This is a genomic window from Streptomyces sp. NPDC002265 (assembly GCF_040296125.1).
GTDB lineage: Bacteria > Actinomycetota > Actinomycetes > Streptomycetales > Streptomycetaceae > Streptomyces.
Genome location: NZ_JBEOWS010000018.1, coordinates 1 through 55,266, shown reverse-complemented (window position 1 = coordinate 55,266; position 55,266 = coordinate 1). Strand labels below are relative to the sequence as shown.

61 protein-coding genes and 1 tRNA gene are annotated in these 55,266 nt (G+C 68.5%); 14 read left to right on the top strand and 48 right to left on the bottom strand.

Translation table 11 applies throughout. From position 1 onward, the window contains the following. From ABT085_RS05695 to rpsJ, 29 genes are all read right to left on the bottom strand, one after another. Positions 1-365 (bottom strand): DNA-directed RNA polymerase subunit alpha (locus ABT085_RS05695; RefSeq protein ID WP_467593142.1); only part of this gene is annotated, 365 nt, incomplete at its 3' end. A gap of 198 nt (positions 366-563) precedes the next feature. Then, entirely contained in the window at positions 564-968 is a 405-nt protein-coding gene (gene rpsK, locus ABT085_RS05690; protein WP_003956432.1) for a 30S ribosomal protein S11, read from the bottom strand. Positions 969-1,037: 69 nt separating this feature from the next. Further along, positions 1,038-1,418 (bottom strand): 30S ribosomal protein S13, encoded by a 381-nt coding sequence (gene rpsM / locus ABT085_RS05685; RefSeq protein WP_030811707.1) that lies wholly within the window; start codon positions 1,416-1,418, stop codon positions 1,038-1,040. A gap of 193 nt (positions 1,419-1,611) precedes the next feature. Next, positions 1,612-1,725 (bottom strand): 50S ribosomal protein L36, encoded by a 114-nt coding sequence (gene rpmJ / locus ABT085_RS05680; RefSeq protein WP_003998809.1) that lies wholly within the window; start codon positions 1,723-1,725, stop codon positions 1,612-1,614. A gap of 60 nt (positions 1,726-1,785) precedes the next feature. Then, positions 1,786-2,007: a translation initiation factor IF-1 gene (gene infA, locus ABT085_RS05675; protein WP_003948620.1), complete on the bottom strand. Its 222-nt coding sequence runs from the start codon at positions 2,005-2,007 to the stop codon at positions 1,786-1,788. Positions 2,008-2,148: 141 nt separating this feature from the next. Beyond that, positions 2,149-2,991, bottom strand: coding sequence for a type I methionyl aminopeptidase (gene map, locus ABT085_RS05670; protein WP_351602494.1), 843 nt, complete (start codon positions 2,989-2,991; stop codon positions 2,149-2,151). 219 nt (positions 2,992-3,210) lie between these two features. Continuing rightward, positions 3,211-3,873, bottom strand: coding sequence for an adenylate kinase (locus ABT085_RS05665; protein WP_351602492.1), 663 nt, complete (start codon positions 3,871-3,873; stop codon positions 3,211-3,213). Beyond that, entirely contained in the window at positions 3,873-5,186 is a 1,314-nt protein-coding gene (gene secY / locus ABT085_RS05660; protein WP_351602490.1) for a preprotein translocase subunit SecY, read from the bottom strand. The genes ABT085_RS05665 and secY overlap by 1 nt, the downstream gene beginning before the upstream one ends. Before the next feature lie 242 nt (positions 5,187-5,428). After that, the gene (gene rplO, locus ABT085_RS05655; protein WP_351602488.1) at positions 5,429-5,884 is read right to left on the bottom strand and encodes a 50S ribosomal protein L15; all 456 of its coding nucleotides are present in this window, start codon (positions 5,882-5,884) and stop codon (positions 5,429-5,431) included. Between the two features lie 2 nt (positions 5,885-5,886). Beyond that, the gene (gene rpmD, locus ABT085_RS05650) at positions 5,887-6,069 is read right to left on the bottom strand and encodes a 50S ribosomal protein L30 (protein ID WP_003974250.1); all 183 of its coding nucleotides are present in this window, start codon (positions 6,067-6,069) and stop codon (positions 5,887-5,889) included. Further along, complete coding sequence (gene rpsE / locus ABT085_RS05645; protein WP_094054455.1) at positions 6,069-6,674, bottom strand: 30S ribosomal protein S5; 606 nt, start codon at positions 6,672-6,674, stop codon at positions 6,069-6,071. The genes rpmD and rpsE overlap by 1 nt, the downstream gene beginning before the upstream one ends. A 41-nt stretch (positions 6,675-6,715) precedes the next feature. Continuing rightward, complete coding sequence (rplR, locus tag ABT085_RS05640) at positions 6,716-7,099, bottom strand: 50S ribosomal protein L18 (protein WP_152888011.1); 384 nt, start codon at positions 7,097-7,099, stop codon at positions 6,716-6,718. 3 nt (positions 7,100-7,102) lie between these two features. After that, entirely contained in the window at positions 7,103-7,642 is a 540-nt protein-coding gene (gene rplF, locus ABT085_RS05635; RefSeq protein WP_317444886.1) for a 50S ribosomal protein L6, read from the bottom strand. 24 nt (positions 7,643-7,666) lie between these two features. Further along, positions 7,667-8,065: a 30S ribosomal protein S8 gene (gene rpsH, locus ABT085_RS05630; protein WP_007384075.1), complete on the bottom strand. Its 399-nt coding sequence runs from the start codon at positions 8,063-8,065 to the stop codon at positions 7,667-7,669. A 215-nt stretch (positions 8,066-8,280) separates the two neighbouring features. Continuing rightward, positions 8,281-8,466, bottom strand: coding sequence for a type Z 30S ribosomal protein S14 (locus ABT085_RS05625; RefSeq protein WP_003948630.1), 186 nt, complete (start codon positions 8,464-8,466; stop codon positions 8,281-8,283). 5 nt (positions 8,467-8,471) lie between these two features. Continuing rightward, positions 8,472-9,029, bottom strand: a complete 558-nt coding sequence (gene rplE, locus ABT085_RS05620; RefSeq protein ID WP_189958138.1) for a 50S ribosomal protein L5 — start codon at positions 9,027-9,029, stop codon at positions 8,472-8,474. Beyond that, positions 9,029-9,352 carry a 50S ribosomal protein L24 gene (gene rplX / locus ABT085_RS05615; protein ID WP_003992365.1) on the bottom strand — a complete coding sequence of 108 codons (324 nt, stop codon included), beginning with the start codon at positions 9,350-9,352 and terminating at the stop codon, positions 9,029-9,031. Before rplX ends, rplE begins: the two co-directional genes overlap by 1 nt. A 2-nt stretch (positions 9,353-9,354) precedes the next feature. Further along, positions 9,355-9,723, bottom strand: coding sequence for a 50S ribosomal protein L14 (gene rplN, locus ABT085_RS05610; protein ID WP_003998823.1), 369 nt, complete (start codon positions 9,721-9,723; stop codon positions 9,355-9,357). A 101-nt stretch (positions 9,724-9,824) separates the two neighbouring features. Then, a complete protein-coding gene (gene rpsQ, locus ABT085_RS05605; RefSeq protein WP_152888004.1) occupies positions 9,825-10,109 on the bottom strand; it encodes a 30S ribosomal protein S17 in 285 nt (94 codons plus the stop codon). Then, positions 10,109-10,333, bottom strand: coding sequence for a 50S ribosomal protein L29 (rpmC, locus tag ABT085_RS05600; protein ID WP_007494763.1), 225 nt, complete (start codon positions 10,331-10,333; stop codon positions 10,109-10,111). The genes rpsQ and rpmC overlap by 1 nt, the downstream gene beginning before the upstream one ends. Then, a complete protein-coding gene (gene rplP / locus ABT085_RS05595; RefSeq protein ID WP_004927269.1) occupies positions 10,333-10,752 on the bottom strand; it encodes a 50S ribosomal protein L16 in 420 nt (139 codons plus the stop codon). The genes rpmC and rplP overlap by 1 nt, the downstream gene beginning before the upstream one ends. Before the next feature lie 5 nt (positions 10,753-10,757). Next, a complete protein-coding gene (gene rpsC, locus ABT085_RS05590) occupies positions 10,758-11,588 on the bottom strand; it encodes a 30S ribosomal protein S3 (protein ID WP_152888002.1) in 831 nt (276 codons plus the stop codon). Then, positions 11,588-11,935: a 50S ribosomal protein L22 gene (gene rplV, locus ABT085_RS05585; protein ID WP_019329637.1), complete on the bottom strand. Its 348-nt coding sequence runs from the start codon at positions 11,933-11,935 to the stop codon at positions 11,588-11,590. Before rplV ends, rpsC begins: the two co-directional genes overlap by 1 nt. Positions 11,936-11,977: 42 nt before the next feature. Then, positions 11,978-12,259: a 30S ribosomal protein S19 gene (rpsS, locus tag ABT085_RS05580; protein ID WP_005481224.1), complete on the bottom strand. Its 282-nt coding sequence runs from the start codon at positions 12,257-12,259 to the stop codon at positions 11,978-11,980. Positions 12,260-12,271: 12 nt separating this feature from the next. Then, positions 12,272-13,108 (bottom strand): 50S ribosomal protein L2, encoded by an 837-nt coding sequence (gene rplB / locus ABT085_RS05575; RefSeq protein WP_030039757.1) that lies wholly within the window; start codon positions 13,106-13,108, stop codon positions 12,272-12,274. A 38-nt stretch (positions 13,109-13,146) separates the two neighbouring features. After that, on the bottom strand, positions 13,147-13,566 hold the full coding sequence (gene rplW / locus ABT085_RS05570; RefSeq protein WP_152888000.1) for a 50S ribosomal protein L23: 420 nt from the start codon (positions 13,564-13,566) through the stop codon (positions 13,147-13,149). Beyond that, positions 13,566-14,219 (bottom strand): 50S ribosomal protein L4, encoded by a 654-nt coding sequence (gene rplD, locus ABT085_RS05565; protein ID WP_351602483.1) that lies wholly within the window; start codon positions 14,217-14,219, stop codon positions 13,566-13,568. Before rplD ends, rplW begins: the two co-directional genes overlap by 1 nt. An 8-nt stretch (positions 14,220-14,227) precedes the next feature. Beyond that, complete coding sequence (rplC, locus tag ABT085_RS05560) at positions 14,228-14,872, bottom strand: 50S ribosomal protein L3 (protein ID WP_129307396.1); 645 nt, start codon at positions 14,870-14,872, stop codon at positions 14,228-14,230. Positions 14,873-14,889: 17 nt separating this feature from the next. After that, complete coding sequence (gene rpsJ / locus ABT085_RS05555; RefSeq protein WP_003948644.1) at positions 14,890-15,198, bottom strand: 30S ribosomal protein S10; 309 nt, start codon at positions 15,196-15,198, stop codon at positions 14,890-14,892. Between the two features lie 534 nt (positions 15,199-15,732). Here rpsJ and ABT085_RS05550 point away from each other — a divergent pair. Together ABT085_RS05550 and ABT085_RS05545 are read left to right on the top strand one after the other, a co-directional pair. Continuing rightward, a complete protein-coding gene (locus ABT085_RS05550; protein WP_351602480.1) occupies positions 15,733-16,338 on the top strand; it encodes an RNA polymerase sigma factor in 606 nt (201 codons plus the stop codon). Next, on the top strand, positions 16,331-17,329 hold the full coding sequence (locus ABT085_RS05545; RefSeq protein ID WP_351602478.1) for a hypothetical protein: 999 nt from the start codon (positions 16,331-16,333) through the stop codon (positions 17,327-17,329). The genes ABT085_RS05550 and ABT085_RS05545 overlap by 8 nt, the downstream gene beginning before the upstream one ends. A 5-nt stretch (positions 17,330-17,334) precedes the next feature. Here the strand turns inward: ABT085_RS05545 and ABT085_RS05540 are convergent, their stop codons facing one another. Both ABT085_RS05540 and ABT085_RS05535 read right to left on the bottom strand, forming a co-directional pair. After that, a complete protein-coding gene (locus ABT085_RS05540) occupies positions 17,335-17,544 on the bottom strand; it encodes a DUF397 domain-containing protein (protein ID WP_351602476.1) in 210 nt (69 codons plus the stop codon). After that, positions 17,541-18,389: a helix-turn-helix domain-containing protein gene (locus ABT085_RS05535; RefSeq protein WP_351602472.1), complete on the bottom strand. Its 849-nt coding sequence runs from the start codon at positions 18,387-18,389 to the stop codon at positions 17,541-17,543. The genes ABT085_RS05540 and ABT085_RS05535 overlap by 4 nt, the downstream gene beginning before the upstream one ends. A gap of 139 nt (positions 18,390-18,528) precedes the next feature. On the opposite strand from ABT085_RS05535, the gene ABT085_RS05530 reads away from it, so the two are divergent. From ABT085_RS05530 to ABT085_RS05520, 3 genes are all read left to right on the top strand, one after another. Then, a complete protein-coding gene (locus ABT085_RS05530; RefSeq protein WP_351602467.1) occupies positions 18,529-19,077 on the top strand; it encodes an ATP-binding protein in 549 nt (182 codons plus the stop codon). A 142-nt stretch (positions 19,078-19,219) separates the two neighbouring features. Beyond that, positions 19,220-20,089: a helix-turn-helix domain-containing protein gene (locus ABT085_RS05525; protein ID WP_351602465.1), complete on the top strand. Its 870-nt coding sequence runs from the start codon at positions 19,220-19,222 to the stop codon at positions 20,087-20,089. A 49-nt stretch (positions 20,090-20,138) separates the two neighbouring features. Next, positions 20,139-20,735 carry a Uma2 family endonuclease gene (locus ABT085_RS05520; RefSeq protein WP_351602463.1) on the top strand — a complete coding sequence of 199 codons (597 nt, stop codon included), beginning with the start codon at positions 20,139-20,141 and terminating at the stop codon, positions 20,733-20,735. 67 nt (positions 20,736-20,802) lie between these two features. Here ABT085_RS05520 and gdhA read toward each other — a convergent pair whose 3' ends face one another. The 5 genes from gdhA to rpsL form a co-directional block, all read right to left on the bottom strand. Beyond that, a complete protein-coding gene (gene gdhA, locus ABT085_RS05515) occupies positions 20,803-22,158 on the bottom strand; it encodes an NADP-specific glutamate dehydrogenase (RefSeq protein ID WP_502982643.1) in 1,356 nt (451 codons plus the stop codon). A gap of 349 nt (positions 22,159-22,507) precedes the next feature. Next, positions 22,508-23,701 carry an elongation factor Tu gene (gene tuf / locus ABT085_RS05510; protein WP_162468597.1) on the bottom strand — a complete coding sequence of 398 codons (1,194 nt, stop codon included), beginning with the start codon at positions 23,699-23,701 and terminating at the stop codon, positions 22,508-22,510. 154 nt (positions 23,702-23,855) lie between these two features. Continuing rightward, positions 23,856-25,982: an elongation factor G gene (gene fusA / locus ABT085_RS05505; protein WP_351602459.1), complete on the bottom strand. Its 2,127-nt coding sequence runs from the start codon at positions 25,980-25,982 to the stop codon at positions 23,856-23,858. A 39-nt stretch (positions 25,983-26,021) separates the two neighbouring features. Continuing rightward, the gene (gene rpsG / locus ABT085_RS05500; protein ID WP_003992340.1) at positions 26,022-26,492 is read right to left on the bottom strand and encodes a 30S ribosomal protein S7; all 471 of its coding nucleotides are present in this window, start codon (positions 26,490-26,492) and stop codon (positions 26,022-26,024) included. Positions 26,493-26,494: 2 nt separating this feature from the next. Continuing rightward, positions 26,495-26,866, bottom strand: a complete 372-nt coding sequence (rpsL, locus tag ABT085_RS05495; RefSeq protein ID WP_003948652.1) for a 30S ribosomal protein S12 — start codon at positions 26,864-26,866, stop codon at positions 26,495-26,497. 506 nt (positions 26,867-27,372) lie between these two features. Here rpsL and ABT085_RS05490 point away from each other — a divergent pair. From ABT085_RS05490 to ABT085_RS05465, 6 genes are all read left to right on the top strand, one after another. Further along, complete coding sequence (locus tag ABT085_RS05490) at positions 27,373-28,122, top strand: Crp/Fnr family transcriptional regulator (RefSeq protein WP_351602496.1); 750 nt, start codon at positions 27,373-27,375, stop codon at positions 28,120-28,122. An 830-nt stretch (positions 28,123-28,952) separates the two neighbouring features. Continuing rightward, positions 28,953-29,951, top strand: coding sequence for a hypothetical protein (locus ABT085_RS05485; RefSeq protein WP_351602457.1), 999 nt, complete (start codon positions 28,953-28,955; stop codon positions 29,949-29,951). Beyond that, positions 29,948-32,173, top strand: coding sequence for a hypothetical protein (locus ABT085_RS05480; RefSeq protein ID WP_351602455.1), 2,226 nt, complete (start codon positions 29,948-29,950; stop codon positions 32,171-32,173). Before ABT085_RS05485 ends, ABT085_RS05480 begins: the two co-directional genes overlap by 4 nt. Positions 32,174-32,228: 55 nt before the next feature. Further along, on the top strand, positions 32,229-34,184 hold the full coding sequence (locus ABT085_RS05475) for a hypothetical protein (protein WP_351602453.1): 1,956 nt from the start codon (positions 32,229-32,231) through the stop codon (positions 34,182-34,184). Then, a complete protein-coding gene (locus ABT085_RS05470; RefSeq protein ID WP_351602451.1) occupies positions 34,181-34,744 on the top strand; it encodes a Pycsar system effector family protein in 564 nt (187 codons plus the stop codon). Before ABT085_RS05475 ends, ABT085_RS05470 begins: the two co-directional genes overlap by 4 nt. An 87-nt stretch (positions 34,745-34,831) precedes the next feature. Further along, positions 34,832-36,241, top strand: a complete 1,410-nt coding sequence (locus ABT085_RS05465) for a M48 family metalloprotease (protein ID WP_351602449.1) — start codon at positions 34,832-34,834, stop codon at positions 36,239-36,241. 87 nt (positions 36,242-36,328) lie between these two features. On the opposite strand, the gene ABT085_RS05460 is transcribed toward ABT085_RS05465, so the two are convergent. From ABT085_RS05460 to ABT085_RS05415, 10 genes are all read right to left on the bottom strand, one after another. After that, positions 36,329-40,228: a DNA-directed RNA polymerase subunit beta' gene (locus ABT085_RS05460; RefSeq protein ID WP_351602447.1), complete on the bottom strand. Its 3,900-nt coding sequence runs from the start codon at positions 40,226-40,228 to the stop codon at positions 36,329-36,331. 94 nt (positions 40,229-40,322) lie between these two features. Then, the gene (gene rpoB / locus ABT085_RS05455) at positions 40,323-43,808 is read right to left on the bottom strand and encodes a DNA-directed RNA polymerase subunit beta (protein ID WP_351602445.1); all 3,486 of its coding nucleotides are present in this window, start codon (positions 43,806-43,808) and stop codon (positions 40,323-40,325) included. 608 nt (positions 43,809-44,416) lie between these two features. Next, the gene (rplL, locus tag ABT085_RS05450) at positions 44,417-44,797 is read right to left on the bottom strand and encodes a 50S ribosomal protein L7/L12 (RefSeq protein WP_351602443.1); all 381 of its coding nucleotides are present in this window, start codon (positions 44,795-44,797) and stop codon (positions 44,417-44,419) included. Between the two features lie 124 nt (positions 44,798-44,921). After that, positions 44,922-45,452, bottom strand: coding sequence for a 50S ribosomal protein L10 (gene rplJ / locus ABT085_RS05445; protein ID WP_351602441.1), 531 nt, complete (start codon positions 45,450-45,452; stop codon positions 44,922-44,924). A gap of 304 nt (positions 45,453-45,756) precedes the next feature. Further along, positions 45,757-46,626, bottom strand: coding sequence for an SCO4651 family lipoprotein (locus tag ABT085_RS05440; protein ID WP_351602439.1), 870 nt, complete (start codon positions 46,624-46,626; stop codon positions 45,757-45,759). 139 nt (positions 46,627-46,765) lie between these two features. Continuing rightward, positions 46,766-47,491 carry a 50S ribosomal protein L1 gene (gene rplA / locus ABT085_RS05435; RefSeq protein ID WP_351602437.1) on the bottom strand — a complete coding sequence of 242 codons (726 nt, stop codon included), beginning with the start codon at positions 47,489-47,491 and terminating at the stop codon, positions 46,766-46,768. A gap of 86 nt (positions 47,492-47,577) precedes the next feature. Next, positions 47,578-48,012 (bottom strand): 50S ribosomal protein L11, encoded by a 435-nt coding sequence (gene rplK / locus ABT085_RS05430; RefSeq protein ID WP_037627044.1) that lies wholly within the window; start codon positions 48,010-48,012, stop codon positions 47,578-47,580. Positions 48,013-48,433: 421 nt separating this feature from the next. Next, positions 48,434-49,312 (bottom strand): transcription termination/antitermination protein NusG, encoded by an 879-nt coding sequence (gene nusG, locus ABT085_RS05425; RefSeq protein ID WP_351602435.1) that lies wholly within the window; start codon positions 49,310-49,312, stop codon positions 48,434-48,436. A gap of 82 nt (positions 49,313-49,394) precedes the next feature. Continuing rightward, positions 49,395-49,682, bottom strand: coding sequence for a preprotein translocase subunit SecE (gene secE / locus ABT085_RS05420; RefSeq protein WP_152888556.1), 288 nt, complete (start codon positions 49,680-49,682; stop codon positions 49,395-49,397). 110 nt (positions 49,683-49,792) lie between these two features. Next, a tRNA-Trp gene (locus tag ABT085_RS05415) sits at positions 49,793-49,865 on the bottom strand. A 281-nt stretch (positions 49,866-50,146) separates the two neighbouring features. On the opposite strand from ABT085_RS05415, the gene ABT085_RS05410 reads away from it, so the two are divergent. Together ABT085_RS05410 and ABT085_RS05405 are read left to right on the top strand one after the other, a co-directional pair. Then, entirely contained in the window at positions 50,147-51,373 is a 1,227-nt protein-coding gene (locus tag ABT085_RS05410) for a pyridoxal phosphate-dependent aminotransferase (RefSeq protein ID WP_351602432.1), read from the top strand. Positions 51,374-51,513: 140 nt separating this feature from the next. Continuing rightward, positions 51,514-52,551 (top strand): adenosine deaminase, encoded by a 1,038-nt coding sequence (locus ABT085_RS05405; protein ID WP_351602430.1) that lies wholly within the window; start codon positions 51,514-51,516, stop codon positions 52,549-52,551. 16 nt (positions 52,552-52,567) lie between these two features. Here ABT085_RS05405 and ABT085_RS05400 read toward each other — a convergent pair whose 3' ends face one another. Beyond that, the gene (locus tag ABT085_RS05400) at positions 52,568-53,197 is read right to left on the bottom strand and encodes a TetR/AcrR family transcriptional regulator (protein WP_351602428.1); all 630 of its coding nucleotides are present in this window, start codon (positions 53,195-53,197) and stop codon (positions 52,568-52,570) included. A gap of 136 nt (positions 53,198-53,333) precedes the next feature. Here ABT085_RS05400 and ABT085_RS05395 point away from each other — a divergent pair, with 136 nt between their 5' ends. Continuing rightward, complete coding sequence (locus tag ABT085_RS05395; RefSeq protein WP_351602426.1) at positions 53,334-53,966, top strand: NAD(P)-dependent oxidoreductase; 633 nt, start codon at positions 53,334-53,336, stop codon at positions 53,964-53,966. A 63-nt stretch (positions 53,967-54,029) separates the two neighbouring features. Here the strand turns inward: ABT085_RS05395 and ABT085_RS05390 are convergent, their stop codons facing one another. Continuing rightward, the gene (locus tag ABT085_RS05390) at positions 54,030-55,085 is read right to left on the bottom strand and encodes a UDP-N-acetylmuramate dehydrogenase (protein WP_351602424.1); all 1,056 of its coding nucleotides are present in this window, start codon (positions 55,083-55,085) and stop codon (positions 54,030-54,032) included. Between the last annotated feature and the right edge of the window lie 181 nt (positions 55,086-55,266).

The window sequence follows — 55,266 nt, the reverse complement described above, 5'->3', positions numbered from 1 at the left end:
TCGGGGTTGTGCACCTCGACACCGGCCGGGGGCGCGATGTCGGCGGCGGTGACCAGACCCGGGCCCTGCTTGCGCAGGTACATCACGACCGGCTCGTCGTGCTCCGAGGAGACGACCAGCTGCTTGATGTTGAGGATCAGGTCGGTGACGTCCTCCTTGACGCCCGGCACGGTGGTGAACTCGTGCAGGACACCGTCGATGCGGATGCTGGTGACAGCAGCGCCGGGGATCGACGACAGGAGGGTGCGGCGCAGGGAGTTGCCGAGGGTGTAGCCGAAGCCCGGCTCCAGCGGCTCGATCACGAACCGGGAGCGGAACTCGTCGACGACCTCTTCGGTCAACGAGGGACGCTGAGCGATCAGCATGTTGCGTTCCTTCAGTCAGGGGCACCCACTATTTGATGCCCTGATGCACCGGGCGGTGGCCCGATGGTGGTATGTGCAAGGGTACGGGCGATACAGCCCCGAAGAGCCGTACCGCCCGAATTCCTCAGCCCGAACCGGCCGTGTGCCGGACGCGGCGGTGATCAGCCCCGCTGCTGCGGAGCGGCCCGCCGCACCCGATCAAACGCGGCGGCGCTTCGGCGGACGGCAGCCGTTGTGCGGGGTGGGGGTGACGTCCTGGATCGAGCCGACCTCGAGGCCGGTGGCCTGGAGGGAGCGGATCGCGGTCTCACGGCCGGAGCCGGGACCCTTGACGAAGACGTCGACCTTGCGCATGCCGTGCTCCTGCGCGCGACGCGCGGCCGACTCGGCGGCCATCTGCGCGGCGAACGGGGTCGACTTGCGCGAGCCCTTGAAGCCGACGTGGCCGGCGGAGGCCCAGGAGATCACGTTGCCGGACGGGTCCGTGATCGAGACGATCGTGTTGTTGAACGTGCTCTTGATGTGGGCGTGCCCGTGAGCGACGTTCTTCTTTTCCTTGCGGCGCACCTTCTTGGCAGCGCCCTGACGACCCTTGGGGGGCATCTGTAACTCCTACGGGGAGGTGGTCGGTCCTACAGCGAAGACCGCTGATGAAGCGTTGTCCGCTGCGGACTACTTCTTGCCCGGCTTCTTCTTGCCGGCGATGGCGCGACGCGGGCCCTTGCGGGTGCGGGCGTTGGTGCTGGTGCGCTGACCGCGGACGGGCAGACCGCGGCGGTGCCGCAGACCCTGGTAGCAGCCGATCTCGACCTTGCGGCGGATGTCGGCCTGGATCTCGCGACGGAGGTCACCCTCGGTCTTGATGTTGTTGTCGACGTACTCGCGGATCGCGACGAGCTGCTCCTCGGAGAGGTCGCGAACGCGAGTGTTCGGGTCGACGCCGGTCGCTGCCAGCGTCTCCTGCGAGAGGGTCCGGCCGATGCCGAACACGTAGGTGAGGGCGACCTCCACGCGCTTTTCGCGCGGGATGTCAACACCGGAAACGCGTGCCATTCAATGGCTCCAGTTGAAATCTTCGGAGGTCTTCCGCAGGACCGATTCCCAGTCGCCGTACTAGGTACGAACTGGGTCCCCGGCCTCCGAGCCGGGGGTGTCAGACAGGGAAACCCATGCCTGGGTGCTGCGTATGAACAAATTCAGCTTGCGTCGCGCGAATCTCTGCGGGTGCAGAGGGTGCGGTCGTGCGTCAGCCCTGGCGCTGCTTGTGGCGCGGGTTCTCGCAGATGACCATGACCCGACCGTGACGGCGGATCACCCTGCACTTGTCGCAGATCTTCTTGACGCTCGGCTTGACCTTCATGGGGTGAGGTTCTCCGGGTCAGTTGCCGGCAGCCCCGCACAGGCGGGGCGTGGGCAAGATCTACTTGTAGCGGTAGACGATCCGGCCACGCGTGAGGTCGTACGGAGACAGCTCCACCACGACCCGGTCGTCAGGGAGGATGCGGATGTAGTGCATACGCATCTTGCCGCTGATGTGTGCCAGGACCTGGTGGCCGTTCTGGAGCTCGACCTTGAACATGGCGTTCGGAAGAGACTCGACGACAGTGCCCTCGATCTCGATGGCACCTTGCTTCTTGGCCACGCTTCGCCCTTCGAATCGACTACCTTGATCGACTCTGTGCGAGCGCATGCAGGCATGCGGGTGCACGAGAGCCGACGAGTCAGTCTACGTCAGCGCACCCGGAAACACGAATCGAGGAAGTCTGCCCCATGCGGGTGATCGTCATGCAAGGGGGTCCGGCGCAGCCGTGACCCCGTGCTCCGCGAGCTTGGCCCGGCCGCCGTCCACGGCCGTCAGGACCAGCGGGCCCTCCTCCGTGAGCGCGACGGAGTGCTCCCAGTGGGAGGACCAGGTGCCGTCCGTGGTGATGACGGTCCAGTCGTCCTCCAGGACCTCCGTCTTCGGGGTGCCCAGGGAGACCATCGGCTCGATGGCCAGGCAGAAGCCGGGCACCAGCTTGGAACCCTTGCCACGGCGGCGGTCGACGTAGTTCAGCAGGTGCGGGTCCATGTGCATCTCGGTGCCGATGCCGTGGCCGCCGTAGTCCTCGATGATTCCGTACCGGCCGCCACCGGGCTTCGGCTGGCGACGGATGTACGTCTCGATGGCACGGGAGACGTCGACGAGCCGGTTGCCGAGCTTCATGGCGGCGATGCCCGCCCACATCGACTCCTCGGTCACCCGGGAGAGCTCGATCAGTTCCGGGGCGTGACCTGAGCCCACGAAGGCGGTGAAGGCGGCATCGCCGTGCCAGCCGTCGACGATCGCGCCGCAGTCGATCGAGATGATGTCACCGTCCGCGAGGACGACGTCCTCGGACGGGATGCCGTGGACGACGACGTCGTTCACGGAGGTGCAGATGGTCGCGGGGAATCCGCCGTAGCCGAGGAAGTTCGACTTGGCGCCGTGCTCCGCGAGCACCTTGCGCGCGACCTCGTCCAGGTCCTTCGTCGTCGCCCCCGGCACGGCCGCCTCCCGCGTGGCCGCGTGGATGGCGGCGACGACCAGCCCTGCCGCACGCATCCTGGCGATCTGCTCGGGGGTCTTGATCTGCACCTGCACCATGAGGGCTACGGCCTTTCTGGACTTCCGGACCGCAGGGCCCGCGAACCGCGGCTCAGGGCTGCGGACCACGGACTGCGGCTGGGGACTGCGGGCGGCGGGGCAGGGCTGCGGACCGCCGGCCGCGATGGATTCCACGATACGTGGGGGTGCTCACACCCCCCACACAGCAGCCGCGGTCCCCTTCCTCAGGGAACCGCGGCTGCGGCGACGTACACACGACTACTTGTCGTCGTCCTCGCGCTTGAGCGCCTCGAGCGCCCGCTTGGTGATCTCTTCCACCGGACCCAGCGACGAGATCGTGACGACCAGTCCCTGCGCCTTGTAGTAGTCGATGATCGGCTCGGTCTGCGTGTGGTAGACCTCGAGCCGCTTGCGGACGGTGTCCTCGGAGTCGTCGTCACGCTGGTACAGCTCGCCACCGCAGACGTCGCAGACGCCTTCCTTGGCGGCGGGCTTGTACGTCACGTGGAAGACGTGCGCGGAGTCGTTGCGGCAGATGCGCCGGCCGGCGATCCGCTTGACGACCTCCTCCTCGGGCACTTCGAGGTCGAGTACCGCGTCCAGCTTGATGCTCTCGGTGTTGAGAACCTCGTCCAGCGCCTCGGCCTGCGAGACGTTGCGCGGGAAACCGTCCAGCAGGAAGCCGTTCCTGGCGTCGGGCTGCTCCATGCGGTCCTTGGCCATGGCGATGGTCACCTCGTCGGGGACGAGGTTGCCGGCGTCCATGTAGGACTTCGCGAGTTTCCCGAGCTCCGTCTGCTGGCTGATGTTGGCGCGGAACAGGTCGCCCGTGGAGATGTGGGGCACGCGCAGTTTCGCGGCGAGCAGCGTTGCCTGCGTTCCCTTACCGGCACCCGGCGGCCCGACGAGGACGATTCGCATCAGCGGAGGAACCCTTCGTAATTGCGCTGCTGGAGCTGGCTCTCGATCTGCTTCACCGTCTCCAGTCCGACACCCACGATGATCAGGATGCTGGTACCGCCGAACGGGAAGTTCTGGCTTGCCCCGAAGCCAACCAACGCCATCGTCGGGACGAGAGCAATCAGGCCCAAGTACAGCGAACCCGGCCAGGTGATCCGGTTGAGTACGTAGCTCAGGTACTCAGCGGTCGGTCGGCCAGCCCGGATGCCCGGGATGAAGCCACCATACTTCTTCATGTTGTCGGCGACTTCCTCGGGGTTGAAGGAGATCGCCACATAGAAGAACGCGAAGAAAACGATCAGCAAGAAGTACATGCTGATGTAAATCGGGTGGTCACCCTTGGTCAGGTTCTGCTCGATCCAGGTCTTCCAGCTGGAATTGCCGCCGGCGAACTGCGCCACGAGTGCCGGAATGTAGAGCAGCGAGGAAGCGAAGATGACGGGGATCACACCCGCCTGGTTGACCTTGAGCGGGATGTAGGTCGACGTACCGCCGTAGGAACGGCGGCCGATCATGCGCTTCGCGTACTGGACGGGGATACGGCGCTGAGCCTGCTCGACGAAGACCACCAGCGCGACCATGACCAGACCGACGAGGATGACGGTGCTGAACTCGATCCAGCCGTCGGCCAGGGTGCCCTGCTTCTTGATGGCCCACAGCGCGGACGGGAAGGTCGCGGCGATCGAGATGAACATCAGGATCGACATGCCGTTGCCGATACCGCGGTCGGTGATCAGCTCGCCGAGCCACATGACGACGGCCGTACCGGCGGTCATGCAGATGACCATCGTGACGGTGGTGAAGATCGCGCGGTCCGGGACGATGCTCGACGCGACCGTGCAGCCGGAGAACAGGGCGCCACTGCGGGCGGTGGCCACCAGGCCGGTGCCCTGGAGGATGGCGAGCGCCACCGTCAGGTAACGGGTGTACTGCGTGATCTTCGCCGTGCCGGACTGACCCTCCTTCTTGAGGGCCTCCAGACGCGGGATCACCACGGTCAGCAGCTGGAGAATGATGCTCGCCGTGATGTACGGCATGATGCCGAGGGCGAAGATCGTGATCTGGAGCAGCGCGCCGCCGCTGAACATGTTGACCAGACCGAAGAGGCCCTGGTTGCCGGATGCCTCGTCCACGCACTGCTGAACGGACTTGTAGTCGACCCCCGGGATGGGGATGTGGGTACCGAGCCGGTAGACCACGATGATCGCGAGCGTGAAGATCAGCTTCTTGCGCAGGTCGGGCGTCCTGAACGCCCGGGCGAACGCGGTGAGCACGGTGCCTCCTGCGACCCCCGCGCAACTGCGTCAAGGGTGACGGTCTTGAGATTCCGATGGAATGACGACTAGTGAACGGTCATCTGCCGCTCAGAGTGCCCCATGTGGAGCACCCAGGAAAGTGGGCAGTGCAGGCCACCTTACCGGCGACACCGCCCCCCTAGGAACGACCAACCGGGGATACCCCATTTGTGGGGTATCCCCGGTCGGGATCGTTCAAGTCATCGAGACGCCTGAGTGGGTCAGACGAGCTCGGTGACGGTGCCGCCGGCGGCGGTGATCTTCTCCTTGGCGGAGCCGGAGACGGCGTCGACCGTCACCTGCAGCGCCACGGAGATCTCGCCCTGGCCGAGGACCTTGACGAGGCTGTTCTTGCGAACGGCACCCTTGGCCACCAGACCCTCGACGGTGACCTCGCCACCCTCGGGGTAGAGCGCGGCCAGCTTCTCGAGGTTCACGACCTGGAACTCGGTCTTGAACGGGTTCTTGAAGCCCTTCAGCTTCGGAAGACGCATGTGGAGGGGCATCTGGCCACCCTCGAAGCGCTCCGGAACCTGGTAACGGGCCTTCGTACCCTTGGTACCACGACCGGCCGTCTTACCCTTCGACGCCTCACCACGACCGACACGGGTCTTGGCGGTCTTGGCGCCCGGGGCGGGACGAAGGTTGTGGATCTTGAGCGGGTTCTGCTCACCCATGATCAGTCGACCTCCTCGACCGTCACGAGGTGGCGGACGGTGTGCACCATGCCGCGGAACTCGGGGCGGTCCTCCTTGACGACCTGCGTGTTGATCCCCTTGAGACCAAGGGAACGCAGGGTGTCACGGTGGTTCTGCTTGCTGCCGATGTACGACTTCACCTGCGTGATCTTGAGCTGTGCCATCAGACACCAGCCCCGGCACGCGCACGGAGAAGAGCCGCGGGAGCGACGTCCTCGAGGGGCAGACCACGGCGGGCCGCGATCTCCTCGGGACGCTGCAGGCCCTTCAGGGCCGCCACGGTCGCGTGCACGATGTTGATCGCGTTGTCGGAGCCGAGCGACTTCGACAGCACGTCGTGGATACCGGCGCACTCGAGCACGGCACGCACCGGGCCACCGGCGATAACACCGGTACCGGGGGACGCGGGCTTGAGCAGCACGACGCCGGCAGCCTTCTCACCCTGGATCGGGTGCGGGATGGTGCCCTGGATACGGGGGACCTTGAAGAAGTGCTTCTTGGCCTCCTCCACACCCTTGGCGATGGCGGCCGGCACCTCCTTGGCCTTGCCGTAACCGACACCCACGGTGCCGTCACCGTCGCCCACCACGACCAGCGCGGTGAAGCTGAAGCGACGACCACCCTTCACAACCTTGGCGACGCGGTTGATCGCGACGACACGCTCGACGTAAGCGGTCTTCTCGGCGGCAGCTGCGCCGCCGTCACGGCCCTTCCGGTCCCGCCGCTCGCCGCCACCGGCACCGCTTCCACGGCGCTGGGGTCCAGCCATTGGAATTACCTCTCTCTGTTTCCGCTAGCTACGGAACCGGCTCAGAACTTCAGACCGGCTTCGCGGGCGGCGTCCGCCAGGGCGGCGATGCGCCCGGCGTACTGGTTGCCACCACGGTCGAATACGACAGCCTCGACGCCCGCGGCCTTGGCACGCTCGGCGACAAGCGCGCCGACCTGCTTGGCCTGGGCCGACTTGTCACCCTCGCCACCGCGGATCGAGGTGTCCAGGGTGGAAGCCGACGCAAGGGTGTGACCCTTGAGGTCGTCGATCACCTGGGCCACGATGTGGCGGTTGGAACGGGTAACGACCAGGCGGGGACGCTCGGCCGTGCCACCGATCCGCTTGCGGATCCGGATGTGACGGCGCTTGATCGCGGCGCGCTTGTAGGCGTCGCCCTTCAGGATCTTCTGTCCGTATGCCATGGCTTACTTACCCGCCTTTCCGACCTTGCGGCGGATGACTTCGCCCTCGTACTTGACGCCCTTGGCCTTGTACGGGTCGGGCTTGCGCAGCTTGCGGATGTTGGCCGCAACCTCGCCGACCTTCTGCTTGTCGATGCCCTCGACCTGGAAGCGGGTCGGGGTCTCCACCTTGAAGGTGATTCCCTCGGGCGCCTCGACGGTGATCGGGTGGCTGTAGCCGAGCGCGAACTCGAGGTTCGAGCCCTTGGCCGTGACGCGGTAACCGACACCGCTGATCTCGAGCTTCTTCACGTAACCCTGGGTCACGCCGGTGATCATGTTCGCCACCAGCGTGCGGGACAGGCCGTGCAGGGCCTTGTTCTGACGCTCGTCGTTCGGACGGGTGACGTTGAGCACGCCGTCCTCACCCTTGACGATGTCGATCGGCGCAACGACGGTGTGGGTCAGCGAGCCCTTGGGGCCCTTGACCGAGACCGTGCGGCCATCGATGGTGACGTCCACGCCGGCGGGAACCGTGATGGGGAGCTTGCCAATACGCGACATAGCTGTTTCCTCCGTTCCCTTCCGCTACCAGACGTAGGCGAGGACTTCCCCACCCACGCCCTTCTTGCCGGCCTGCTTGTCGGTGAGGAGACCGTGAGACGTGGAGATGATCGCCACGCCGAGGCCGCCGAGCACCTTCGGCAGGTTGGTGGACTTCGCGTAAACCCGGAGACCGGGCTTGGAAATCCGCTTGATGCCCGCGATGGAGCGCTCACGGTTGGGGCCGAACTTCAGCTCCAGGACGAGGTTCTTGCCGACCTCGGCGTCCTCGACCTTCCAGCCCGTGATGAAGCCCTCCTGCTGGAGGATCTCCGCGATGTGAGACTTGATCTTCGATGCCGGCATCGTCACGGAGTCGTGGTATGCCGAGTTCGCGTTCCGCAGACGCGTAAGCATGTCTGCGATCGGATCAGTCATGGTCATGAATTGGCCTTCGGCCTCTCTCGCCGGGGTTTCCTGTTGCGCCATCCCTCTCCCCGATCCGGGACGGGACGGGTGCGGCGCGGTGGACCTACGGCGTAGTAAGTCGTACGGGCGGCAATCAGGCGCCCAACCCTCCAAGCCTAAGCCATGGAGAGGTGGGCACCTGACACGCCCAGTGCTTACCGAGAGCCCTTGGAATCCCTAGATTTAGGGGATTACCAGGAGCTCTTGGTCACGCCCGGCAGCTCGCCACGGTGAGCCATCTCACGAAGGCACACGCGGCACAGGCCGAACTTGCGGTACACGGAGTGGGGACGGCCGCAGCGCTGGCAGCGCGTGTAGCCACGCACGCCGAACTTGGGCTTGCGAGCAGCCTTCGCGATGAGAGCCTTCTTCGCCATCTCGCTCACGCCTCCTTGAAGGGGAAGCCGAGGTGACGAAGGAGCGCGCGGCCCTCAGCGTCGTTGGTCGCCGTGGTCACCACGGTGATGTCCATACCCCGGGTGCGGTCGATCTTGTCCTGGTCGATCTCGTGGAACATGACCTGCTCCGTGAGACCGAAGGTGTAGTTGCCACGGCCGTCGAACTGCTTGGGGGACAGGCCGCGGAAGTCGCGGATGCGCGGCAGCGCGAGCGACAGGGTGCGGTCCAGGAACTCCCACATGCGGTCGCCACGGAGCGTGACGTGGGCACCGATCGGCTGGCCCTCACGCAGCTTGAACTGCGCGATGGACTTGCGGGCCTTGGTGACCTGCGGCTTCTGGCCGGTGATCGTGGTGAGGTCGCGGATGGCGCCCTCGATCAGCTTGGAGTCGCGGGCGGCGTCGCCCACACCCATGTTGACCACGATCTTCACGAGGCCGGGGATCTGCATGACGTTCTCGTACTTGAACTCGTCACGCAGCTTGCCCGCGATCTCCTCGCGGTACTTCGTCTTGAGACGCGGGGTGGTGGTGGTAGCCATCAGATGTCCTCACCCGTCCGCTTGGCAACGCGGATCTTGTTGCCCTCGTCGTCGAAGCGGTAACCGACACGCGTGACGACCTTGTTGCCGTCCTTCTCCACGACCAGCTGAACGTTGGAAACGTGGATCGGGGCCTCGGTGGTCACGATGCCGCCGGCCTGGGAACCGCGAGCGGTCGGGCCGGCCTTCGTGTGCTTCTTGACCCGGTTGACACCCTCGACCAGGACACGGTCCTCGCGGGGGAAGGCCGCGATGACCTTGCCCTGCTTGCCCTTGTCCTTACCGGTGATGACCTGGACCAGGTCGCCCTTCTTGATCTTCATGCTTACAGCACCTCCGGCGCGAGCGAGATGATCTTCATGAACTTCTTCTCGCGCAGCTCACGGCCGACAGGGCCGAAGATACGGGTGCCACGAGGGTCGCCGTCGTTCTTCAGAATGACGGCGGCGTTCTCGTCGAAGCGGATGTACGAGCCGTCCGGACGGCGGCGCTCCTTGACGGTGCGAACGATGACGGCCTTGACGACGTCACCCTTCTTCACGTTGCCGCCGGGGATCGCGTCCTTGACGGTGGCGACGATGACGTCACCGATGCCCGCGTAGCGGCGACCGGAGCCACCGAGCACACGGATGCAAAGGATCTCCTTCGCACCAGTGTTGTCGGCGACACGCAGTCGCGACTCCTGCTGGATCACGTCTATCTCCTGGTTGTCTGCCGGTTCCCGGGGCGGTTCGCACGACGGCGAACCGCCCCGAGCCTGGCGGAACTATTCCTAGGGGGTCCCCCTAGGAGGGATTACTTGGCCTTCTCGAGGATCTCGACGACGCGCCAGCGCTTCGTCGCCGACAGCGGCCGGGTCTCCGCGAGGAGGACACGGTCGCCGACGCCCGCAGCGTTCTGCTCGTCGTGGGCCTTGAGCTTGTTCGTACGGCGGATGACCTTGCCGTACAGCGCGTGCTTGACACGGTCCTCGACGGCGACGACGACGGTCTTGTCCATCTTGTCGCTGACGACGAGACCCTCACGGGTCTTGCGGAAACCGCGCGCCTCGGTGTTCTCAGTCACGTTGCTCTCGCTCATCAGGCGTTCTCCACCGTCTCGATGCCCAGCTCGCGCTCACGCATGAGGGTGTAGATCCGCGCGATGTCCTTACGGACGGCCTTGAGCCGACCGTGGTTCTCGAGCTGACCCGTCGCCGCCTGGAAGCGGAGGTTGAACAGCTCTTCCTTGGCCTCGCGAAGCTTCGCAAGAAGCTCCTCGTTGCCCAGCTCGCGCAGCTCGGACGCCTTGGTACCGGCCGACATCACGCTTCACCTGCCTCGCGCTTGACGATCCGGCACTTCATCGGCAGCTTGTGGGCTGCGCGAGTGAGGGCCTCACGGGCGATCTTCTCGTTGGGGTAGGACAGCTCGAACATGACCCGGCCCGGGTGCACGTTCGCGATCCACCACTCCGGAGAACCCTTACCGGAACCCATGCGGGTCTCGGCAGGCTTCTTCGTCAGGGGACGGTCCGGGTAGATGTTGATCCAGACCTTGCCGCCACGCTTGATGTGGCGGGTCATGGCGATACGGGCCGCCTCGATCTGGCGGTTGGTCACGTACGCCGGCGTGAGGGCCTGGATGCCGTACTCGCCGAACGCGACCGTCGTGCCGCCCTTGGCCTGACCACGGCGCTTCGGGTGGTGCTGCTTGCGGTGCTTGACCCTACGGGGGATCAGCATGTCGGTCAGGCCTCCGTTCCGGTGCTCTCAGCCGGAGCGGCGGCGGGAGCGTCGGCCTTGGGGGCCTCGGCAGCCGGAGCCGTCTGCGGCTTACGACCGCGACCGCCACGCTCGCCACCGCGGCCACCACGGCCGGCCGGGCGGTCAGCGCCGCCACGGGCCGGGCGGTTGCCCGCGCGGGCAGCAGCGTTCTCGGCGCGGACCTCGGCGATGTTCTTGACGTCGCCCTTGTAGATCCAGACCTTCACACCGATGCGGCCGAAGGTCGTCTTGGCCTCGAAGAAGCCGTAGTCCACGTTCGCGCGGAGCGTGTGCAGGGGCACACGGCCCTCGCGGTAGAACTCCGAGCGGGACATCTCGGCGCCACCGAGGCGGCCACCGCACTGGATCTTGATGCCCTTGGCGCCGGCCTTCATGGCGGACTGCATGCTCTTGCGCATGGCCCGACGGAAGGAGACGCGGGAGGAGAGCTGCTCGGCGACGGCCTGGGCAACCAGCTGAGCGTCGGTCTCGGGGTTCTTGACCTCGAGGATGTTCAGCTGGACCTGCTTGCCCGTGAGCTTCTCGAGGTCGCCGCGGATGCGGTCGGCCTCGGCGCCACGGCGGCCGATGACGATGCCCGGACGAGCGGTGTGGATGTCCACCCGCACGCGGTCACGGGTGCGCTCGATCTCAACCTTCGAGATGCCGGCGCGCTCCATGCCGGACGTCATCATCCGACGGATGGCGACGTCTTCCTTGACGTAGTCCTTGTACAGCTTGTCGGCGTACCAACGCGACTTGAAGTCGGTCGTGACACCGAGCCGGAACCCGTGCGGGTTTACCTTCTGGCCCATTACCGGGTTCCTTCCTTGCTGCTGACGACCACGGTGATGTGGCTGGTCCGCTTGCGGATCCGGTAGGCGCGGCCCTGGGCACGCGGACGGAACCGCTTCAGGGTCGGGCCCTCGTCGACGTACGCCTCGGAGATGTAGAGGCTGTCGGCGTCAGTGTGGTCGTAGTTGTGCGCGGCGTTGGCAATGGCGCTGTCCAGCACCTTGCCGACCGGCACGCTCGCGGCCTGCGGGGCGAAACGCAGGACCGCCTGAGCCTCCGTGGCATCCATGCCACGGATAAGGTCCACCACGCGGCGGGCCTTCATGGGCGTGACGCGGATGTACCGCGCCTGGGCCCTGGCTTCCATGGTTGTCCTTCCAGTGTCTGTCATGGTCAATCCACCCCGCTACTAGCGGCGCTTCGACTTCCGGTCGTCCTTGACGTGACCCCGGAAGGTGCGCGTCGGCGAGAACTCGCCGAGCTTGTGGCCGACCATCGACTCGGTGACAAACACCGGGATGTGGGTCTTGCCGTTGTGCACCGCGATCGTGTGGCCGAGCATGGCCGGGATGATCATCGAGCGACGGGACCAGGTCTTGATGACGTTCTTGGTGCCGGCCTCGTTCTGTACGTCCACCTTCTTGATCAGGTGGTCGTCGACGAAGGGCCCCTTCTTGAGACTGCGCGGCATCTAAACCCGCTCCTAGCGCTTCTTGTTCGTCTTGCGGCGGCGGACGATGTACTTGTTCGAAGCCTTCTTCGGCGAACGAGTACGACCCTCCTTCTGACCCCACGGCGAGACCGGGTGACGACCACCGGAGGTCTTGCCTTCACCACCACCGTGCGGGTGGTCAACCGGGTTCATCGCCACACCGCGAACGGTCGGGCGGACGCCCAGCCAGCGCTTGCGGCCGGCCTTGCCCCAGTTGATGTTGCTCTGCTCGGCGTTGCCGACCTCGCCGACCGTGGCGCGGCAGCGCTGGTCGACCAGGCGGATCTCACCGGAGGGCATGCGGAGGTGGGCCATGGTGCCCTCCTTCGCGAGCAGCTGCACCGAGGCACCGGCGGAGCGGGCGAACTTGGCACCGCCACCGGGACGGATCTCGATCGCGTGGATCGTGGTACCGACCGGGATGTTGCGGAGCGCCAGGTTGTTGCCCGGCTTGATGTCGGCCCCGGGACCGTTCTCGACGCGGTCACCCTGCTGCAGGTTGCGCGGGGCGAGGATGTAGCGCTTCTCGCCGTCCGCGTAGTGCAGCAGCGCGATGCGCGCGGTGCGGTTGGGGTCGTACTCGATGTGCGCGACCTTCGCCGGCACGCCGTCCTTGTCGTGACGACGGAAGTCGATCACGCGGTAGGCGCGCTTGTGTCCGCCACCCTGGTGGCGAACGGTCACACGACCGGCGTTGTTACGGCCGCCCTTGCTGTGCAGCGGGCGGACCAGCGACTTCTCCGGCGTGGACCGCGTGACCTCGACGAAGTCGGCAACGCTGGAGCCACGACGGCCCGGCGTAGTCGGCTTGTACTTGCGGATTCCCATTTCTCAGTCCTCGTCCGATATCGGACGATCCGACCCGCTTACGCGGTCGGACCGCCGAAGATGTCGATACGGTCGCCCTCGGCGAGGGTCACGATCGCGCGCTTGGTGTCCGCACGCTTGCCGAAACCGCTCTTGGTGCGCTTGCGCTTGCCCTGGCGGTTGATCGTGTTGACCCCGGTGACCTTGACCGAGAAGACCGCCTGGACGGCCTCCTTGATCTGGGTCTTGTTGGAGCCCGGCGCCACGACGAAGGTGTACTTGCCCTCGTCGAGCAGCGCGTAGCTCTTCTCCGAGACGACCGGCTTGAGGAGCACGTCACGGGGGTCCGTGAAGGACTTGCTCAGCGGCGTCTCGACGGTGTTCTTGCCCTCGGTGGCGTGGCGCTTCGCCTTGGCGACGCGCGCGGCCTTGGCGGCCTTGGCGGCCTTCGAGGCGATGCTCGGGTGACGCGTAGCCATCAGGCTTCGCTCCCTTCGGTGTCAGCGGCCTTGGGGCCAGACACGAAGGACTCGAACGCGGCCTGGGTGAAGACCACGTCGTCCGAGACGAGAACGTCGTACGTGTTCAGCTGGCCCGGCTCCAGGATGTGGACCTGGGGCAGGTTGCGGGCGGACAGCCACGCGGCCTCGTCGGTGCGCTCGGCGACCAGGAGCAGGTTCTTGCGCTCCGAGATCTTGCCGAACAGCGTCTTCGCGGCCTTGGTGGAGATGTCGCCGTCGACCACGCCGGAAACGACGTGGATGCGGTTGTGACGCGCCCGGTCGGTGAGGGCGTGGCGCAGGGCCGCGGCCTTCATCTTCTTGGGGGTGCGCTGCGAGTAGTCGCGCGGCACGGGACCGTGCACGACGCCACCACCGGCGAACTGCGGCGCGCGGGTCGAACCCTGACGGGCGCGACCGGTGCCCTTCTGGCGGTAAGGCTTCTTGCCACCGCCGCGGACCTCGCCACGCGTCTTGGTCTTGTGGGTGCCCTGGCGGGCAGCGGCCAGCTGCGCGACGACGACCTGGTGGATCAGCGGGATGCTGATCTTCTCCACGTCGAAGATCTCCGCGGGGAGCTCGACCGTACCGGCCTTGTCGCCAGCAGGCGACAGGATGTCAACAGTGCTCATCGGTTACCTCAGGCCCCCTTGGCCGCGGTGCGGACCAGGACGAGGCCGCCGTTCGGACCGGGAACCGCGCCCTTGATGAGCAGCAGACCCTTCTCCGCGTCAACGGCGTGGACGGTCAGGTTCTGGGTGGTGACCCGCTCGTTGCCCATGCGACCCGCCATGCGGAGGCCCTTGAACACACGGCCCGGGGTGGCACAGCCACCGATGGAGCCGGGAGAGCGGTGCTTGCGCTGGGTGCCGTGACCGGCGCCGAGGCCCTTGAAGTTGTGACGCTTCATGACACCGGCGAAGCCCTTGCCCTTGCTCTTGCCGGTCACGTCCACCTTGACGCCGGCCTCGAACACCTCGGCGGTGATCTCCTGGCCGAGGGTGTACTCGCTGGCGTCAGCGGTACGGATCTCGACGAGGTGGCGGCGGGGGGTGACGTCGGCCTTCGCGAAGTGGCCCTTGAGGGGCTTGTTCACCTTGCGCGGGTCGATCTCGCCGAACGCGATCTGGACGGACTCGTAGCCGTCGACGTCGTTCGTGCGGACCTGGGTGACGACGTTGGGGCCGGCCTTGACGACGGTGACCGGAACAACGCGGTTGTTCTCGTCCCACACCTGCGTCATGCCGAGCTTCTCGCCCAGGATGCCCTTGATCTGCTTAGCCATTCTCAGATCACCGATCCCTAGAGCTTGATCTCGATGTCGACACCGGCCGGGAGGTCGAGTCGCATCAGAGAGTCAACGGTCTTGGGCGTGGGGTCGAGGATGTCGATGAGGCGCTTGTGCGTGCGCATCTCGAAGTGCTCGCGCGAGTCCTTGTACTTGTGCGGCGACTTGATGACGCAGTACACGTTCTTCTCGGTGGGGAGCGGCACCGGGCCCGCGACCGACGCACCAGTGCGGGTCACCGTCTCGACGATCTTCTTCGCCGAGGAGTCGATGACCTCGTGGTCGTAGGCCTTGAGCCGGATGCGGATCTTCTGTCCCGCCATGGCTACTCAGTAGTCCTTTGTCTCGATATAACGCTCTGGCACCCAGGGGTTCGCGTCCCGACCTCCGACCCACGCGGTCGGGTGTGTCGCGCTCCTGGCGACAGAGATCCGTAATGGATTTCCCTACCAGGGACGCGGCTCCGCCCGAAAGCAACCGCAGGACCGGGGGCTGAAACACCCACCGGGCGCCTGGCCTGCACCCCGCTGACACTTCCCGGAAGATTCCCGTACGTCCGCCCTAGCGCTACCTCGCGGCAGATGGGGCGACGAGTACTGTGGGACTCGCTTCCAGTCCTCCCGACGGGAGGCGCGCAGCATCGGCACTCGACCGAGCAACTCCGACAGTCTGCCATAAGGGGCAGGTCCTCCGCCAATCGAGCCGGAGAGAATACCCCGAACGTGACGCAGGTCAAACGCCGAGCCGGTCGGGCGCGAGTCTTCCGGGGCCCGGGCGTCAGACCGGCCACCGTGAACCCGTTCCAGGGCCACGGGTAACAAGGGGCGTATCCGACCGACGGCAGACACGGAGACCGCGTGAACAGCCCCCCTGGCAGATGTGACGAGGACGCCTCCGTCATCGCCGACTCCCTGACCCGTCCCGAAGTGTTCGGGGAGCTCTTCCACCGGTACGCGGCGGTGATCCACCGGTACGCGGCCCGCCGGCTGGGTGAGGACGCGGCCGAGGACATCACCGCCGAGACCTTCCTGGCCGCGTTCCGCGCCCGCGGGCGCTATGACCTCTCGCGCGCCAGCGCCCGCCCCTGGCTGTACGGGATCGCCGCCAACCTCATCGGCAAGCAGCGCCGCACCGAAGTACAGGCGCTCAGGGCCCTGGCCCGCACGGGACACGACCCCGTGGCCGACTCCTGGACCGACCGCAGCGACAGCCGCGTCACCGCCGAGGCCGCGCAGGCCCGGCTGGCCGGCGCGCTCGCCGGACTCTCCCGGGGCGACCGGGACGTCCTGCTGCTGATCGCCTGGGCGGACCTCGGCTACCAGGAGGTCGCCGAGGCGCTGTCCATCCCGGTGGGCACGGTGCGTTCCCGCCTCAACCGGGCGCGCCGCAAGGTCCGCCTGGCACTCGGTGGCGAGGACCCCACGTTCGTACGCGACACCCAGGAGGTGATCAGCCATGGCTGAACCGGCGATGGAGGAGATGGCGGCCGTCCGGCGGCTGCGCACCGACGCTCCCGTGCCCGACCACGCCCAGCTCACCCCGGCGCGCCAGCGGCTCCTGGACGAGATCGCCCGCCCCCGGCGCAGACACGGCGGCTGGCAGCTCAGGGCGCTCGGCGCGGTCGCCGCGGTGGTGGCCGCGGCCCTGCTCTCCACGCTGACGCTGTGGGGGGAGCACACGACACCGGTCGAGCCGGCGGCACCCATCGGACCGCACCAGTGGGTGTACGTGAAGTACCAGTACACCCAGTGCAAGTCGGACGTGATCGGGCCGGGGTGCAGCGAGGTAACCGAGCTCTACATGGACCCTGGAGGGGATCCGTGTACAGCGAACCCGGCCCGATCCCACAACGGCGAGGAATGGAACCGCTACGACGGCCGGTGGCAGGCTTTCGCGCGCTCGAACGGTGCCGCCGTGGACGTACGTGACCGCCCCACCGGTGTCCTCCTGTCGCCCAAGGCCGACGACGCACTGGTGGCGGACCTGCCGGACGACCCCGACGCCGCGCTGCGGCTGATCCTCAAGCGGTCCCCCCTCGACCGCGCCGTCTACAAGAAGAGGCAGACCCAGGCCCAGCGCGACTTCGACCACGTCGTCGACGTTCTCTGCGGAGCCACGGTCGTCCCCGCCGACAAGGCCCGCACGATCCGCCGCGTCCTCACCGGACTCGCCGGAGCCACCGAGCCCGTCAGCACGACCGACGGTGCGGGGCGCAAGGTCCTGGCGTTCGGCGTGGACGGGAACTTCCGCGACTACGCATGGGAGCGCAACAGCAGGCAGGTGCTGCTCGACCCGGAGACCTTCGCCTTCCGAGGTGTCCGCTGGGTGGCCGGACTGGACTACTACGCAGGCAGCAAGGCCGCCGGCGACCCGTTCGTCCCGAAGGGCGCGGTCGTCGGCATGGCCACCCGTCTCCGTACCGTCGTCGTGGACAAGGCGGGCGAGCGCGGCTAAAGGAATCAGGCCTGGGCGGCGAAGCCGACGAACGCCGTCCAGGCCTCGGGGGCCATCGCCAGACGGGCACCGCCCGGGTTCTTGGAGTCACGGATGTGGATCCGGGTGGGGGTGGGGGCTATTTCGACGCAGTCACCGGCTTCGCTGCTGCTGCTGTAGCTGCTCTTGAACCACATCAGTCCCGAGGCATCCTCGGGGGAGTTCACATGGATCATGTCTCTCCCAGCACTTGCTCGATAAAGTCCAACGACTCCCTCGGGGTGAGGGCTTGGGCCCGGATGATGCCATAGCGCAGCTCCAAGATCCGCAGATCCTTCGGGTCCGAGACAGGGCGACCGTTGAAGGCGCCGTCGGATCGCCCGACCGCCGTACCGTCACCGAATTTGAGCACCTCGATAAGCCCCTGCATCCCGGCGTGATCCTCTCGGTCGGTCGGCATGACCTGAAGCGACACATTCCGCAACTGGCCGACTTGCAGAAGGTGTTCGAGCTGGCGACGCAGCTTCATCTTCCCCCCGATCGGGCGCCGTAGTGTCACCTCTTCCTGGATGAAGCTCATCGACGGGGCGGGCGACCGCTCGTAGATCACCTTCCTGCTCATGCGCGCAGCGGTCTCACGCTCCACCACCTCCTGCGGGTAGGCAGGCTGGCGCGTCTCGAACAGCGCCTGCGCATACTCGGGCGTCTGCAACAACCCATGGATGTTGTGGTTGCTGTAGAGCAGCAGCTCGACCGCCCGCTCCTCCAGCATCTTCAGTTCGCGCACCTTCTTCGGGTACCGGGCCTTCTCCATGTCCTCCTTGAAGGCCCTGAGGCGTCCGCCGGCGTTCAGGACGTCGTCCGCGCGCTCCAGGAAGTCCGCCCGGGGGATCCGCGCCCCGCGCTCCACCTTGCGGACCAGGTCCTCCCCGTAACCGATGGCCCGCCCGAACTCGACCACCCGCATCCCGGCCGCCTCCCGCCAGAGCCTGATCTGGCGGCCGGTCGCCTCGACCACCGGGGCGATCTCGTCCTCCGGGCTGACGTCCCACCCCGGCTCGTCCGCGCTCTCGCTGCTCATACCCACCCACCTCCAACGCCCACCGTTCCCGTACGACACCCGGGACAGCCGGGACAGATCAGGACAGCGACCGGACAGTCCCGGTACGCACAGGCGTCATCGCAGCTCACAGTAGGCAAGGTCGGACACGCTGAGTGACGTGAATCAGGAAACCGCCGGGCCGGAGGCCCAACGCGTCGAACCCGTCCGCAACTTCAGCGTGCTGCTGTCCCCCACGCCACGCGGTGCCCGTCTGGCCAGACTGCTAGCCACCGAACAACTGCGCTCCTGGGACCTGCCGTTGAGCCCGGCCGACCAGATCGTCGCCGAGCTCGCGAACAACGCGGCGACGCACGGCCGCGTACCGGGACGCAACTTCCGCCTCACGCTGTACGTCGTCGGCGACACCCTGCGCATCGAGGTCACAGACACCCGCGACGACCGTCGGCCGCTGCTCCAACACCCCGCCAGGGAAGTCGAGTCGGGCCGGGGACTGCTGCTGATCGACGCCCTCGCCGACCGCTGGGGCAGCGCCTCCGGGCCGCGCCCACGCAAGATCGTCTGGGCCGAACTGAGACTCCGGGAACCGAAGCCTGAGGAATCGCGCTCCGGTGCGGCCAGCGGTCTTTTCCAAGAACCACCGAGGAGAAAGAAACCGCACCAAGCCCCACCCCTCCCGCCCGCAGAGCGGGCTCACTCCCGCGAGTGAATATGCCCAACTGGGCTGGATTTGAGAGGGGTTGCCTGCCTTACGCTCAGCGCGGCACAGCACCACCGCAGACATACGGCGGCCCCCGCAGGGACTGGCATCCCAGTGCGAGGGCCTGACCACCGAGGAATCGACCTTCCCGATGGACACCAAAAACCTTAGCGCGCCAGCGCGCACCCGGTCCCACGCTCCAGGCAAGAATCACCCGGACCGACGGCATTCGCACTCCGGCATCGTCCACGACAACGCCCGCCACACCACCCGCTTCACGGTGATCGGCAACCATCTCGCCCAGCACCGGGAGCTGTCGCTGCTGGCGATCGGACTGGCCGTGCACATCCAGTCCCTCCCGGCCGGTGCCCTCGTCGACATCAAGACCCTCGCAACCCGCTTCCCCGAAGGCACGACCCGGATCGCCGCCGCTCTACGCGAGTTGGAGGCCCATGGCTACCTCCGGCGTACCCGTGAGCGCGTTCCCGGCGGCCGGATCGTCACCCGTACGGTCTCCTGCAACCAGCCCGGACGCCATGAAGCGGCAGACGCCACGGCGCACAGGCCGCCCGCCCGACGCCCGGCCCCGGCCGAACGCCCGCCCCGCAAGGCACTCCCTGCCGTCCCGAAGCCCGCGAACTCCTCCCCCGCCCTCATCCAGACAGCCATCGACCTCCTCGCAAGCCTGCGCCGCACGGACCCCCGGCTCCTCCTCTCCGCCACCGACGCCGAGCACCTCGCCCCCGGTGTCGTCGCCTGGCTGGAGCGCGAGTTCACACCCACCGCCGTACGCCACGCCCTGACGAGCACTCTGCCGGACGAACCCCTGCACCGCCCGGCCGCCCTGTTGGCCCACCGCCTCGCCGCCCAGCTACCGCCCCTGCCCCCGTTCCGTGCCCCCTCACCGCCACCGGCCGTCCGGCATCCGCTCCGGAACTGCGACGGCTGCGACAGAGGGATCCGCATGGCCGAGCCCGGACTGTGCCGCGACTGCCGATCCGATCCCCCGGAGGCCGCCTAGCATGAACGTGACGATCCTTGCCCCCGGGCACAGACGAGGAGCGAGCGCCATGACCATCGCCCCGGACGACGCGCAGCAGGGAAGCACCCACCGGTACCGGGCCATGCGCGACTTCGTTCAGTCCATGGACGACACCCTGCCCGGCAAGTTCGAGGTCACCAAAGAAGGAATCGTCCACGACATGATGGCGCCCGTCGGCCCCCACGAGCTGACCACCCTGCACCTGCGGAAACGTCTCGAAAGGGTGATGCCGGACGACAACGTGGCCCACACGGGTGAGCCCGATGTCGAGGACGAACCCGAGGGCATCATGCGACGCCCCGACGTGATGGTGATCGCGCTGACCGACATGGCGGTCCCGGGGAGCTTCGATCCACGTACGCTCATCGCCGCCATCGAGGTCGTCTCCCGCTCCAACCCGGACAACGACTGGGTCGGCAAGATGCGCGACTACCCGCTCATGGGCATCCCCGTCTACGCGGTCTTCGACCCGCGCACCGGCACCGGTGCCGTCCTGACCGACATCCACGCCACCCCGGACGGCCCCCGTTACGCGACCCGCAAGGACTTCGTCTACGGCGAGGACGTGACGATCGCCGACTGGACGATCTCCACGGCGAACCTGCCGCTCTACCCGGACGTCTGAACCCGGACACGGCGAAGGGGCCCGTACGGACGACACCGTACGGACCCCGTCCCGAATGACAGCCCGGTCAGATCACACCCTGCTCCAGCATCGCGTCGGCGACGCGCTCGAAGCCGGCGATGTTCGCGCCGCTGACGTAGTCGCCGGGAACGCCGTAGCGCTCGGCGGTCTCGTGGCAGACATCGTGGATGTTGTTCATGATGCCGGTCAGCTCGTCCTCGACCCGCTCCCGCGACCACGAGGTACGGGCGTGGTTCTGGCTCATCTCCAGCGCGCTGACCGCGACACCGCCGGCGTTGGCCGCCTTGCCCGGGCCGAAGGCGACGCCCGCCTGCTGGAAAAGGTGCACGGCCTCGGGGGTGGTGGGCATGTTGGCGCCCTCGGAGACGGCCTTGACGCCGTTGCCGATCAGAGTGGCCGCCGCAGCCGCGTCCAGCTCGTTCTGGGTGGCCGAGGGCAGCGCGACATCACCGGGCACGTCCCAGACACTGCCGTTCGCGACGAACCGCGCAGACGCGCCGCGCCGGGCCACGTAGTCGGAGACCCGGCCGCGCTCGACCTCCTTGACCTGCTTGAGCAGTTCGACGTCGATGCCCTTGTCGTCGACGACGTAACCGGTCGAGTCGGAGCAGGTCACCGGGTTGGCGCCGAGAGCGGTGAGCTTCTCGATGGTGTAGATCGCGACATTGCCGGATCCGGAGACGACCGCGGTGCGGCCCTCCAGGTCCTCGCCGCGCTCACGCAGCATGGCGGCGGCGAACAGGACGCTGCCGTAGCCGGTCGCCTCGGGCCGGATCAGCGAACCGCCCCAGTGCGTGCCCTTGCCGGTGAGGACACCGGCCTCCCAGCGGTTGGTGATGCGCCGGTACTGGCCGAACATGTAGCCGATCTCGCGGCCGCCCACGCCGATGTCGCCCGCCGGCACGTCCGTGTGCTCACCGATGTGCCGGTACAGCTCCGTCATGAACGACTGGCAGAACCGCATGACCTCGGCGTTCGACCTCCCGTGCGGGTCGAAGTCGCTGCCGCCCTTGCCGCCGCCGATGCCGAGACCGGTCAGGGCGTTCTTGAAGATCTGCTCGAAGCCGAGGAACTTCACGATGCCCAGGTTCACCGACGGGTGGAAGCGCAGACCGCCCTTGTACGGGCCGAGCGCGCTGTTGAACTCCACCCGGTAGCCCCGGTTGACGTGGACCTTGCCGTGGTCGTCCGTCCACGGAACACGGAAGATGATCTGCCGCTCGGGCTCCACCAGGCGCTCGACGAGAGCCGCGTCCGCGTACTCCGGGCGCTGCGAGAGGACCGGGGCCAGGGTCTCGAGCACCTCGTGTGCGGCCTGGTGGAACTCGGGCTGCGCCGGATTGCGGTGCTCGATGTCGGCGAGCAAGGACGCGATACGGCTCTTCGAGTCAGGACGGGTCACCTGGGGTCCCTTCAGACAGGGCCGCCGGAACATCCGGACCGGGGTCGGAACGACCGGTCGGTTCCGGCGGCATGGGGCGCAGAGCAGTCGGCCCCCGCCCGGGAGCGGGAGACCCGCCCTACAGTCTTCTCCCTGAATTACGGATGCGTTACGTGATTCTTTCGACACGTATCAAGATTCGTCGTACCTGCGGAGACTGCCGCGACACGGCAACGACGTTCGATATTCGTATACGAATGCGACCGCCTCGCGGGACGGACCGGGCATGCGAAGGGGCCCGTACGACCGAAGTCGTACGGGCCCCTTCTGGAGCTCAGCTCAGGCTGTAGCTACCGGGTCAGGCACAAAATCACTTCGTGATCTTGATGACCTGGCCGGCGCCGACCGTCCGGCCACCCTCACGGATGGCGAACTTCAGGCCCTCTTCCATGGCGATGGGCTGGATGAGCTGCACCGACATCTCGGTGTTGTCACCCGGCATGACCATCTCGGTGCCCTCGGGGAGGGTCACAACGCCCGTCACGTCCGTCGTACGGAAGTAGAACTGCGGACGGTAGTTGTTGAAGAACGGCGTGTGGCGGCCACCCTCGTCCTTGGACAGGATGTAGGCCTGCGCCTCGAACTCGGTGTGCGGGGTGACCGAGCCCGGCTTGATGATGACCTGGCCGCGCTCGACGTCCTCGCGCTTGATGCCACGGAGGAGCAGACCGACGTTCTCACCGGCCTGGCCCTCGTCGAGCAGCTTGCGGAACATCTCGATACCGGTGACCGTGGTGGTGGTCTTCTCGGTCTTGATGCCGATGATGTCGACGGTCTCGTTGACCTTCAGGACACCACGCTCGATACGGCCGGTGACGACCGTACCGCGACCGGTGATCGTGAAGACGTCCTCGATGGGCATGAGGAACGGCTTGTCGACGTCACGCTCGGGCTCCGGGATGGAGGCGTCGACGGCGTCCATGAGGTCCAGAACGGTCTGGCCCCACTCGGCGTCGCCCTCGAGGGCCTTGAGCGCCGAGACCTTGACGACGGGAAGCTCGTCGCCCGGGAACTCGTACTCGGAGAGGAGCTCACGGACCTCGAGCTCGACGAGCTCCAGGATCTCCTCGTCGTCCACCATGTCGGCCTTGTTCAGGGCGACGACGATGTACGGAACGCCGACCTGGCGGGCCAGGAGCACGTGCTCCTTGGTCTGCGGCATCGGGCCGTCGGTGGCGGCGACCACGAGGATGGCGCCGTCCATCTGGGCAGCACCGGTGATCATGTTCTTGATGTAGTCCGCGTGACCCGGGCAGTCGACGTGGGCGTAGTGACGCGCCTCAGTCTGGTACTCGACGTGCGCGATGGAGATGGTGATACCGCGCTGGCGCTCTTCGGGAGCCTTGTCGATCTGGTCGAAGGCCGAGGCCTCGTTCAGGTCCGGGTACTTGTCGTGCAGCACCTTGGTAATGGCGGCCGTGAGGGTCGTCTTACCGTGGTCGATGTGACCGATGGTGCCGATGTTGACGTGCGGCTTAGTCCGCTCGAACTTCGCCTTCGCCACTGGGATCCTCCTACGGAGTGGTTCTGTACGCCTTACTCATCGGCGCCAGGTGATCTTTGCTGGTAAGCCCGGGCCCCGGGGCATCCCTCCGCGAATGCGGAGGAATGACCCGTGAGGCTCAGGAGTCAAGCCTAAAGCGTGTGAACGGAGTGCGTTACTCGCCCTTGGCCTTCGCGATGATCTCCTCGGCGACGTTCCGCGGAACCTCGGCGTAGGAGTCGAACTGCATCGAGTAGCTTGCGCGACCCGAGGTCTTGCTACGGAGGTCGCCGACGTAGCCGAACATCTCCGACAGGGGCACGAGGCCCTTCACGACACGGGCACCGGCCCGCTCCTCCATGGCCTGGATCTGGCCACGGCGGGAGTTGATGTCGCCGATGACCTCACCCATGTAGTCCTCGGGCGTGGTGACCTCGACGGCCATCATCGGCTCAAGGAGCACGGGGGACGCCTTGCGCGCGGCCTCCTTGAAGGCCTGCGAACCGGCGATCTTGAAGGCGAGCTCGGAGGAGTCGACCTCGTGGTAGCCACCGTCGATGAGGATGACGCGGACGCCAGTCATCTCGTAGCCGGCCAGGATGCCGAACTGCATGGCCTCCTGCGCACCGGCGTCGACCGAAGGGATGTACTCCTTCGGGATGCGACCACCGGTCACCTTGTTCACGAACTCGTACGAGGCGTCGCCGCCCTCGATGGGCTCGATCGCGATCTGCACCTTGGCGAACTGACCGGTACCACCGGTCTGCTTCTTGTGGGTGTAGTCCAGTCGCTCGACGGCCTTGCGGATCGTCTCGCGGTACGCGACCTGCGGCTTGCCGACGTTGGCCTCGACCTTGAACTCACGGCGCATACGGTCGACCAGCACCTCGAGGTGCAGCTCGCCCATACCACCGATGATGGTCTGGCCGGTCTCCTCGTCCGAGTGAACCTGGAAGGAGGGGTCCTCCTCCGCGAGACGCTGGATGGCGACACCCAGCTTCTCCTGGTCACCCTTGGACTTGGGCTCGATGGCGACCTGGATGACCGGCGCCGGGAAGTCCATGGACTCCAGGATGACCGGGTTCTTGTCGTCGCTCAGCGTCTCACCGGTGGTGGTCTGCTTCAGGCCCATGACGGCGACGATGTCGCCGGCGCCCACCGACTCGATCTCCTCACGCTTGTTCGCGTGCATGCGGTAGATCTTGCCGATGCGCTCCTTCTTGCCCTTGACCGAGTTCAGCACCGCGGTGCCGGACTCCAGGCGACCGGAGTAGATCCGGACGAAGGTGAGCTTGCCCAGGTGCGGGTCGCTCATGATCTTGAACGCCAGCGCGGACAGCGGCTCGTCGTCGGACGGCTTGCGCTTGACGACCTCCTCCGGGTTGTTGACGGCGTGGCCCTCGATGGCCTCGACGTCAAGCGGGGTGGGGAGGTAGCGCACGACCGCGTCGAGCAGGGGCTGGACGCCCTTGTTCTTGAACGCGGTGCCACAGAACACCGGGGTGACCGTGACGTCGTCGGACTTGCCGGACGCGATGGTGACGCGACGGATCGCGGCGTACAGCTGCTCCTCGGTGGGCTCCTGGCCCTCCAGGAACAGCTCCATGATCTCGTCGTCGTGCTCGGCGACGGTCTCGACCAGCTTGCCGCGGTACTCCTCGGCAGCCTCGACGTGCGTGGCCGGGATGTCGACGACGTCGTACATCTCGCCCTTCGCCGCCTCGGCGGACCACACGAGCGCCTTCATGCGGACCAGGTCCACAACGCCCTTGAAGTCCATCTCGGCACCGATCGGCAGCTGCATGACGATCGGAACGGCACCGAGCCGGCTCTCGATCATGTCGACACAGCGGTGGAACTCGGCGCCGGTGCGGTCCAGCTTGTTCACGAAGCAGATGCGCGGCACGCCGTAACGGTCGGCCTGACGCCACACCGTCTCGGACTGCGGCTCGACACCCGCGACACCGTCGAACACCGTGACGGCACCGTCGAGGACGCGGAGCGAACGCTCCACCTCGACCGTGAAGTCGACGTGCCCGGGGGTGTCGATGATGTTGATCGTGTGGTCGACGCCCTCGAGCGGCCAGTGACAGGTGGTGGCAGCAGAGGTGATCGTGATGCCACGCTCCTGCTCCTGCTCCATCCAGTCCATGGTGGCAGCGCCGTCGTGGACCTCACCGATCTTGTAGCTGACGCCGGTGTAGAAGAGGATCCGCTCGGTGGTGGTCGTCTTGCCCGCGTCGATGTGGGCCATGATCCCGATGTTGCGGACCTTGGCCAGGTCAAGTGAAGTGGTAGCCATAAGGCTTCAGTCTTCTCTCGGTCTCGATGGGGTCTGCGACTACCAGCGGTAGTGCGCGAAGGCCTTGTTGGACTCGGCCATCTTGTGGGTGTCCTCGCGCTTCTTCACGGCCGCACCGAGGCCGTTCGAGGCGTCGAGAAGCTCGTTGAGGAGGCGCTCGGTCATGGTCTTCTCGCGACGGGCGCGCGAGTAACCGACGAGCCAGCGCAGCGCGAGGGTGTTGGCGCGACCGGGCTTGACCTCGATCGGGACCTGGTAGGTCGCACCACCGACACGGCGGGACTTGACCTCGAGGGTCGGCTTGATGTTCTCAAGCGCGCGCTTCAGCGTGATGATCGGGTCGTTGCCCGTCTTCTCACGCAGACCCTCCATGGCGCCGTAGACGATGCGCTCGGCGGTGGAGCGCTTGCCGTTCAGCAGCACCTTGTTGATCAGCGACGTGACAAGAGGAGAACCGTAGACCGGGTCGATGATGACCGGGCGCTTCGGGGCGGGGCCCTTACGAGGCATTCTTACTTCTCCTTCTTGGCGCCGTAGCGGCTGCGGGCCTGCTTGCGGTTCTTGACACCCTGGGTGTCGAGGGAGCCGCGGATGATCTTGTAGCGAACACCAGGCAGGTCCTTCACACGGCCGCCGCGCACGAGCACGATGGAGTGCTCCTGCAGGTTGTGTCCCTCACCCGGAATGTAAGCGGTGACCTCGATGCCGCTGGTCAGACGCACACGCGCGACCTTACGCAGGGCCGAGTTCGGCTTCTTCGGGGTGGTCGTGAACACACGCGTGCAGACGCCACGACGCTGGGGCGAACCCTCGAGTGCGGGCGTCTTGTTCTTCTCGACCTTGTCCTGCCGGCCCTTACGGACCAGCTGCTGGATCGTAGGCACTACTTCTCCGGTTTCTGTGTGCCGAATGGTGAAGCTAACCTGGAACATTCGCCGACCCACGCGGTCGGGTGTGTCGAATCCGGCAGATCTTCGCCGCGAGGCGAAAAGGGCGCAGATCGCGGTGTCCGTTGACAGGCCCCGCGTACGGTTTCAAGGCACGCACGAGGGCCAGGGCACACCCCAGGCACAAGGTCTGAGCGTACCTACCTCATTCGCTGTGGTCAAAACAAATGGGCAGGACCGGTGGGCCCACACGATTCAAGCCGAAGCCGCGACCCCGTCCACGATCTTCGAATCAGCGGTTCCCGGCATGAAACCGTCCGCGCGCGACAGACCCGCGCCGACCGCCGCACCGACCCACGATACGGACCGGCGCAGTCCGCCGCGACCGGAGCGGCCGGAAGCCCCATCCGGAAATGGCTGATTCGCGCCCTTTCACGCTCCGCGATCTTGCGCTTTCAGTACGTTGATCCGTCGTTGCGGGAAATCGGGGGCTGAGCATGACAATGTGGACACCTGCGTATTCGCCGGACGACGGCGGGCTGGACGACCGGGTGCCGTTCCTGGCCCGGCTGGAGAGCGAGGACCGCTCGGGGCTGCTGGCCCTGGGCCGCTCGCTGGACTTCACGCCCCGCATGGTCCTGGTCCGCCAGCACGAGCCCTCCTCGCACGTCCTCTTCCTGGTCCACGGCTGGACCAAGGTCACCGCCTCGGCCGCCAACGGCTACGAGGCCCTGCTGGCACTGCGCGGCCCCGGCGACATCGTCGGCGAGTCGGCCGCGCTGACCGGGCGCTCACGATCGGCGACGGTCACCGCGCTGGAGCCCGTACGGGCGGTGGCGGTCGAACGCGACCGCTTCAAGGACTTCCTCGGCCGCTCCCCCGCCGTCTCCTTCGCCCTCCTCGGCCTCACCGCGGACCGCACCCGCGCGGCGGACCGGCGCCGGCTGGAGTTCGCCTCGATGAGCGTGCGGGAACGCTTCGCCGTCCTGCTGCTGGACCTGGCCCGCACCCACGGCCGCCGCACCCCCGAGGGCGTCGAACTGGCCGTGCCGCTCAGCAAGCAGGAGCTGGCCGGCTCGGTGGGGGCGTCCCGGGAGATGGTGCAGCGCCTGCTGCGGGAGCTGCGGGACAAGGGGGCCGTGGCCACGGGCCGCCGCACCATGCTGATCATGCGGCCGGACATCCTGCGGCGCATCGCGGCGACGGGCCCGGCGGCGGGCATCCCGACACCACCGGGGCCTTCGGAGGAATGAACGGGGCTCGCCCCCCTAGCGGCGGCCTGGCCGGGCGCGCCCGAGGCGGCTGAACGGGCGAGCCCGAGTCCGCCGAGCAGGCGCGCCCGAGGCGGCCGAACAGACGAGCCTGAGCGCGGGCGGGGACGCATCGTCGGCACGGCGCCTGCGCGGTCGCGCATCGGCACATGCAGCAGTCCGCGCAGGCACACCTCCGGACGACCGCGCAGGCGGACCCGGGTTGCCCCGCGGGCGAGCCAGGGCTGCCACGCAGGCACACCCGGGCGCCGCGCAGGCAAGACCCTGGCGACCGCGGAGGCGGACCCGGTTGCCGCGCAGCCGAGCCAGGGCTGCCGCGCAGGCAGACCCGGGCAAGGCGGACCCGGTTGCCGCGCAGGCGGGCAGGCCGCCGACGGGCAGGCGAGCCCAGCCAGGGCTGCCACGCAGCAGACCCGGGCGCCGCAGGCAAGACCCTGGCGACCGCGGAGGCGGACCCGGTTGCCGCGCAGGCGGGCAGGCCGACGCGCAGCCGAGCCAGGGCTGCCGCGCAGGCAGACCCGGGGCGCCGAGCGAGCGGATCTGGGGCGCCGCGCAGGCGGACCCGGGGCGCCGCGCAAGTGAGCCAGGGCTGCCGCGCAGGCACACCCGGGCGCCGCGCGGGCAGACCCGGGGCACCACACAGGCGGGCAGGCCGGTGGGCAGGCGGACGTGTCCGGCCGGTGGTGCCCCATCTGCCTCGGACGTCCTTCTGTGCACACGGTCACACTCCGAATGGGTCATCCGCCCTCACCGCCCGAGCCCCGTCGCCACCACGCTGCTGCTCTGCACGGCACACCCCCCGAGAGGCGACCATGACCGACCCTGTGAACCGCACGATCCTGCTGCTGGACATCGAGAGGTTCAGCCATCGGGACGACGTGGAGCAGGCCTATCTGCGGCGCATGCTCTACGACATCGCCGACCGCACGCTGGAGAGCGCGGGCATCGACGAGACCCGTCGGCTGCGGGCCGACCGCGGGGACTCGGTGATGGAGCTGATCGACGCGGGCGCCCCGGTCACGCGACTGCTGCGGGCCCTGCTCACGGAGGTCCCGGCACAGCTGCGGACGGTCAACCGCATGGCGTCCAGCTCCGCGCAGATCCGGCTGCGCGGTGTCCTCGCCACCGGCTGGGTCGCCGTCGACCGGCACGCCGGCTGGGTCGGCAGCGACCTCAACCACGCCTGCCGGCTGCTGGACGCGGACGTACTGCGGGCCGCGCTGAGCGAGCGCACCGGCGACTTCGCCCTGTGCGTCTCGGACGCCCTGCACTCCGGTGTCGTACGCCATGACCACCCCGGCATCCCGGCCGCCGACTTCCATCCGGTGACGGTGGCGAGCAAGAACGGCCCGCTGAAGGCGTGGCTGCACGGACCGGTGCCCGCGGGGGCGACCGGCCAGGACCACGGTGGTACGGGGGCGGGGGAGGCGCCGGGCGGATCGGGGGACCGCCCGGCGCCGCACGTCACCGCACAGGACCCGCCCGAGGAGCGCGTCCCTCCACAGAGCCCGACCGAGGAGCGCGTCCCCGCCCAGGCCACCCCACAGGATCGGGTCCCCTCCCAGGGCACCCCCGAGGAACGGGTCCCCGCGCAGGGCACCCGCAAGGAGCGCCCGGCGCCGGACGGAACACGGGGAGCCCCGGCGCCGGGCGCCGTCTTCAACTTCAACGGCGGCTCGCCCTCCTTCGGCGGCAGCCTGGTCGCTGGTGACCAGCACGGCGTCAGCGGCGGCCAGGTCACCGGCGACGTACACCTCGGCACCCACGAGCGCGGTCACGAACTCGGTCACGAGCGGGGAGAAGACGCATGAACGGCCGGCCCGAACCGGACAGCCCCAGACCCACGGCGGCCCCCGCCGGCGGCGCTGCCGCCGCTCCGGAACCGAAGCCCGCCGAGCCGGCCGCCGACGAGGCCCAGCCGGCCGCCCCGGCAACCGCCGCGCCCGCCGCCGAGGAGCGCGAACAGCCGCAGAACGCCTGGTCGGCCCGGCGCGACCTGATCGACCACAGCCCCCGGACCATGAACTTCAACGGCGGCTCGCCGTCGTTCGGCGGCAGCCTGGTCGGTGGGAACCAGCACGGCGTCAGCGGCGGCCGGGTCACCGGCGACGTCATCATGGGCACCAAGACGGAGATCCACTACGCGATAGCCGGGTACTCCGCGCCCGCCTCCGCCTCCGGCGAGATCCCGCAGGCCATGCTCGACCGCCTGGCCGCCACCTTCGCCGCCGACGAGGAGGTCATGGCCGACCTCCTCGAACGCCTGCGCCGCGACCGGGTGCTCGTCCTGTCCGGCGCCCGCTTCACCGGCCGCCGCACGGCCGCCCTGATGCTGCTGCGCCGGCTCGCCGCCGCCCCCGTCCGCGCCCTGGTGAGCGACACCGGACCGGGCTCCCTCGCCGAGCAGTTCGCCGCCGAGGACCAGGCCCAGGGCTATGTCCTGTGCGACCTCGCCACCCGCCGCGACCGCCCGCTGCGCGAACCGCACCTGCTCGCCGCGAAGGACCGGCTCGCCGAGCGGAACGCCTATCTGGTCGTCACCGTCGGCCCCACCGCCGTCCTGGAGGACGTGCCCGCCGTGGAGTGGCGGCCGCCCGTCGCGGCCGATGTGCTCCGCGCGCACCTGGACGCAGGGCCCGACCCGCAGGCCACCGCCAAGCTCCTCGACCTGCCGGCCGTGACGGAGTTCCTGGAGCGCGGCCACCAGCTGCGCGAGGTGGCCGCCTTCGCCCAGTTGCTGGCCGGCCACGTGGCCGGGCGGGTCACCGAGGACGATGTCGCCCAGTTCTCGCTGCTCTCCCTGGAGCACCAGGTCCAGGAGTGGTTCGAGGAGGACGAGAGCGCGATCCATCTGCGCGACAAGGCGTTCCTGGTCGCGCTGGCCGCCTTCGACGGCGGCCCGTACGCCCTCACCGCCGAACTGAGCGATCTGCTGTACCGGTTCCTCCAGGAGACCGAGAACCCCGCCCGGGTCCCCGAGGTCCCCGTCTTCGGCACCCATATCGGCAAACGTCTGCGGCTGGCCCGCGCGGAGCGGTTCGAGGACGACGAGCACACCGAATGGGGGCTGGTCCTCCAGCAGAAGGCCAGGTTCCGTGACGAACGGGCCTCGCTGGTGCTGCTGCGCGAGCTGTGGACCGGCCACCCGTCGGCCCGGCCCGCCCTCATCAAATGGCTGCGCCAGCTCGCCGACGACGGCCGCCCGCTGGTGCGCACCCGCGCCGCCTCCACCGTCGCGATCCTGGCCCGTACCGACCTGCCCTCGGCGATGGCGCTGGTCATCGAGCCGTGGGCGACCTCGCAGCGGTTCCGCCAACGGCTGGTCGCGGTCAACTCGCTGACCTTCGCCCACCTCATCGGCACGCCCAACATCCCGCGCATCCTCGACGCCTGGTGCGAGGGCGACGACGCCCGGCTGCGCTGGGTGGCCGTGCGCTCGTACGGACTGATCGGCCCGGAGCGCCCCGCGGAGGCCATGGCCGCCCTGCGCGGCGCGGTACGGCGGCTCTACGACGACGGCCCCGACGACCTCGACGAGGCGATGGCCGGCGAACTCGCCGAAGCCGTCGAGCTGTTGCTGCTCTCCCCCGCCAGCGACCAGGTGCTCGCGGAGCTGCGCGAGCACCTCGACCGCGACCGCGCCGTGCACGACCTCGCACTCGCCGGCTTCGTCAACGCCTGCCGCCGTACGGAGGACGACGAACGGTACGGCACTCCGCTGGTCCTGGCCTGGTACGCCCGCGCGGTGCCCGAGGGCAACACCGCGGCCCGCGGCATCCCCCACCTCTGGCGCGCCGCGCTGGCCGACCCGCGCGCCACCCGGCACGCGCTCGACGTCCTGCGCGACTGGGTCCTGATCGCCGACCGCGCCACGGCCACCGAATGGGCGCTGGCCGCCCTGCTCCCGACGCTCGTCACCACGCCCGCCGAACACCAGCGGCTGAGCCATCTGCTGCGCACCATGCCCGGCGAGGACGGCAACCCCCCGCCCCCGGTGGCGGCCCGCCTGCTCACCACGCTTCCGACCCGCTGACCCACGTCAGAACGCCCCGCGCCCGCCGGGTGGTACGTCCGAGGAGACACGCCCCATGCCCACCTTCCGCCAGCCCGATTGGCAGCAGCAGGCCGACCGGCACACCGAGATCGTCGACCCGGTCCTCACCGTGCGGCAGCTGTCGCGCTTCGACTTCAACCTCAAGTCGTACGTCCGTATCGACCACGCCCTGGTCTTCTCGACCGCCAAGGGCGGCTACGAGCCCTATCTGCCGCCGCGGCGGCCGACCCGCGCCGAGGTCCTCGCGAACCACTACACGGCCGTGTACGAGGTGGACATGGGCGTGCACCCGCACACCTGCAACCTCGAACTGCCCAGCGACAACGACGCGTTCGAGTTCACCGCCGCGGTCGACATCTCCTGGCAGGTCATCGACCCGGCCCGGTTCGTGGCCAGCGGCCACCGGGACGTACCCGGTCTGGTGCTGAGCGAACTCCAGCAGGCGGCCCGCCCGGTGACGCGCCGGTTCCCCATCGCCGAGAGCGCGGCCGCCGAGGCGGAACTGCTGGAGCGGATGAACCTGCTGGGCCCGCTCGGAGCCCCGGCCGGACTCCAGGTCACCTGGACCCTGCGGCTGCGGCGCGACGAGGACGACATCGAACACCAGCGGCGCATGCGGGCCATCGACCAGTCCGCCAGCGAGCAGATCCTGGCGGCGCAGCGGGGCATGGACATCGACGTCGAGGTCGACCGCCGGGGCCGCCAGAGCGACGCGCTCCAGATCGAGCGGGCCATGCAGTACGGCGCCCATCAGCAGGAACTGATCCTCCAGCAGCAGCGCATGCAGCACGCGCAGGCGCTGCTCGCGGGTGAGCAGCAGATGCAGCTCCAGCAACTGGAGGCGGAGAAGGCCAGGTTCTACGCGTGGCACCTCCAGCAGGGCGGTGTCCACGCCTGGGCGCTGCACCTGGCCCAGCACCCGGAGGACTCGGCCACCGTCATGAACAGCATGCGGGAGGACCAGCTCCGCATGATCCAGTCCCAGATGGAACTGGTGAAGCAGCTGCTCGGCGGCGACGGCGCGGAGAACTGGGAGCTGGAGGGCCCGAAGCAGCTGGCCCTGCGCACGGTCAACGACATCCTCACCCAGCGTCTGCCGGGCGTACCGCAGAATCCGCCGCAGCTGCCGGGGGGTGCTCCCGTGTATCCGGGGTCGGCGATCCCGCAGGGCGGCGCGCCGGATCCGGGCGCGGCGGGAGTACCCGGCCTGCCGGGTGACGGCGGCCCCGGGTGGCCGAGCGCTCAGCACCCCGGCGGGTACGCGGCGCCGACGGGCCCGTACGGCGCCCCGGGAACACCGGGAGCGCCGGGAGCACCGGCAGCCCCCGCTCCAGGGCCCTACGGAGTCCCCGGAACGCCTGGTCCCGGCCCTTACGGTTCCGGTCCCTACGGTTCCGGTCCCTACGGCGCCCCGGGAGCACCCGGCTCTCCTTCGTACGGTGCCCCCGGGACGCCCGGCACTCCGCCATACGTCGTTCCCGGGACGCCCGGTACTCCCCCGCATGCCGTTCCCGGGGCGCCCGGCTCTCCTTCGTACGGAGTTCCCGGGGCGCCCGTTTCGCCGTCGCAGGGAGTTCCCGGCGGGCCTGCGGCTCCGGCCGGTGCTCCGGCCACGCCCGCCGCTCCGGCCATGCCGGCCGCGCCGCCCGCGCCCGCCGCGCCGCCCGGCGGCGCGCAGCGTCCCCCGTTCCCGCCTGCGACGGGCGGGCCGGACGCCCTGCCGCCCGCCTCGCCGCCGCCCCCGGGGTACGCCCCCGCGGCAGCGGCCGGCGCACCGGACCCGTACCCCGGCGCCCCGGCCCCCGGCCCCACGGCACCCGCCGGGCCGCCGGAGGCTCCTGCCTGGCAGCCCCCGCCCGGCTACGGCAGGACCCCGACGCTGCCGGCCCAGACGGTGCCGGAGGTCCCGGCGGCCGCCCACCAGGACGGCAACGACAGCGAGCCGGGGGACAAGAACCCTGCCGACCGGGTGGAGGGCAGCGGCGGATGACCACGCTCGACCCCGCACCCGCTCCCGCCCCGGCGCCGGTCGTCCGCACGGACGGCGACCCGGACGGTGGCGACCTCGTCCCCCTCTGCGAGCGGCTGCTCACGGAGCTGCGCGCCGAGGTGGCCCGCGCGGACGGCAAGGCGTCCGTGCTGGTCGGCGCCCTCGGTATGACCGCGGGTGTCTCCAGCGGGCTACTCGCCGGACGGAAGTGGTCCCCGGCCGCGCTCTCCACCCCGGGCACGGTGCTGTGGTGGGCCGGGACCGGAGCCCTGGGGCTCTCCCTGCTGGCCCTGATGCTGGCGGTGCTGCCCCGCTACCGCGCCGGGACCTGGACGCCGGGCCGCCCGCTGTCCTACTTCGGCGACATCCAGGAAGCCGTCCGGCTCGGCCGCTTGGAGACCGCGCTCGACGACACCCGACGCGACCCCACGACCGGGCTGACCAGCACTCTCGCCAGCCTGAGCCATATCGCCGCCCGCAAACACCAGTGGATCCGCACCGGTCTGGTCGCCTTCTGCGCCGGTACGGCCCTGCTGCCCTCCTCGCTGCTGATCGGCTGATCCGGCCGCACAGCAGCCGTCCCCGTCTCCGAGGCCGTCGGGCCTCTGAGTCTCCGCAGGAAGCACACGGAAGTACAAGGAAGCACGATGACCCAGCCATCACCGGAGTCCCCGGAGCCCCCGGAGTACCCCACGCAGACAGCCCGACCGTCGGTACCCCCGCAGAACCCGCAGCAGCAACAGCCGCCCGCCCACCCGGGCCAGCAGCCGCCCGCGTATCCGGGCCTGTCGCAGCCGCCCGCGTATCCGCAGCAACAGCAGCCGCCGGCGTACCCCCAGCAGCAACAGCCCTCGTATCCGCAGCAGCAGCCTCCGGCGTATCCGCAGCCGGGGCCCTCGTACCCGCAGCAGCAACAGCCGCCCGCGTACCCGGGCCAGCAGCCGCCCGCCTATCCGGGCCTGTCGCAGCCGCCCACGTACCCGCAGGCGGCACCCGCCTACCCGGGGACCTCCGCCCCGATACCGCCCCAGTACACCCAGGCCCCTACCCAGGCCCCTCCCTCGGCTCCCGGCGCGGCAGCGGCCGCCGCCGACCCCGCCCATCCGCACCACATCAACACCGACGCCCGCCGGGTGATGATCTCCGCCCAACAGCGCCGCACCGACGCCACCGCGGTCGGCAACCTGCTGCTCTACCTGCCGAACTTCCTGTGCAGCCTGTGTGTCGTCGGTCTGGTCTCCGCGATCTTCGGCGATCTGGCGTTCGTGGTGATCCTGCTCTGGATCGCCAGTGGCGCACTCGTGTTCCACCGCCCGACGGAGAGCGCCCTCGCACGCCGTCTGCTTCATCTGCGCTACCCCACTCCACAAGAACGAGCCAAAATCGAACCCGTCTGGCGGGAGGTCACGGCCCGCGCCGGTGTCGAGGGGCGCAACTACGAGCTGTGGGTCGAGGACAGCGACGGCCTCAACGCGGTCGCCGCGGCCGGCCACATCGTCGGCGTCACCCGCTTCGCCATGAACGAGCTCCCCAACGGCGAACTCGCCGCCGTCATGGCCCACGAGCTGGGCCACCACGTCGGCGGCCACGCCTGGTCCGGCCTGCTCGGCTACTGGTACGCGCTGCCGGGCCGGCTCGCCTGGCGCTTCCTGAAGGCGTTCTCCACCTTCGTCTTCCGGGTGTCGAAGGCCTTCGGCTGCTTCGGCGTCGCCTTCGTGGTGCTGTTCATCGGCGGTATCGCGATGGCCACGATCAGCACGCTCTACGGGCTGCCGCTGCTGATCCTGGGCGTGCCGTACGCACTCGCCGCCGTCGGCCGCCGCGCCGAGCTGCGCGCCGACGAGCACGCCGCCGCGCTCGGCTTCGCCCCGATGCTGGCCGCCGTACTGGGCAAGCTGCACCAGCAGGAGCAGCAGGCCGAGGCCCAGGCCACCGCCCAGAACGGCGGTGTCCCCGTCGAGGAGAGCGCGCTGAGCAAACTGCTCTCATCCCACCCGGACTACCACACCCGGCTGCACCACCTCCAGCCGTACCTCCAGCCGCAGCAGCCGCGCTGAGAGCCGCACCGGACCCCGGTGCGGAAACGCCGAAGGGCGGCCACCCCGTGGGGTGACCGCCCTTCAGTGCTTCAGACGACCTGCGCCCTACTGGTTGTACGGACCGTAGTCGTAGTCCTCCAGCGGAACGGCCTGGCCGGAGCCGGTGCCGAACGGCGAGTAGTCGATGTCGTCGTAGCCGACGGCCGAGTACATCGCGGCCTTGGCCTCCTCGGTCGGCTCGACCCGGATGTTGCGGTAGCGGGACAGACCCGTACCGGCCGGGATGAGCTTACCGATGATGACGTTCTCCTTGAGGCCGATGAGGCTGTCGGACTTGGCGTTGATCGCCGCGTCCGTCAGAACTCGGGTCGTCTCCTGGAAGGAGGCGGCCGACAGCCAGGACTCCGTCGCCAGCGAGGCCTTGGTGATACCCATGAGCTGCGGACGACCCGAAGCCGGGTGACCACCCTCCTGGACCACACGACGGTTCTCGGTCTCGAACTTCGAGCGCTCGACCAGCTCGCCGGGCAGCAGCTCGGCGTCGCCCGACTCGATGATCGTCACACGGCGCAGCATCTGCCGGATGATGATCTCGATGTGCTTGTCGTGGATCGACACACCCTGCGAGTTGTAGACCTTCTGGACCTCGCCGACCAGGTGGACCTGGACGGCACGCTGGCCCAGGATGCGCAGCACGTCGTGCGGGTTGGTGGCACCCACGGTGAGCTTCTGGCCCACCTCGACGTGCTCGCCCTCGCTGACCAGGAGTCGGGCGCGCTTCGAGATCGGGAACGCCGTCTCGTCGCTGCCGTCGTCCGGCGTGATGACGATCTTCTTGGTCTTCTCGGTCTCCTCGATCCGCACGCGGCCGGAGGCCTCGGAGATCGGGGCGACACCCTTCGGGGTACGGGCCTCGAAGAGCTCGACGACACGCGGCAGACCCTGGGTGATGTCGTCACCGGCCACACCACCGGTGTGGAAGGTACGCATCGTCAGCTGGGTACCGGGCTCACCGATGGACTGGGCGGCGATGATGCCGACCGCCTCACCGATGTCGACCAGCTTGCCGGTGGCCAGCGAGCGGCCGTAGCACATCGCGCAGGTGCCGACGGCGGACTCGCAGGTCAGGACCGAGCGGGTCTTGACCTCCTCGACGCCCGCGCCGACCAGCTGGTCGATGAGGACGTCACCGAGGTCGACGCCCGCCGGGGCGAGCACCTTGCCGTCGACGACGATGTCCTCGGCGAGGCAGCGCGCGTACACGCTGGTCTCGGCGTTGTCCGCCTTGCGCAGGACGCCGTCGGCGCCGCGCTCGGCGATGGCCAGCTTGAGGCCGCGCTCGGTGCCGCAGTCCTCCTCGCGGATGATGACGTCCTGCGAGACGTCCACCAGACGACGGGTCAGGTAACCCGAGTCGGCGGTACGCAGGGCGGTGTCCGCCAGACCCTTACGGGCACCGTGCGTGGAGATGAAGTACTCCAGCACGGACAGGCCCTCACGGAAGGACGCCTTGATCGGACGCGGGATGGTCTCGTTCTTCGCGTTCGACACCAGACCACGCATACCGGCGATCTGCCGCATCTGCATCATGTTTCCTCGGGCACCCGAGTCAACCATCATGAAGATGGGGTTCGTCTTGGGGAAGTTCGCGTTCATCGCCTCGGCGACCTCGTTGGTCGCCTTGGTCCAGATCGCGATGAGCTCCTGCGTGCGCTCTTCCTTGGTGATCAGACCGCGCTCGTACTGCTTCTGGACCTTCTCGTCCTGCGCCTCGTAGCCCGCGACGATGGCCTTCTTGGCCTCGGGGACGACGACGTCGGAGATGGCCACGGTGACACCGGAGCGGGTGCCCCAGTAGAAGCCGGCCGACTTCAGGTTGTCGAGCGTCGCCGCCACGATGACCTTGGGGTAGCGCTCCGCCAGGTCGTTGACGATCTCGCCGAGCTGCTTCTTGCCCACCGAGTAGTCGACGAACGGGTAGTCCTCGGGCAGCAGCTCGTTGAAGAGCGCACGGCCCAGGGTCGTCCGCAGGCGGAAGGTGTCACCCTGCTGCCACTCCGGCTCGCCCTCCTCCTGCGCCGGCGGGGTCCAGCCGCGCGGCGGGATGGTGCCCACCGGGAAGCGGATGTCGATCGCCGACTGCAGCGCGAGCTCACCGGCGTCGAACGCCATGATCGCCTCGGCCGTGGAGCCGAACGCGCGGCCCTCGCCCTTGGTGTCGCGCAGCTCACCGTCGGTCGTCAGGAAGAACAGACCGAGGACCATGTCCTGGGTCGGCATCGTCACCGGACGGCCGTCGGCGGGCTTGAGGATGTTGTTCGAGGACAGCATCAGGATGCGGGCCTCGGCCTGCGCCTCCGCGGACAGCGGCAGGTGCACGGCCATCTGGTCACCGTCGAAGTCCGCGTTGAACGCGGTGCAGACGAGCGGGTGGATCTGGATGGCCTTGCCCTCGACCAGCTGCGGCTCGAAGGCCTGGATGCCGAGGCGGTGCAGGGTGGGCGCACGGTTCAGCAGAACCGGGTGCTCGGCGATGACCTCTTCGAGGACGTCGTACACGACCGTGCGGCCGCGCTCGACCATCCGCTTGGCGCTCTTGATGTTCTGCGCGTGGTTCAGGTCGACCAGGCGCTTCATCACGAACGGCTTGAAGAGCTCCAGCGCCATGGCCTTGGGCAGACCGCACTGGTGCAGCTTCAGCTGCGGACCGACGACGATCACGGAACGCGCGGAGTAGTCCACACGCTTGCCGAGCAGGTTCTGACGGAATCGACCCTGCTTGCCCTTCAGCATGTCGCTGAGGGACTTCAGCGGACGGTTGCCGGGGCCCGTGACCGGGCGACCACGACGGCCGTTGTCGAACAGCGCGTCGACGGCCTCCTGGAGCATGCGCTTCTCGTTGTTCACGATGATCTCGGGCGCGCCGAGGTCGAGAAGCCGCTTCAGGCGGTTGTTGCGGTTGATCACACGGCGGTACAGGTCGTTGAGGTCGGAGGTCGCGAAGCGGCCACCGTCCAGCTGCACCATCGGGCGAAGGTCCGGCGGGATGACCGGCACGCAGTCCAGCACCATGCCCTTGGGGCTGTTGCTGGTCTGCAGGAACGCGGAGACGACCTTCAGGCGCTTGAGCGCACGGGTCTTCTTCTGGCCCTTGCCGGTGCGGATGATCTCGCGGAGCTTCTCGGCCTCCTCGTCGAGGTCGAAGGACTCCAGGCGCTTCTGCAGCGCCGCGGCACCCATCGAACCGTCGAAGTACGTGCCGAAGCGGTCGCGCAGCTCGCGGTAGAGCAGCTCGTCGCCCTCGAGGTCCTGGACCTTGAGGTTCTTGAACCGGGTCCACACCTCGTCGAGACGGTCGATCTCGCGCTGCGAACGGTCGCGCAGCTGCTTCATCTCACGCTCGGCGCCCTCGCGCACCTTGCGGCGCACGTCGGCCTTGGCACCCTCGGCCTCGAGCTCGGCCAGGTCGGTCTCGAGCTTCTTGGCGCGGGCCTCGAGGTCGGCGTCGCGGCGGTTCTCGATCTGCTGACGCTCGACGGAGACGTGGGCCTCCAGCGAGGGCAGGTCGCGGGTGCGGCGCTCCTCGTCCACGAACGTGATCATGTACGCGGCGAAGTAGATGACCTTCTCGAGGTCCTTCGGCGCCAGGTCCAGCAGGTAGCCCAGACGCGACGGGACGCCCTTGAAGTACCAGATGTGGGTGACGGGAGCGGCCAGCTCGATGTGGCCCATCCGCTCACGGCGCACCTTGGCGCGAGTGACCTCGACGCCGCAGCGCTCACAGATGATGCCCTTGAAGCGGACGCGCTTGTACTTGCCGCAGTAGCACTCCCAGTCCCGGGTCGGACCGAAGATCTTCTCGCAGAAGAGTCCGTCCTTTTCGGGCTTCAGGGTGCGGTAGTTGATGGTCTCGGGCTTCTTGACCTCGCCGTGGCTCCACTGACGGATGTCGTCAGCGGTGGCCAGACCGATCCGGAGCTCGTCGAAGAAGTTGACGTCGAGCACTATGCGTCAATCCCTCTCAGGGTTGTAAGTCATGGGGTCTGATACGGGGGTCCTGGGGCCGGCCGGGCTCATGCTGAGCCCGGCCGGACTCCCGTCAGACCTCTTCGACGCTGCTCGGCTCGCGCCGGGACAGGTCGATGCCAAGCTCCTCCGCCGCGCGGAAGACGTCCTCGTCGGTGTCGCGCATCTCGATGGACATGCCGTCCGAGGACAGCACCTCCACGTTGAGGCACAGGGACTGCATCTCCTTGATGAGCACCTTGAAGGACTCGGGGATGCCGGGCTCCGGGATGTTCTCGCCCTTGACGATGGCCTCGTAGACCTTCACGCGGCCGGTGACGTCGTCGGACTTGATGGTCAGCAGCTCCTGGAGGGCGTACGCGGCGCCGTAAGCCTCCAGCGCCCACACCTCCATCTCACCGAAGCGCTGGCCACCGAACTGGGCCTTACCACCCAGCGGCTGCTGGGTGATCATCGAGTACGGACCGGTCGACCGGGCGTGCAGCTTGTCGTCGACCAGGTGGTGCAGCTTCAGGATGTACATGTAGCCGACCGAGATCGGGTCCGGGAACGGCTCACCGGAGCGGCCGTCGAACAGCCGCGCCTTGCCGGTCGGGAGCACCATGCGCTCGCCGTCGCGGTTCGGGATGGTGTGCTGCAGCAGACCCGCCAGCTCGTCCTCGCGCGCACCGTCGAACACCGGGGTGGCGACGTTGGTGCCCGGGGCGACCTGGTCGGCACCGATGACCTGAAGACGCTGGGCCCACTCTTCGGCAAGACCGGAGACGTCCCAGCCGCGGCTGGCGAGCCAGCCGAGGTGGATCTCCAGCACCTGTCCCGGGTTCATTCGGGACGGGACACCGAGCGGGTTGAGGATGATGTCGACCGCGGTGCCGTCCTCCAGGAACGGCATGTCCTCGATCGGCAGGATCTTGGAGATGACACCCTTGTTGCCGTGACGGCCGGCGAGCTTGTCACCGTCGGTGATCTTGCGCTTCTGCGCGACGTAGACGCGGACCAGCTGGTTCACGCCCGGCGGCAGCTCGTCGCCCTCTTCGCGGTCGAAGACGCGGACGCCGATGACCTTGCCGATCTCGCCGTGCGGGACCTTCAGCGAGGTGTCACGGACCTCACGGGCCTTCTCACCGAAGATCGCGCGCAGCAGGCGCTCCTCCGGCGTCAGCTCGGTCTCACCCTTGGGCGTGACCTTGCCGACGAGGATGTCGCCGGCGACGACCTCGGCACCGATCCGGATGATGCCGCGCTCGTCGAGGTCGGCGAGGACCTCCTCGGAGACGTTCGGGATGTCCCGGGTGATCTCCTCGGGGCCGAGCTTGGTGTCACGGGCGTCGACCTCGTGCTCCTCGATGTGGATCGAGGAGAGGACGTCGTCCTGCACGAGGCGCTGCGACAGGATGATCGCGTCCTCGTAGTTGTGACCCTCCCACGGCATGAACGCCACGAGCAGGTTCTTGCCCAGGGCCATCTCGCCGTTCTCGGTGGCCGGACCGTCGGCGAGGACCTGGCCCTCGATGATCCGGTCGCCCTCGTTGACGATGACCTTCTGGTTGACCGAGGTGCCCTGGTTGGAGCGGGCGAACTTGGCCAGGCGGTACGTGATGTACGTGCCGTCGTCGTTGGCGGTGGTGATGTAGTCCGCGGAGACCTCCTGGACGACACCCGCCTTCTCGGCCTTGACCACGTCGCCGGCGTCGACGGCGGAGCGGTACTCCATGCCGGTGCCGACGAGCGGAGCCTCGGACTTAATCAGCGGCACGGCCTGACGCATCATGTTCGCGCCCATGAGGGCACGGTTGGCGTCGTCGTGCTCGAGGAACGGGATCATGGCGGTCGCGACCGACACCATCTGGCGCGGCGAGACGTCCATGTAGTCGACGTCGTCACCGGGGACGTAGTCGACCTCGCCGCCACGACGGCGGACCAGGACGCGGTTCTCGGTGAAGCGCAGGTCGTCGTCGAGCGTGGCGTTGGCCTGCGCGATGACGAAGCGGTCCTCCTCGTCGGCCGTCAGGTAGTCGACCTCGTCGGTGACGACACCGTCGACGACCTTGCGGTACGGCGTCTCCACGAAGCCGAACGCGTTGACGCGGCCGTAGGAGGCGAGCGAGCCGATCAGACCGATGTTCGGGCCTTCGGGGGTCTCGATCGGGCACATGCGGCCGTAGTGCGAGGGGTGCACGTCACGGACCTCGAAGCCGGCCCGCTCACGGGAGAGACCACCCGGGCCAAGAGCCGACAGACGGCGCTTGTGGGTGAGACCCGACAGCGGGTTGTTCTGGTCCATGAACTGCGACAGCTGGCTGGTGCCGAAGAACTCCTTGATGGAGGCGACGACCGGCCGGATGTTGATCAGGGTCTGCGGCGTGATCGCCTCGACGTCCTGGGTCGTCATGCGCTCGCGCACGACGCGCTCCATACGCGCCAGACCCGTACGGACCTGGTTCTGGATGAGCTCGCCGACGCTGCGCAGACGACGGTTGCCGAAGTGGTCGATGTCGTCGGTCTCGACGACGATCGACTGGCCGCTGTCGGCGACCGTCTCGGTCTCGCCCGCGTGCAGCTTCACCAGGTACTTGATCGTCGAGATGACGTCCTCGACGGTCAGGACGCCCGCGTCGAGCGGAGCCTCCGCACCCAGCTTCTTGTTGACCTTGTAGCGGCCGACCTTGGCCAGGTCGTAGCGCTTGGGGTTGAAGTACAGGTTCTCCAGCAGCGTCTGCGCGGCCTCACGCGTGGGGGGCTCGCCCGGACGCAGCTTGCGGTAGATGTCGAGCAGCGCGTCGTCCTGGCCCTGGGTGTGGTCCTTCTCCAGGGTGGCGCGCATGGACTCGTACTCGCCGAACTCCTCGAGGATCTGCTCGGTGGTCCAGCCGAGAGCCTTCAGGAGGACGGTGACGGACTGCTTGCGCTTGCGGTCGATGCGCACACCGACCATGTCGCGCTTGTCGATCTCCATCTCCAGCCAGGCACCCCGGGACGGGATGATCTTGGCGGAGAAGATGTCCTTGTCGGACGTCTTGTCGATGGAGGAGTCGAAGTAGACACCCGGCGAACGGACCAGCTGCGACACCACGACACGCTCGGTGCCGTTGATGACGAAGGTGCCCTTGTTGGTCATGAGCGGGAAGTCGCCCATGAAGACCGTCTGGGACTTGATCTCGCCGGTCTCGTTGTTGGTGAACTCAGCCGTGACGAAGAGCGGGGCCGCGTACGTGAAGTCACGGTCCTTGCACTCGTCGATGCTGTTCTTCGGCGGTTCGAAACGGTGGTCGCGGAAGGTCAGGGACATCGACCCGGAGAAGTCCTCGATCGGGGAGATCTCCTCGAAGATCTCCTCCAGACCGGACTTGGTGGGGACGTCCTGACCGCTCTCCAGAGCCTCCTCGACCCGAGTCTGCCAAGCGGTGTTGCCGAGCAGCCAGTCGAAGCTCTCGGTCTGCAGCGCGAGCAGGTTCGGAACCTCGAGAGGCTCCTTGATCTTTGCAAAGGAGATGCGCAGCGGGGCGGTGCTGGCAGCGTTGTTCGTATTCGCGGTCGAGGCAGTGCGCGAGGCGGCCAAGAGGGGGTCCTTCCGAGGGCTCGGACTCACTACGCGCGTACCGGTCCCTCGCTCACGCATCAGGACAGGAGGTTCCAGATCCGACCAAAAGGCCAGCTCAGAGAGTTCCGGTCAGTGATGCTCGAGTGAAGGCATGCCCCTGGTGACGGGCAGGGGACAGCTAACAGGCAGCGCAAAGGGACAGTGTAGCCACTTGGCACACTGATGTCCAGTGCGGGTTTTTCGAGACCCTCGTTGTTCTCGACACCTGCGCAAGCCCACGCCCTCAATGCACGTTGATACTGCCCTCCACGTCGTCGATCCATGCCTCGGATTCGGATCGTTGTGACGACGCGTCCTGAGAATTGCGCGCTGCGTGCGGTTCGTCAAGGCCCCCTGGCCCGAACCGGCTGCCGCGCTCGTCACTTGCCGCCTGCCACCGGGGGTTTCGCAGGCACGATGAAGATCACCATACTCGCCGGACCGACCGGTGCAAGGAGGCCGCCACCCGGCCCCTCGAACGCCGAAGAGCGACCACCCAGATGGATGATCGCTCTTCGGTGCGTTCGCGTTACAGCCCCAGGAGGCCGTAATCAGCGTGCAGGCGAGGCCCAGGGGACCTCGGGGTGTTACTTGACCTCGACGGAGGCGCCGGCGCCCTTGAGGGACTCGGCGGCCTTCTCGGCGGCGTCCTTGGCGACCTTCTCGAGGACGGGCTTCGGGGCGCCGTCCACGAGGTCCTTGGCCTCCTTCAGACCCAGGGAGGTCAGCTCACGCACGACCTTGATGACCTGGATCTTCTTGTCGCCCGCACCGGTGAGGATGACGTCGAACTCGTCCTTCTCCTCCTCGGCCTCGGCGGCGACGGGGCCGACCGGGCCACCGGCGACGACGGTCGCGGCAGCGGCGGTGACGTCGAACTTCTCCTCGAACGCCTTCACGAACTCGGAGAGCTGGATGAGGGTCATGCCCTCGAACTCGGCGAGCAGTTCGTCCTGGGTGAGAGCCATGATGGCTTTCCTTCCACTAAATCGGCTGGTGCCGGATGTACATGTATGGCGGGCGTACGTTCGGCCCGCTACGACCTCCGCCCCCGGCGGGGAGCCTCAGGCGGCGGTCATTTCGCGAGCCGAGTTACTCGGCACCGCCCTGCTCGTCGACCTTGGCACGGAGCGCGTCCACGGTGCGGACGAGCTTCGAGGGAAGCGCCTGGAAGAGCTGTGCAGCCTGCGTCTGCTTGCCCTTCATGGCGCCCGCCAGCTTGGCGAGCAGAACCTCGCGGGACTCGAGGTCCGCAAGCTTCTTGATCTCGTCGGCGGACAGCGCCTTGCCGTCAAGGACACCGCCCTTGATGACGAGGTTCGGGTTGTCCTTGGCGAAGTCACGAAGACCCTTCGCCGACGTCACCGGGTCACCGGTGATGAAGGCGACCGCCGTCGGACCGTTGAACAGGTCGTCGAGCGTGTCGATCCCGGCCTCGTTGGCCGCAATCTTGGTCAGCGTGTTCTTCACCACGGCGTACTGGGCGTCTTCACCGAGCGAACGGCGCAGCGTCTTGAGCTGCGCCACGGTGAGACCCCGGTACTCGGTCAGCACAGCAGCGTTCGAGCTGCGGAACTGGTCCGCGAGCTCGGCTACCGCGGCAGCCTTGTCGGGCCTTGCCATGAGCGTGGCCTCCTTCCGGGTGATGAGGACCGCTCAGAAGGGGCTGGACAGACGAAACGCCCCGGCGCAGGCGCACGGGGCGTAGCTCGACCGGGCGTACATGGCGCGAACCATGAACTCCGGGAGCATTTCCACGGTCACCTGCGCGGGTCGTCCACTGTCAGCGGATCCTTCGGCCACCGCGCCCTCTCGCGAGCACACGGCAACGACCAGCGGTCTTTGGCTTCGGCAAGAGAGTACGTGAGCGGGCGACCGTCAGGCAAATCCGCCCGTACGGGGCTCACGCCCGGCCGCGACCGTACGGTCAGGGCGTGCTCTTCTGCTGCTTCACCAGGTCCTCGAAGTCCCGGGTGTCCGCGGCCGGCGGGCGGCGCACCGAGAGCCGTACGCCGTAGTCGCGGTAGTGGGCGGTCTGGGTCATCAGGCCCGTCGACATCCGCGCCTCCTCCACCTTCTTCACCAGCAGGTCGCGGTCGTCGACCCAGATGTCCAGGGTCTCGCCGGTGACCCCGGCCGCGGTGAGCTGCTCGCGCAGGGCGCGGTCGGTGAGACCGGCCACCTCCACCGTGCCCGTGTAGTGCCGGGTCCTCACGCCGTCCACCGTCTCCACCCCGGCCGCACGGACGTCCCCGGAGGCCAGCAGGAGCCGGACCGGCGGGACGGGGGCGGTGTTGCGGAGCTGGTCCTTCAGATACCGGCCCGAGTCGCCGGGCAGGGCGTCCAGGTCCTCGTAGTCGTATCTGATCCAGTGCCGGCCGCCCATCTGCCGCGCGAAGCGGGTGCCGACCTGCGCGTAGTACGCGTCGGGCAGCAGCCGGGCCTCCATCGTGGTGGTGCCCAGCCTGCGCATGGTCGCGGCCAGTTCGCCGCCGGTGTACGTGATGCGCAGGGTGCCGGTGGAGTCGCCGGCCCAGTCCAGGGCGCCCTCGGTCCGGGTGGAGAGCATGGCGCCCATGACCGTGGCCGAGGTGATCCGCGCGGAACCGGCCCGGACGGTGGCCCGCTCCACGGCGCGCAGCGCGGCCGCCGTGCGGGTGTCGGGGCGGTGCGGGGCGCTGTCGGACTCCTCGGGCCCCGGGTCGCCGTCACGGTCGGAGGTGCAGCCCGTGAGGGCGGTCAGCGCGGCCGCGAGGAGCAACGGGAGGACACCGCGCCCGACGAGTCTGTCCCTCATCCGTACCCCCCTCGTGTCCCCGTGATCTTCACGCTAACCCGGCGCCGCGGAAAGGGCACGGGTGCGCGCGGAAACAGGGACGGGCCCCGCACCTGGAAAGAGGTGCGGGGCCCGTGACCGACTGGGGTGAGCGTCAGGCTCAGACCGCCGCCGGGTCCTCCTCGACGAGGAGGTTGCGGGTGCGGTTCGGGTCGACCGGGATGCCGGGGCCGATCGTGGTGCTGATCGCGGCCTTCTTGACGTAACGACCCTTGGCGGCCGACGGCTTCAGACGAAGGATCTCGTCGAGCGCGGCGCCGTAGTTCTCCACCAGCTTGGCGTCGTCGAAGGACACCTTGCCGATGATGAAGTGCAGGTTCGAGTGCTTGTCGACGCGGAACTCGATCTTGCCGCCCTTGATGTCGTTGACAGCCTTGACGACGTCCGGGGTGACGGTGCCGGTCTTGGGGTTCGGCATGAGACCACGGGGACCGAGCACGCGGCCGAGGCGGCCGACCTTGCCCATGAGGTCAGGGGTGGCGACGACGGCGTCGAAGTCCAGACGGCCCTTCGCGACCTCGTCGATCAGTTCGTCGGAGCCGACGATGTCGGCGCCCGCAGCCTCTGCGGCCGCAGCACGGTCACCGGTCGCGAAGACCAGGACCCGGGCGGTCTTGCCGGTGCCGTGCGGCAGGTTCACGGTGCCACGGACCATCTGGTCGGCCTTGCGCGGGTCGACACCCAGGCGGAAGGCGACCTCGACGGTGCCGTCGAACTTGCTGGTGGAGGTCTCCTTGGCGAGACGGACGGCCTCGAGGGGGGCGTAGAGCTTGTCCCGGTCGATCTTGGCGTCCGCAGCGCGGAGAGACTTGCTGCGCTTGCTCACTACTGCTCCTGTGTGTTCTTGAGGAGTCGTGGTACGGGCCGAGCAGGCCCCGCCACGGTTCTACGAAGGTGCTACGGGGCTGGGGTTCAGCCTTCGACCGTGATGCCCATGGAACGGGCGGTGCCGGCGATGATCTTCGCGGCGGCGTCCAGGTCGTTGGCGTTGAGGTCGGGCATCTTGGTCGTGGCGATCTCGCGGACCTGCGCCTCGGTGATCTTGGCGACCTTGGTCTTGTGCGGCTCGCCGGAGCCCTTCTCGACACCCGCGGCCTTGAGGATCATCTTCGCGGCCGGCGGAGTCTTGGTCACGAAGGTGAAGGAACGGTCCTCGTAGACCGTGATCTCCACCGGGATGACCCAGCCACGCTGCGACTCGGTCGCGGCGTTGTAGGCCTTGCAGAACTCCATGATGTTGACGCCGTGCTGACCGAGCGCGGGGCCGACCGGCGGAGCCGGGTTCGCCGCACCGGCGTTGATCTGGAGCTTGATAAGCCCCGTGACCTTCTTCTTCTTGGGAGGCATGTGCTCTCTCCGGGTCCTAGTGAGAGTTTTCAGCTTCCGTCCGGTTAATCCGGATGGAGGCATACCGCACTACGGTAGCCGATGCACTCCCGGCACAAGAAATCGAGCTGGTCAGGCGGGTTTCACGGGGGTACGGCGCCGCACCGCGAGCACTGTCCTGACCAGCCCCGCTACCAGGAAAATCCCGCCGAACAGCCCGGCGACCGAGACCAGTTGGCCGACACCGGCACCGGCCACCGGAAAGGCCGAGCGCAGAAAAGGGGAAGGGGCCGCGGGCGGGAACGGGGCGAGGGCGCCCGGACCGCGCGGGCTGTGCCGCACTGTCCGAGGCGCCCTCGGCCGCCGTGTTGCCTATGTCACTCGCCCGTCGCTCGTCACACCCCGGATCTCTCGATCCCGGCCGGTGTTCCCCGAGGACGGTTCAGTTCTTCTGGATCTGGTCGAAGGAGAGCTCGACCGGCGTCTCGCGGCCGAAGATCTCCACCAGGCCCTTGACCTTCTTGGAGTCCGGGTTGATCTCGTTGATGGTCGCCTGGAGCGTGGCGAACGGACCGTCGGTGACGGTGACCGAGTCGCCGACCTCGAAGTCCAGCACCTGGACCTCGACCTTGCGCTGCGGCGCCGGCTTGCCCTCGGCCTCGGCGGCCTCACGGGCGGCCTTCTCCTCGGCCTCCGGGGCGAGCATCTTGACGATCTCGTCCAGGGTCAGCGGGTACGGGTCGTAGGCGTTGCCCACGAAGCCGGTGACACCGGGGGTGTTGCGGACGACGCCCCAGGACTCGTTCGTCAGGTCCATGCGCACCAGCACGTAGCCGGGGAGCTTGTTCTGGCGGATGGTCTTGCGGTCGCCGTTCTTGATCTGGACGACCTCTTCCTGCGGCACCTCGGCCTGGAAGATGTAGTCCTCGACGTTCAGCGAGACGGCGCGCTGCTCCAGGTTGGTCTTCACGCGGTTCTCGTAGCCGGCGTAGGTGTGGATCACGTACCACTCGCCGGGCAGGGAACGCAGTTCCTGACGGAGGGCCTCGACGGGGTCGACGGGCTCGGCCTCCTCCTCGGCGGCCTCGTCCTCGACGGCCTCCTCGGAGTCGTCCTCGTCGGACTCGTCTTCCTCGGACTCGTCCTCGGTGGTCTCGTCCTCGTCCAGGGCGTGCAGCGCGGCCTCCTCGGCCGGCTCACCCGCCTCGGCTTCCGCAGCCTCGAACTCGTCCTGCTCGTCCGCGCCCTCGACGTTGTCGAGCTCGTCGTCCACGGACTCGTCCGGCTCGATGGCGTCGTCGTTCAGGTTGGCGTCAGACACTGTGGCTGCTTCTTCCTGGATACATAGGGGTGGAACACGCGAAAGGGACGCCGGTAACCGCGGCGCCCTTCGCTAGGTCGGCTCAGCCGAAGACGTACTTGGCTCCATGGCTGAGCCCATAGTCAATCACGGTGACCAGAGCGATCATGATCGCAACGAAGAAGATCACCACAGTGGTGTACGACGTCAGCTGGTTGCGCGTCGGCCAGACGACCTTGCGCAGTTCCGCAACGATCTGCCGGTAGAAGAGGGCGAGTCGCTTCAGCGGGCCCTTCTTGGCGCGCTTGCCACCCTTGCGGGGCTTCTTCTTGGACTCGAGCGCCTCGTCCTGGGCATCAGGCATGTCGATGGAGCCCACGGCGTCCGCCATTCGTCCTCACCTGATTCCGGGTCGTGACCGTGCCGCGCCCGGTTTGAGCCGCACGGCGGTGCATTTCTGTACGTACATGCGCACACATCACTGGCGAATGGTGTGTGTAGCAGGGCCGGAGGGACTTGAACCCCCAACCGCCGGTTTTGGAGACCGGTGCTCTACCAATTGAGCTACGACCCTTTGTGTGTCCCCAACGTACCGCATCCGGACGGGTGCTCGGTGTGCACCCGATGAGCGCGGGCCGCTGAAGGCCAACGAGGTGAGAGTGTACGTGGTCCGGGGCCGGTCGTCGAACAGAAAGCGCCCGTGAGGGCGCCGGAAGCGGAAGATCACCGGAAAGCTGACGGAAGATCACCAGGCCATCGTGGGGTTCCGGACTGGTGTTCAGGACTGCGCCCGGTCCTGTTCAGTCTGTGAAACCAGCGTGCCGGGGGCGTTTCCGGTCTGAAACGATGGGGTCCATGAGCGCTGCAACCTCTCCCACCGAGCGCCGGGTCTCCGCCCGCATCGGCGCGATCTCCGAGTCTGCCACCCTCGCCGTGGACGCCAAGGCCAAGGCCCTGAAGGCCGCCGGGCGTCCGGTGATCGGATTCGGCGCCGGCGAGCCCGACTTCCCGACTCCGGACTACATCGTCGAGGCGGCCGTCGAGGCCTGCAAGAACCCGAAGTACCACCGCTACACGCCCGCCGGCGGCCTGCCCGAGCTCAAGACCGCCATCGCCGCGAAGACGCTGCGCGACTCCGGGTACGAGGTCGACGCGTCCCAGATCCTGGTGACCAACGGCGGCAAGCAGGCGATCTACGAGGCGTTCGCCGCGATCCTCGACCCGGGCGACGAGGTCATCGTCCCGGCGCCGTACTGGACCACCTACCCGGAGTCGATCCGGCTGGCCGGCGGTGTCCCGGTCGAGGTCGTCGCCGACGAGACGACCGGTTACCGGGTCTCGGTGGAGCAGCTGGAGGCGGCCCGCACCGAGAACACCAAGGTGCTGCTCTTCGTCTCCCCCTCCAACCCGACCGGCGCGGTCTACACCCGCGAGCAGATCGAGGAGATCGGCCGCTGGGCCGCCGAGAAGGGCCTGTGGGTCCTGACCGACGAGATCTACGAGCACCTCGTCTACGGCGACGCGGAGTTCCACTCCCTGCCGGTGGTCGTGCCCGAGCTGGCCGACAAGTGCATCGTGGTCAACGGTGTCGCCAAGACGTACGCCATGACGGGCTGGCGCGTGGGCTGGGTCATCGGCCCGAAGGACGTCGTCAAGGCGGCCACGAACCTCCAGTCGCACGCCACGTCGAACGTCTCCAACGTGGCCCAGGTGGCCGCCCTGGCCGCCGTCTCCGGCGACCTGTCGGCCGTCGCCGAGATGCGCGAGGCCTTCGACCGGCGCCGCAAGACGATCGTGCGGATGCTGAACGAGATCGACGGCGTGCTCTGCCCCGAGCCCGAGGGCGCGTTCTACGCCTACCCGTCGGTGAAGGGCCTGCTGGGCAAGGAGATCCGCGGCAAGCGCCCGCAGGACAGCGTGGAACTGGCCGCGCTGATCCTGGAGGAGGCCGAGGTCGCGGTCGTTCCGGGCGAGGCCTTCGGCACGCCGGGATACCTGCGGCTGTCGTACGCGCTCGGCGACGAGGACCTCGTCGAGGGCGTCAGCCGGATCCAGAAGCTGCTGGCCGAGGCGCGGGACTGAGTTCCCGCGCGCAGAAGTCGTACAGGGCACCCGGGACATCGGTCCCGGGTGCCCTGTTCCGTTCTGTTCCTTTGTGCGAGCAAGACCACGATCGGGGAAACCGCTACCGGGACGGCGGGGACGTACGGCAGGATCCTTGGATGGAGCGTGTACCTGTACGTGATGTCTCTGAGCTGCCGAAAGCCCATCTGCATCTGCACTTCACCGGGTCGATGCGGCCCGGCACCGTGCTGGAGCTGGCCGACAAGTACGGGGTGCGGCTGCCCGACGCGCTCACCGAGGCGCTGACGAGCGGGGAGCCGCCGAGACTGCGGGCGACCGACGAGCGGGGCTGGTTCCGCTTCCAGCGCCTGTACGACGCGGCCCGCTCGTGCCTGCGGCAGCCGGAGGACATACAGCGGCTGGTCCGGGAAGCGGCCGAGGAGGATGTGCGGGACGGCTCGGGCTGGCTGGAGATCCAGGTCGACCCGACCTCGTACGCGCCGCGCCTGGGCGGGCTGATCCCGGCGCTGGAGATCATCCTGGACGCGGTGGACACCGCCTCGCGCGAGACCGGGCTCGGCATGCGGGTCCTGGTGGCCGCGAACCGGATGAAGCACCCGCTGGACGCCCGTACGCTGGCCCGCCTGGCGGTGCGCTACGCGGACCGGGGGATCGTCGGATTCGGGCTGTCGAACGACGAACGCCGGGGCATGGCCCGGGACTTCGACCGCGCGTTCGCCATCGCCCGCGAGGGCGGCCTGCTGGCGGCGCCGCACGGCGGCGAGCTGACCGGCCCGGCCTCGGTACGCGACTGTCTGGACGACCTGGACGCCACCCGGATCGGGCACGGAGTGCGCGCGGCGGAGGACCCCCGGCTGCTGAAGCGGCTCGCCGACCGAGGGGTGACCTGCGAGGTGTGCCCGGCCTCGAACGTGGCACTCGGCGTCTACGAGAAGCCGGAGGACGTCCCGCTGCGCACCCTGTTCGAGGCGGGCGTCCCGATGGCGCTGGGCGCCGACGACCCACTGCTGTTCGGCTCCAGGCTGGCCGCCCAGTACGAGATCGCCCGCGAGCACCACGCCTTCACGGACGCGGAGCTCGCGGAACTGGCCCGGCAGTCCGTACGGGGTTCGGCGGCACCGCAGGACGTGAAGCAGAGGCTGCTGTCGGGGATCGACGACTGGCTGACCGCCTGACCGGCCGACGGGCCCTTCAGGCCGTCCCGGCCGGCTCCGCCTCGGGGGCGATTCCGGCCAGGAGGGTGCGGGCCAGGCGCCGGGCGAAGTCGTCCAGCGGCGGACGGACTCCGTCGGGCGTCGCGTCGTAGGCGAACGCGCGCTGGGCGCACGCGCCCAGCAGCAAGGACGCGGCGGTGCGGGTGTCGGCGTCGGGGCCGACCCGCCCGGCGGCCTGCTCGGCGCGGAGGTAGGCGTCCAGGCCCTCGATCGGCCGGTGCGGTCCCGTGCCCATCTCCCGCATCGCCTGGTCGTGCCGCCGCTTGAGCTGGGTCTCCGCGTACAGGGAGGCCGCGATCGGGAAGCTCTGCTCGTAGAACAGGGCCGCCTGGCGGGCGATCTCGGTGAGGTTCTCCTCCAGACCGCGTCGGCCGGGGTCGGCGGTCAGGGCGCTCAGCAGCGGGGTCAGCCGGGGCAGCCGTTCCGCGAGCACCCGGATGAACAGGTCCTCCTTGCTCGGGAAGTACTTGTACAGGGCCGCCTCGGAGCAGCCGGCCGCCCTGGCGATCTCCTTCGTCGTGGCGCGGGCCAGTCCGAGCGTGAGCATCAGTTCGTGCGCGGCGTCGAGAATCCGGACCCGGGCCGGTACGGCCTGTTTCTGCTGCATGGGACCCAAGGATTTCACGACGCGTCCTTCCCGGCCCCGGCCAGGTCTTGACTCGTGGGTGAGTACTCGCTCACCCTGAGGGAACAAGGGTGAGTGAATGCTCACCCACCTGTCTGGAACAGTACGGGAGACGGTCATGAACCTCACCGTTCTCGGTGCCACCGGAGGCATCGGTCAGGAAATCGTCCGCCAGGCGCTGGCGTCGGGACACCGGGTCACGGCCGTCGTCCGTGACCCCGCCCGGCTGACGGTCACCGGCGCGGGCCTGGAGGTGTTCCGTACGGACCTGTCGGACCCGGCGGAGCTGGGGCCCGCGGTGGCCGGCCGGGACGCGGTGCTGTCCGGCCTCGGAGCCCGCAGCCGCAAGGACGCCGGGGTCGCGGCCCGGCTGACCCGCACGGTGCTGGCGGCGATGGAGGCGGAGGGGGCACGGCGGCTGCTCGTGGTGAGCGCGGGGCCGGTCGGCCCCGAGCCCGAGGGCGACGGCTTCCTCGACCGCACCATGCGCGGCCTGGTCTCGGCGGCCCTCAAGGACGTGTACGCCGATCTGCGCGCCATGGAGGCCCAACTGGCGGGCAGCGCCACGGACTGGACGGTCGTACGGCCGCCCCGGCTCCAGAACAAACCGCTCACCGGGAGGTACCGGACGGTGGTCGGCGGCTTCCCGCCCGGCGGCCGCTTCATCGCCCGCGCCGACGTGGCCCACGCGATGCTGGCGATGATCGGTGACCCGGCCACGGTGAAGCAGGGGGTGGGTCTGGCCTACTAGGGCCTGCCCCCAGGGACGGCCGACGCCCGGCCGGTCCGGGCCGGGGTCGGCCCGGGCGGCCGGCTACAGGCTGGTTCCCACCATCACCGGCTCGTTGACCAGCGTGATCCCGAACGCCTCGCGCACCCCCGCGATCACCTCGCGGGCGAGTGCCAGCAGGTCCTCGGCGGTTGCCGTGCCCCGGTTGGTGAGGGCGAGCGTGTGCTTGGTGGAGATGCGGGCGGGCCCGGTGCCGTAGCCCTTGGTGAAACCGGCCTTGTCGATCAGCCAGGCCGCGGAGGTCTTGGTGTGCCCCTCCCCCGCCGGGTAGGCGGGCGCCTCCGCGTCCTCGCCCAGGCGCTCGCGCACCCGTGCCCGGAACACGGCGAAGTCGGCGTCGGTGAGGATCGGGTTGGTGAAGAAGGACCCGGCGGACCAGGTGTCGTGGTCCTCGGGGTCCAGGACCATCCCCTTGCCCGCGCGCAGCTTCAGCACGGTCTCGCGGGCGCGGGCCAGCGGTACGCGGTCGCCGGGTGCCACGCCCAGCGCACGGGCGGTCTCGGCGTAGCGCAGGGGCGCGGACAGTCCGTCCGCGTCCTCCAGCTCGAAACGGACGCGCAGCACGACATACCGCTCCGGGTCCGCCTTGAAGCGGCTGTGCCGGTACGAGAAGGCGCAGTCGGCGTTCGTGAGGGCGACCGTCCCGCCGGCCCGGCGGTCGTAGGCGATCACCTCGGTGATCGTCGAGGAGACCTCCTGCCCGTACGCCCCCACGTTCTGGATCGGGGTCGCGCCCGCCGATCCGGGGATGCCGGCGAGGCACTCGATCCCGGCGAGCCCGGCTTCCACCGCGCGGGCGACGGCGTCGGTCCAGATCTCGCCGGCGGCCAGCTCCAGCGTCGTCCCGCGCAGTTCGAACCCGCGGGTGGCGATGCGCAGGGCGGTCCCGGCGAAGCCCTTGTCACCGATGACGAGGTTCGACCCGCCGCCGATGACCAGCAGCGGTGTGCCGCTGTCGTCGGCCTCGCGGACGGCCTCGATCACCTCGGCGTCGGTCGTCGCGGTGACCAGCCGGGTCGCGGGACCGCCCAGCCGGAAGGTGGTCAGCGGGGCGAGGGGGGCGTCGTGGAGTTCCTGCACGCGCCCAAGACTACGAGACGCCACCGACAGCCCGGCCCACCCACCGCCGGTGCCGCCGGCGGCACCGGTACGCGCGCGTACCCCTCCAGCCCTCCCTGCGCACGCGCGCACTCCCCTTTTCCCGCCCGGCACGCGCGCGTACCGCTCGTCCTCCGCGCCGGTGTCCCCGTACCGCGCCCAC

Coding starts and splice junctions, on each gene's coding strand:
- rpsK (WP_003956432.1), bottom strand. CDS start 968: ATGCCCCCCAAGGGTCGTCAGGGCGCTGCCAAGAAGGTGCGCCGCAAG.
- rplX (WP_003992365.1), bottom strand. CDS start 9,352: ATGAAGATCAAGAAGGGCGACCTGGTCCAGGTCATCACCGGTAAGGAC.
- ABT085_RS05400 (WP_351602428.1), bottom strand. CDS start 53,197: ATGCAGCAGAAACAGGCCGTACCGGCCCGGGTCCGGATTCTCGACGCC.
- ABT085_RS05545 (WP_351602478.1), top strand. CDS start 16,331: ATGGCTGAACCGGCGATGGAGGAGATGGCGGCCGTCCGGCGGCTGCGC.
- ABT085_RS05665 (WP_351602492.1), bottom strand. CDS start 3,873: ATGCGAATCGTCCTCGTCGGGCCGCCGGGTGCCGGTAAGGGAACGCAG.
- rplC (WP_129307396.1), bottom strand. CDS start 14,872: ATGGCTAAGCAGATCAAGGGCATCCTGGGCGAGAAGCTCGGCATGACG.
- ABT085_RS05625 (WP_003948630.1), bottom strand. CDS start 8,466: ATGGCGAAGAAGGCTCTCATCGCGAAGGCTGCTCGCAAGCCCAAGTTC.
- ABT085_RS05465 (WP_351602449.1), top strand. CDS start 34,832: ATGACCCAGCCATCACCGGAGTCCCCGGAGCCCCCGGAGTACCCCACG.
- ABT085_RS05520 (WP_351602463.1), top strand. CDS start 20,139: ATGACCATCGCCCCGGACGACGCGCAGCAGGGAAGCACCCACCGGTAC.
- ABT085_RS05405 (WP_351602430.1), top strand. CDS start 51,514: ATGGAGCGTGTACCTGTACGTGATGTCTCTGAGCTGCCGAAAGCCCAT.
- ABT085_RS05480 (WP_351602455.1), top strand. CDS start 29,948: ATGAACGGCCGGCCCGAACCGGACAGCCCCAGACCCACGGCGGCCCCC.
- rplR (WP_152888011.1), bottom strand. CDS start 7,099: ATGGCATACGGACAGAAGATCCTGAAGGGCGACGCCTACAAGCGCGCC.
- ABT085_RS05470 (WP_351602451.1), top strand. CDS start 34,181: ATGACCACGCTCGACCCCGCACCCGCTCCCGCCCCGGCGCCGGTCGTC.
- ABT085_RS05540 (WP_351602476.1), bottom strand. CDS start 17,544: ATGATCCATGTGAACTCCCCCGAGGATGCCTCGGGACTGATGTGGTTC.
- rpsQ (WP_152888004.1), bottom strand. CDS start 10,109: ATGAGCGAGAGCAACGTGACTGAGAACACCGAGGCGCGCGGTTTCCGC.
- rpmC (WP_007494763.1), bottom strand. CDS start 10,333: ATGTCGGCCGGTACCAAGGCGTCCGAGCTGCGCGAGCTGGGCAACGAG.
- ABT085_RS05475 (WP_351602453.1), top strand. CDS start 32,229: ATGCCCACCTTCCGCCAGCCCGATTGGCAGCAGCAGGCCGACCGGCAC.
- ABT085_RS05490 (WP_351602496.1), top strand. CDS start 27,373: ATGTGGACACCTGCGTATTCGCCGGACGACGGCGGGCTGGACGACCGG.
- ABT085_RS05485 (WP_351602457.1), top strand. CDS start 28,953: ATGACCGACCCTGTGAACCGCACGATCCTGCTGCTGGACATCGAGAGG.
- rpsC (WP_152888002.1), bottom strand. CDS start 11,588: ATGGGCCAGAAGGTAAACCCGCACGGGTTCCGGCTCGGTGTCACGACC.
- rpsJ (WP_003948644.1), bottom strand. CDS start 15,198: ATGGCGGGACAGAAGATCCGCATCCGGCTCAAGGCCTACGACCACGAG.
- rplL (WP_351602443.1), bottom strand. CDS start 44,797: ATGGCTCTCACCCAGGACGAACTGCTCGCCGAGTTCGAGGGCATGACC.
- ABT085_RS05410 (WP_351602432.1), top strand. CDS start 50,147: ATGAGCGCTGCAACCTCTCCCACCGAGCGCCGGGTCTCCGCCCGCATC.
- ABT085_RS05535 (WP_351602472.1), bottom strand. CDS start 18,389: ATGAGCAGCGAGAGCGCGGACGAGCCGGGGTGGGACGTCAGCCCGGAG.
- rplD (WP_351602483.1), bottom strand. CDS start 14,219: ATGAGCACTGTTGACATCCTGTCGCCTGCTGGCGACAAGGCCGGTACG.
- rplF (WP_317444886.1), bottom strand. CDS start 7,642: ATGTCGCGTATTGGCAAGCTCCCCATCACGGTTCCCGCCGGCGTGGAC.
- rplK (WP_037627044.1), bottom strand. CDS start 48,012: ATGCCTCCCAAGAAGAAGAAGGTCACGGGGCTTATCAAGCTCCAGATC.
- rplJ (WP_351602441.1), bottom strand. CDS start 45,452: ATGGCAAGGCCCGACAAGGCTGCCGCGGTAGCCGAGCTCGCGGACCAG.
- fusA (WP_351602459.1), bottom strand. CDS start 25,982: ATGGCTACCACTTCACTTGACCTGGCCAAGGTCCGCAACATCGGGATC.
- ABT085_RS05395 (WP_351602426.1), top strand. CDS start 53,334: ATGAACCTCACCGTTCTCGGTGCCACCGGAGGCATCGGTCAGGAAATC.
- rpsE (WP_094054455.1), bottom strand. CDS start 6,674: ATGGCTGGACCCCAGCGCCGTGGAAGCGGTGCCGGTGGCGGCGAGCGG.
- rplP (WP_004927269.1), bottom strand. CDS start 10,752: ATGCTGATCCCCCGTAGGGTCAAGCACCGCAAGCAGCACCACCCGAAG.
- rplE (WP_189958138.1), bottom strand. CDS start 9,029: ATGGCTACCACCACCACCCCGCGTCTCAAGACGAAGTACCGCGAGGAG.
- ABT085_RS05440 (WP_351602439.1), bottom strand. CDS start 46,626: ATGAGGGACAGACTCGTCGGGCGCGGTGTCCTCCCGTTGCTCCTCGCG.
- rpmD (WP_003974250.1), bottom strand. CDS start 6,069: ATGGCACAGCTCAAGATCACGCAGGTGAAGTCGTACATCGGCAGCAAG.
- rpsH (WP_007384075.1), bottom strand. CDS start 8,065: ATGACCATGACTGATCCGATCGCAGACATGCTTACGCGTCTGCGGAAC.
- secE (WP_152888556.1), bottom strand. CDS start 49,682: ATGGCGGACGCCGTGGGCTCCATCGACATGCCTGATGCCCAGGACGAG.
- map (WP_351602494.1), bottom strand. CDS start 2,991: ATGGTGCAGGTGCAGATCAAGACCCCCGAGCAGATCGCCAGGATGCGT.
- rpsS (WP_005481224.1), bottom strand. CDS start 12,259: ATGCCGCGCAGTCTCAAGAAGGGGCCCTTCGTCGACGACCACCTGATC.
- rplO (WP_351602488.1), bottom strand. CDS start 5,884: ATGGGTGAGCAGAACCCGCTCAAGATCCACAACCTTCGTCCCGCCCCG.
- rplB (WP_030039757.1), bottom strand. CDS start 13,108: ATGGGAATCCGCAAGTACAAGCCGACTACGCCGGGCCGTCGTGGCTCC.
- rplV (WP_019329637.1), bottom strand. CDS start 11,935: ATGGAAGCCAGGGCCCAGGCGCGGTACATCCGCGTCACGCCCATGAAG.
- ABT085_RS05525 (WP_351602465.1), top strand. CDS start 19,220: ATGGACACCAAAAACCTTAGCGCGCCAGCGCGCACCCGGTCCCACGCT.
- rpmJ (WP_003998809.1), bottom strand. CDS start 1,725: ATGAAGGTCAAGCCGAGCGTCAAGAAGATCTGCGACAAGTGCAGGGTG.
- rpsM (WP_030811707.1), bottom strand. CDS start 1,418: ATGGCACGCGTTTCCGGTGTTGACATCCCGCGCGAAAAGCGCGTGGAG.
- rplW (WP_152888000.1), bottom strand. CDS start 13,566: ATGGCTACGCGTCACCCGAGCATCGCCTCGAAGGCCGCCAAGGCCGCC.
- rpsG (WP_003992340.1), bottom strand. CDS start 26,492: ATGCCTCGTAAGGGCCCCGCCCCGAAGCGCCCGGTCATCATCGACCCG.